This window comes from Nonomuraea sp. NPDC050404 (assembly GCF_040655495.1).
In the GTDB taxonomy this organism is placed as follows: domain Bacteria; phylum Actinomycetota; class Actinomycetes; order Streptosporangiales; family Streptosporangiaceae; genus Nonomuraea.
In genome coordinates this window covers 1-57,671 of record NZ_JBFAKB010000021.1, presented here as the reverse complement: position 1 = coordinate 57,671, position 57,671 = coordinate 1, and the positions used below count along the sequence as shown (strand labels likewise).

Here is a 57,671-nt window from a genome sequence, read left to right as displayed (position 1 = left end):
GGTCCGCCCCACGCTGATCATCGCAACCGTGGACAAGTTCGCCCAGATCGCCTGGCGTCCCGATGTCGCCGCGCTCTTCAACAGAGATCGGGACGGCACGGCTCCGCCGGAGCTGATCGTGCAGGACGAGCTACATCTGATCTCGGGTCCGCTGGGTAGCCTCACCGGCCTCTATGAGACGGCCGTTGACGTCGCCGCCGACCAGCCCAAGGTGATCGCCTCGACGGCGACCATCCGCCGGGCCAAGGAGCAGGGCAGACGCCTGTTCAACCGTGAAGTCGCCCAGTTCCCTCCCCCGGGGTTGGACGCCCGTGACTCCTGGTTCGCGGTGGAGACTCCCGCCGAGGACAAGGCGTCACGCCTTTACGTGGGGCTGCTCGCACCCAACACCAGTCAGGCGACCCTGTTGGTACGCGCGTACGCGGCCCTACTGCACCACGCGGCCCATATCGACGGCCCGGATTCGGTTCGGGATGCCTATTGGACGCTCGTGGGCTATTTCAACAGCCTCCGGCTCCTGGCCGCCGCCGAGCTTCAGGTGCTGGACGACGTCCAGGATCGGCTCAAAGTGCTGGCGGAGCGCCACGGCACCGAACTGCGGCGCCGTGAGCAACTCACCGAGTTGACCAGTCGCGTGAAGTCCAGTGATATCCCCGGGCGGCTCAAGGATCTGGAGCGCATGCTTCCGGACGAGACCGTCTTCGACGCGGTCCTGGCCACGAACATGATTTCCGTCGGTGTGGACGTGGACCGGTTGGGTTTGATGGCCATCATGGGGCAGCCCCAGACGACGGCCGAGTACATTCAGTCGAGCAGCCGCGTCGGCCGGCAACATCCCGGTCTGGTCGTCATGCTCTACAACGCGAACCGATCCCGGGACCGCTCGCACTACGAGAGCTTCGTGCCCTATCACTCGGCGCTCTACCGTCAGGTCGAGTCCACGAGCGTCACGCCATTCTCGCCACGCGCCCGTGACCGTGCACTCCACGCCGTCTTCGTGGGAATGGCGCGGCTCATCTACCCCGAACTCCGGCTCAATGGGGCGGCGGCAGTGGTGCGGAAGTACGAGAGCCGACTCGAGGAGCTGAAAGACCTGATCCTGGCCCGGGCGCGGGTGGTTGACGAGGATGAGGCGGACGGCGTCGAGAAAGACCTCAACGACCTCGTCAGCGAATGGACCGAACTCGCCGACGGTAACCCGGAACTCGTCTACGAGGCCAAGCCGCGATTCAAGCGGAGTGAGGTTCGCAACCCCGACGAGGCTCTCCTCTGCAACTTCACCGATACCGACCTCACCGAGGCCTGGCCCACTCTGTGGAGCCTCCGTGACGTCGACGCCGAGTCCGATCTTTACCTGGAGCGATGAGCATGGCACTTCGTAGCGGACGAACCCGGCAGGCGAGTCGGAAGGGCGAGGCGGAGGTCACCCGTAAGCCGCTGGGCGCGGTGCGTCGGGCGCAGGCCATCACGACGTACGGCGTGGGGTCGATGATCGCCATCGAGGATCAGTCGTACATCGTGAGCGGACTCGACAGTTGGAAGGTATGGCCGTCGGATGTGATCTACGAGCCGCGGCTCGAGCACTGGCTCCGGGTCGCCCGGTTCCAGCTCCCCCCGGCCGACGAACCGGCCTCGGGCGACGGGATGAGGGTTCGGCTCTTCCCCGAGGTGTACTCGTGCGGTACGTGCAAGCAGCTCCAGGAGTTCAGGAGATTCGGCTCACCCGCGGGCAAGAGTGTCTGTGGCGCATGTGACAAGCCGCTCACGCCATCACGATTCGTACTCGCCTGCGAGAACGGCCACCTGGACGACTTTCCCTACTTCGAGTGGGTCCACAAGAAGAGCGACCCCGATCGCGAAGTGAATCAGCAGGTCAAGCACGAGCTCACGCTCGAAAACACAGGGCAGACGGCCTCGCTACGTTCCGTCGTGATCAAGTGCTCCTGCGGAGTGAGGCCGGTGTCGCTGGAGGGCGCCTTCGGTGGCGGCGCGATGTCGGCGCTGGGGATCAGATGCAAGGGACGGCGGCCCTGGCTCGGGCGCGATGCCAAAGAGCCCGCCTGTACCGCGACACCCCGTGCGCTGCAGCGGGGCGCGTCCGCCGCCTGGTTCTCGATCACCCGCTCCGCGCTGTCGATTCCGCCCTGGTCCCAGGCCTTGCAGCAGCGGTTGAACCCCTTCTACTCCTGGCTCGCCGGCAAGCTGGAGCGCAGGCCGGAGTCGGAGATCCTCGAAGACATCAGAGAGCATCCCCATCTCACGGACGGTGGTCGGTTCGAGCCCGAAGAGATATTGGCGGCGGTGCACCGACGCCGGGAACTGCAGGCGAGTGCCCTGCCCGATTCCGACGAGACACCCATGTTCGAGTCGGCCAACAAACTTCGGCACGAGGAGTACGACCAGCTCTACGACGGCACCGGAAGTGTCGCCCGCACCGAGGAGTTCGAGTGTGTGCAGGCCCCCGGTGACGGGAGCGCCCTGCCGTACGGCATCAAGCGTTCGATGCTGGTCAAGCGGCTGCGAGAGGTGCGGGCGCTGGAGTCGTTCACCCGCGTGACCATGCCCGACCCCGCCGGCGGCGACACCCGTCGTGCCGCCGTGGCCAATGGCACGCTGGAGTGGCTGCCCGCGATCGAGGTCAGCGGCGAAGGCGTCTTTCTGGCCATCGACGAGGAGCTTGTGCGGAACTGGGAACAGCGGCCGGGGCCGGTGCGACGCGCCCGACAGATCCGGCGCAACCACACCACCATCCTGCGCGAGCGCGCGGAGCGGGCCGGCAGCTCGAAGCCTCCCGCCGACATCACCTCCCCGGTGACGCCGCGTTACGTGCTCCTCCACACGCTCGCGCACGTGTTGATCAACGAGTGGAGCCTGGACTGCGGCTACCCCGCGGCGGCACTGCGTGAGCGACTTTACGTGGACCAGGACATGGCGGGGGTGCTCATCTACACCGCGACCAGCGACTCGGCCGGTTCTCTCGGCGGAGTCGTCGCCCAGGGCGAGCACCGCAAGCTCTACGAGACCCTGGAATCGGCGCTCACCCGCACCGAGTGGTGCTCGCAGGATCCGCCGTGCATGGAGTCCGAGGCCAGCGGCATCGACAGCCTCAACCTGGCCGCCTGCTACGCCTGCGTTCTGCTCCCGGAAACAAGCTGTGAAACCAACAACGTCTTCCTCGACCGGGCCATGCTGATCGGCACTCCGGAGGATCCGGCCACCGGTTTCTTCCACACGGATGACTGAGTAACGTGCTCTTCCGGTCTGATCATGAAAATGGTCGGGCCGGAAGCCGAACGACAAGGAGGGGCACGGTGCCACGTCTGGGTATCCACCAGGACTTTCTGCAGGACCTCATCCGCCTGGAGCGCCCCGTTCAGCAGAAGGTCGTCGACACGATCACCAAGTTCGAGCAGACCGCACACGCCGGCGCGCATCTGGAAAAGCTCAACGACATCCGCGACGAACGCTTCAAGAGCATCAGGATCGACCGCAAATATCGGGGAATCGTGCTGGCCCCGGACACGGGCGACACCTTCACTCTGCTGCGCGTGGACACCCACGATGAGGCGTACGCCTGGGTACGACACCGTCGTGTCTCGGTCAACATGGCCACCGGGCACGTGGAGATCCGCGACGATGCGATCATCAATGACACGATCGAGGGCCTGACGCGGGATCCGGCCGAGTCGACACGTGCGATCTTCGAGCACATCTCCGACGCCGATCTGATCCGACTGGGTATCGACGACCAGATGCGCGGCTTCGCCCGGATGCTCACCGACGTGGCCCTACTGGAGGCTCTGGATGGCAAACTGCCGCAAACCCAGTACGACGTGCTCTTCGGGCTGGCGGCCGGGATGTCACCGGAGGACGTCTGGAACGACGTGGTCGGTGCCGTCGCGGCCGACGACATCGATCCGGAGGACCTCCTCGCCGCCACCCGGCGGATGCCGCACAAGGTGGCGCTGGTGGAGGGGCCGGACGAACTGATCGACCTGTTCTCCAAGCCCTTCGCGAGATGGCGGGTCTACCTGCATCCGCTACAGCGGGAGGTCGCCTTCCGCTCCTACTCGGGCCCGGCCCAGGTCACGGGCGGTCCCGGCACGGGCAAGACGGTGGTGGCGCTTCATCGCGCCCGGCATCTGGCCCGGCAGGGTGGTCGAGTTCTGCTGACGACCTTCACCGCGACACTGGCCCGCTCGCTGACCGAGTCGCTGCGCCTGCTGGAGACCGACGACGAGGTGCTGTCCCGCGTGGAGGTGTTGACCGTCGACCAGATCGCGCGGCGGCTGGTGAACGAGCACGTCGGCACGTTCGCGCTCCTCCGTGAGGAGGAGGAGAAGGAGATCTGGCGACGGATCATCCGCCGGAGGGATCTGGACTTCACCGAAAGGTTTCTCCACGAGGAATGGCGCCAGGTTGTGCTGGCCCAGGAGATCACGACTTCCGACGGCTACTTGTACGCACGCCGGACCGGGCGCGGACGACGGCTCGGTTCGCTGCAGCGCGCCCAGATCTGGCGGGCGATCGCGGAGTTCGGGCGGGAACTGGCCGAGCACAACTACCGCACCTTCGAAACGGTTTGCGTCGAGGCGACCCGGGTGCTGCACGGCCTGGACCGCCGGCCGTACGATCACGTGATCGTGGACGAGGCGCAGGACCTGCACCCGGTGAGGTGGCGGGTCCTGCGAGCCGTGGTCGGGGAGGGCCCGGACGACTTGTTCATCGCGAGCGATACCCATCAACGGATTTACGACAACCGGGTGTCTCTCAACTCGATCGGTATTCAGCTTGGCGGCCGATCCACCAGGCTGAAGATCAATTACCGGACCACCGAGGAAATTCTCGCCTGGAGCTGCGCCATGCTGGCCGGCGAGAAGTTTGACGATCTCGACGGGCAGCGATCGACCCTGACGGGTTGTCACTCCGAAATTCACGGAGCCAAACCCGAGCTGTACGGCGCGCCGACCAAGAATGCCGAGCTGACCCATCTGGTGGAGCTCGTGCGGAGCTGGCTCGCCGCCGGAGTGGAACCCGAGGAAATCGGTGTCGCGAGCCGCTCGGAAGCGCTGGGACAGTCGGCCGGGGAGGCATTGACCCGTGCCGGGCTGAAGGCGTGCTTCCTCTCCCGCGAACGTGACGGCGTGGACGGCCATATCCGGGTCATCACCATGCACAGAATGAAGGGCCTGGAGTTCCGATGCGTCGCGGCGATCGGCGTGGGCGCCAACCACCTGCCCTCGGCCGCCGCGGTCACCCCGCTCGAAGAAGATGCCACAACCCACTGGAACGATCTCCAGCGGGAACGCTGCCTGCTGTTCGTGGCCGGCACACGCGCCCGCGAACGCCTGCACGTCTCCTGGCACGGAGAGCCCAGTCCGTTCCTCAACCTCGCCAGTGCCTGACGATCGCGGCGATCTCCTCAGCCGAGATCGCCGCGAGTCTGATGGCGGACGGCACACCATTGGCGGGACCGAGAAACATTCCGTTGCCGGGCCTCAGTGACTCGGCCCCGACACGGTCGAGAATGCTCAGGCTCTCCTCCGCCGAAGCCATGGGCAGGGCCAGCCGGGCCGAAAAGTAGCCTTTGACGCGGCTGCTGAGTGCGCGTTCGGAGGGAGCGGCCGTGCGGGCGATCACATGAAAGCCGACCGCGCGGCCCTCCCTGGTCAGTTCGGTCACCGCCTCGTCGTCGCGGATGTCGGTCAGTTCATCGATGGCCACGACCACGTCGGGATGGGCCAACCCGGTGTCTCCGAGGGCGCCCATGGGGGCGGGCATCCCGGCTTCCCGTACCGCACGGTTGAACTGCTCGGTGTTACGGCACTGCTGTGCTGTCAGATCGGTGTAGCGACCCTCGATTTCGGCCAGTGCCCAGGTAAGCGGATCTCCCTCGGCCTGCTCGACCACGTGGGGAAGGCCGGTGTAGGTGTCGCCACGTCCGCTGATCACCAGGCGGAGACGTTTCGGATGGTGACGCATCACCAGTGAGGCAACGATGCTTCTGATCGGATCACACGATCGGTCCGTGCCACCGATCAGCAGATGTGGTGACGCGTCGAGGTTGAGGAAGACGGGCGTACCGTCCACGGTACGCCCGAGGCCCACCAGCAGCTCATCATCGTTGGGAGCTTCCCGAAGGAGGTCGCCCAGGCTCAGTAGGTCGGGGGCGCGGTGAGGCACTTCGACGCCAATCGCCACCACACCGGGCAAGGGCGAGGTCGACCTCTTCATCGGAACAAGTCGGGCCGTGTTGTCTCCCACGGCCGCCGCGATCGCCGCGCGCAGCGCGAAGACCGCGGTCGCCGGTGTCGTGGGGCCGAGCCTGACCTCGAACCTGGTCAACACGGGAGTGCGGGCGTACCCGGCGACCCTGGCATCGACACGGGCCTCTCGCAGCACCCGCTCTATCGCTCCGGCCATGGCGTCATCGGCGTCGCTGTGCCGACGCTCGGGCGTACTGGTTCTCAGAAGTTTGTCCGACGGAAGTTGATCAACTTTCCCGGTACCGAATTTCGGGCGCGGCTGACGCATGGCCCGCAGCCGGACCACCACTTCCGCGGCGGATCGCGGTCGCTCGTCCGGCTTCTTCGCGAGTAGTTGCAGGATCAACTCCTCCAACGAAGAGGGGATATCGGCCCGGATGTCGCCGGGCGGTTTGGGAGGCGCCGTGGCGTGTTGGGAAAGCACCCGAAAGACGCCACCGTGGAAGGGCGGATCCCCGGTGGTCATCTCGTAGAGCACACATCCCAGTGAGTAGAGATCGCTGCGCTCGTCCGGGGCACCGTCGGTCTGTTCGGGGGCGGCATAGGCCGGGGTACCGATTTGCGCCGTGGCCCTGTCGGTGTCAACGACGCGGGCGATGCCGAAATCGCAGATCTTCGGCTGGTCATCCGGCAGAAGCATGATGTTGGCGGGCTTGATATCGCGGTGAATGACCTTCTTGGCGTGCGCGGCGGTGAGAGCCTCGGCCAGGCGAATCGCGATGGCGATGGTCCGCTCGATCGGGAGACCGTTCAAGCTGCGAAGCATGACCTTCGCCAGGTCCTTGCCTTCGAGGAGTTCCATGACGAAGAAGAGTTGCCCGTTGTCCTCATCGGCATCGTGCACGACCACGATGCCGGGATGCTGGAGCTGACCACAGATCTTGGCTTCGTTGCGGAACCGGCTCACCCTACGCGGATCGGGATCCCCTTGGTTGGGAAAGACCTTCACTGCGACCTCACGGCCAAGGCGCAGGTCGAAGCCCTTCCACACCTCGCCCATCGCCCCGGCGCCCAGCTTCTCGTCCAGACGGTAGCGACCGCCCAACTTGAGACCGCCGAGCACGGCACCCCTCCCGATCCCGATCAAGAGCTTCACGTCCCCGTGCGGATCGTAGTCCTCCACGTGTTCGCGTCGCCATGTCAGTGAACAAGCCCGTCCGGGTCGACAACTCGGGACGGGTCGCCTCAATAGTTTCCCACCACCCACGCGGTGTCGGATATCCTCGCGGATCATGGCTCATGCCCAGCCCGTTCCTCGCGACGAAGGTGTCTCACGCCGGATGCGGTCCCAGCGCGAGTTCGACACCGGCATCGAGGTTGAGCTCCGAAAGATGCTCTGGCGGCGAGGGCTGCGATACCGGGTCCATGCCCAGATCATCCCGGGCACGCGGAGAAAGGTTGACCTGGTTTTTCCGGGGGCCAAGGTTGCCGTCTTCATCGACGGCTGTTTCTGGCACGGCTGTCCCCGGCACTACACCGCACCGGCCAACAACAACGACTTCTGGCTGAAGAAGGTCCGCGCCAATCGCACACGTGACATCGACAGCTTCAGACGCCTTCGGGCCGCCGAGTGGCGCGTCATCCGGGTCTGGGGTCACCAGGATCTCGCCAACGCCGCCGAGAAGATCGAAGCGATTGTTCGAACTCGTCGATCGTCACGGAGCGGGCAGTGATCTTCCACGGTTAAACAGACCTTCCACCTGCCCTGGCGATCAAGTAGCGTACGTCGCCATGGCCGCCCCTTTTGCCACACAACTGCTTGGCTGGCGCAAACCGCGCAGCGGTGACCGATCTGTGCCAAATTGTGCAGATTCCGATAGTGCACAATCCGTGGCGTTGGCGGAGAGGATGCTCGAAGCTCTCGGCATCGAGCGGGACTCCGACGCCAGACCACCGTCCGATCCGGGCCCGCTGATGGAACGGCTGGTGCGAGATGACCTGGCCTCGGCACTGCCATCGCTGGATTCGCGTCGCCACTGGCAGTTCGAGCGGGGAGGGCTCATCACCAAGTTCGCGCAGTACGCCCATCTCCGACGCGTTGACGAACTGGTCAGGGCGAACGCGGAGTTACGGATCACCATCGGTCTCGACTATCTGATCAAGCCGGACGTGACCGTGGGCATCGTCGATCTCGACATCCTGGGAAGCGACCCATTCCTCCACGCGGCGATCTCGTGCAAGTGGACCATCCGATCCGACCGCGTCCAAAACATTCGCCACGAGTGCAACCAGATGGTCAGGCACCGGCGGGGACGACAGCCGCATCTGGTCACCGTCACCGCCGAACCCCTTCCCAGCCGCCTGGCATCGATCGCCAGAGGAACGGGCGAGGTTGACGCCGTCTACCACATCGCATTCGAGGAGTTGAATGCCGCGGTGGGCGCGGTGGGCAATGCGGAGCAGCATCTGGCGTGGGAAGAATGTGTGGGACAGCGCAGGCTCCTGCCCTACGCGGATCTGGTCAAGACACTTGCCCGTTGGTAGTCAGCGCTCCCCGGGTGGCGTGTCCTTGAATGCCAGCTTGTACACATGTTCCGCCAAGGCTTCCGCCAGTTTCGGCGGGACCGCATTGCCAATCTGGCGCGCCACCTCGATCTTGCTTCCCTCGAACAGGAAATCATCGGGAAAGCTCTGTATACGTGCGGCCTCGCGATGAGTGATCGGCCGATCAGCAGTGGGGTGGAGATATCGCCCCTTCTCGGGCTTGAAAAATTCGGTACGGATTGTGAACCCGGGCTTGTCCCACCACAACCGCCCCATGACATCCGTCGTTCCGGTGGGCTTGTTCGCCCAGCATCTCGGAAGCAGGTCGGGTCGGTTCTTCGCCAGGTCGAAGCGGTTTCCGCCCTCGGGAATGGCCCGGTAGCGCTCCAGGGACATCGGACGGGGATTGCGGCGGAAATGCAGGTCCTGCCTATCGCCGGAAAGCCAAGAGATATCATCGATATCCGGATAGGCTTCCAGGTTCGAGATTACGTCGCGAAGTGAGACGTGCGGCTCACCCTCCGCCGATTCCGGCCCATGGGTCGGCCGCGGGGGCCACGGCACCTCCCGAAGCCCGCGGATCGCGACGAATATGCCGCGCCGTCGCCGTTGGGCAACACCGTAGTCAGCGGCGTTCAGGACCCCGTACGCATATCCGTACTCTTTGAGGTCCTTGTCGGTCTCCATCAACTCCAGCAGTTCCATGAACTGCGCGGACCGTTGGAACTCCGGTACGTTCTCAATGACAAATGCCTTCGGTCGCACCAACCGGACCGCCTTCAGATACTGCTGCCAGAGCTCATTGAGCTGGGCTCGACTCGCGTCATCGCGATCCCGTCCGAGCGGACTGAAGCCCTGGCAAGGTGGACCACCGATGATGACATCCGCCTCGGGATAATCGTCCACCTGCTCGATCGGGCCATCGTGAACCCGGCAATCGAAGTTACGTTTGAAGGTGCGCGCCGCCGCCGACTCGATCTCGACGGCGAAGATCGGCTTGTAACCACGGTTGGCGTTCCGGAAACCCAGGGCCAATCCGCCCGCTCCAGCGAACAGGTCGATCGTCCGGATCACCCTGGTCATCAAACGCCTCCTGATGGTACGTGTCGAGCCGGCCGGGACAACCGTGCCTCATCACGTCCGAGACCAGAGTCAACACAGGGACTGATGAGCATGGGGCGGTCCAGGAGACAAGTGAACACCCTCTTGACGACAAAATCGAGCGGATGTTCGCACATGAAACGGTGGTCACGCAATCTCACGTGCCTTCACGGCGGACGACGATGGAGCCCTTGCCGCGCCTGGTGATGATCAGTCCTTCCTCCCGAAGGATCTCCATCGCGAGGCGTACGGTGCGCCTGGCGACGCCGAACTCCTGCTCGAAGGCGACCTCTGACAGCACCGTCTGCGGCGGGTAGGTGCCTGACCTGATGCGCTGGCCGAGGATCTGCGCGATCTGCTCGTACTTGTAGAGCGTCGCGTCCCACTCGATGCCTTCGGACTTCGTCACCTCATAACGCTACGAGTCTATTGACGAGCAAGCATAGAGATGGTAGTAGCGCATCAGGGATTCTATGGGCGCCATATGCATGGACATGACTGCACAGGTTGACGTACGGTTGCCGTGTGAGCACAGCTTGCACAAGGAGCGCGTCCCGTACCAAGGCCGTACTTTCACACTCCCGGCGACATCGCGCTTCGAGACCGAGCGGCGAGTGAGTGCTCGGAAGAAGTTCCGTTCCTAGCTGGCCTTGGAGGTCGGTATGAGCATGGAGGATTTTCACAGCGCGCACCCCGAGCCCCCGCAGGACGGGTGTATCCGGATCGACTGGACCAAGTCGGTGGGTCGGTCCACAGTCTTCCGGGTTCGTAGCTACACCTGCCCATGCCTGCCGACCTCGTACGAGTTGGGCTCCTCCGGGGGTCATATGCACATCCGGCGTACGGAGAGGACCGCCAAAGGCGAGCGGGTAAGTGAGAGTCCGTGGATGGCTGCCGCTGTGGCGGGCAAGGTGTGGACGGCTCTTCTTGAGGGGCGGGCTCGTTAGTACGGGCGGCGTTGTAGGACCGGTCGGCGGCGGTGGTGGTCGTCGTGAGTGGCGCGTTTGGTGTGGTCGTCCTCATGGTCGGCATGCTTCTGTCTGCGGTGGCGGGCCAGGTACCAGCCGATGGCGAGGGCGGCCAGGCCGATCGGGGTTTTGGCCATTTTGCGGGCCAGCAGCAGCTTGAAGAGCTTCTTCATAGGGTCGCAACTGCCCCAGGACAGACGTGGCACGCATGAGGGGGCATCCGCCCCGAGGTTACGGCTGGGGGTCGGGGGTGCTTGGGGTGGTGGGGGGTTCGGTGGGTTCGTGGGGGTCGGGGGTGGTGGGGGGTGCTTGGCCGATGGTCAGGAGGATTTGGGTTCCGGGTTTGGTGCAGGAGCCCGAGCGGACGCTCTGGGAGAGGACCATGCCGATCTGGGATTCGTCGGCCACCACCTGATCTGTCGTGCCTACCGTGAAGCCGGCGGCTGTCAGGGTGGCGCGGGCGGAGTCGGTGGGCTGGCCGACTACGGGCGGGACGGTGGAGCCGTGGCGGGAGAGCATGAGTGCGACCGGGGTGCTGCCCGGGACGCGGCGGCCCGCCTGGGGTTGGCTGGAGAGGACCTGGTTGTTCGGCCGTTGGGAGCAGGAGCGGCTGATGGCGCCTGGTTTGAGGCCGGCGTTGGTCAGCGCGGATTCGGCGGCTTTGCGTTGCATGCCGGTCACCGCCGGTACGGCCAGGCCCGCCGAGACCCGTAGCGATACCTTGCTGCCCTTGTTCACGAATGTGCCGGGGGCGGGGTGGCTGCTCAGGACCTGACCGGGTTTCTGGGGGGCGTCCACCTGGGAGACGGGGCCGAGGGTGAGGCCGGCTTGTTTGAGCGCCTTGGTGGCTGCGCTCTTGGTCAGGCCCGTCAGGGGTGGAATGGCGGCTGTGGGCGGGTGGGCCACGGGTGGGTCGTTGATGGCGCCGGAGTCGCGGGGGCCGCGGGTCTGCTGTGTCGTTTCGGTCCTGGTCGGGGAGGGCTTGTGTGAGGAGGGGGGCTGTGAGGTTGGAGGGGCGAGGGGGCCGCCTGCCTGGACGTCTACGGTGCTCTGCTGGCGGGCGTTTCGGGTCAGGGATGGGATGAGGACGATGAGGAGGACTCCGGCGGTCACGAGCAGGGCCACGCAGACTGCGATGGCGGCTCTGGGCCAGCCTCGGTAACTGACTTTTCCTGACGCCGAAGGGCCGCTGTCGTCTCCTGTGCCGGATGCGCCGCCTCTTCCTGTGCCGGATGCCCCGCCTTCTCCTGTGCCGGATGCCCCGCCTTCTCCTGTGCCGGATGCCCCGCCTTCTCCTGTGCCGGATGCCCCGCCTTCTCCTGTGCCGGGTGCTCCGCCTAAGGACTCGGCCGGGATTGGAGAGTAGGCGGCGAGAGGAGGGTCGGATGAAGGGGTGGGTTGGGCTGAGGAGGCGGGACGGGACGAAGGGGTGGGGGTGTGAGAGGAGATGGGGCCGGGGTGTGAGGTGGGAGGTTGTGGCTGGGCCAGAGGAGGAGGATGAGCGGGGTGGCGGGTTAAGGAGTCGTCGGGTGGGCTGTCGGAGGGGGGTGGGTGGGCGCCGTTGGTGGGGTTCGCGGGGGGTGGTGGTTCGGCTGTGGGGTCGGGTAGGTGGTAGCCGCCCAAGGCTCCGGTCTCTTCGGGTTCGGCCATCGGGGCGGGGGAGGGCGCGGGGGCGTCGGAGGGGTCCGGGGCGGGTGAGCGGGGCTCTGGGATCAGGGGCGGGGCGCGGAGGATGTGGGGTGGTGGCGAGCGCAGTACGTCGGCCGGCACTCCGCCCGACGAATCCCCCAGCAGCTCGAACAGCAGATCCCGGCTGGTCGGCCGGTTGCGTGAGTCCTTGTCCAGGCACGCCTCCACCAGCGTGCGCAGTTGCCCGTCCAGCCGCCCCAGCTCGGGTGGCGCGGTCAGGATGCGGTGCAGCACCGGCGCCACCGAGTCCTGGCCGAACGGCGCCGAGGCGTTGGCGGCGAAGCACATCGTCGCGCCCCACGAGAACACGTCCGCCGCGCCCGTGACCGCCGAGGCGGTGATCTGCTCCGGCGCCATGTACGCGGGCGTCCCCACCCCCCGCCCGCTCACCGTGGCCGCCGCGTCCAGGGCCTTGGCCAGGCCGAAGTCGATCACGCGGGGGCCGTCCGAGCCGAGCAGCACGTTCTGCGGCTTGAAGTCCCGATGTACGATCCCCGCCCAATGAATGGCCGTCAACGCCGTGGCCGTGCTGACCGCCAGCCGTTCCAGCGCGCCGCCGTGCCGGGGCCCGGTGAGCATGACCTCCCGCTGAAGCGAGGGGCCGTCGATGTACTCGCTGACGATGTACGGTCGCCCCTCGTCGAACCCGGCGTCGATCACCTGGGCCGTACAGAACCTCGCCACATGCTTGGCCAGCTCAACTTCCCGCAGGAACGCCGCCCGCTCATCCCCCACGGGCCCATGCAGCAACTTGACCGCGTACGTCTCCCCGCTCCTCGAACCAAGGAACACCGCGCCCTGTCCGCCTTCGCCCAGCCGTCCGGAAAGTGCGTACTCTCCGAGTCGCTGGGGGTCCCCCGTTCTGAGCGGCTGCGCCGTTGGCACAGGGCAGCCTCCCCTCGCCGCAACCTTTCTGCTCTCTACTGAAAGCAACGGGGCGCGAACAGTCAACGGTGCTCAGGGCAATCGCATCCTGACCGTGACTTAGCTGGTCAGGATGGGCGGGAGACCTTGCCTGAATACGTCACTTCGTTCTTACCTTCACGCGTGACCTTGATATCCATCTGGTTCGCATCAGAGGAGGCCGGGATCATCTGTACCGTCCCCGGATAGCATTCTTCGCCTTTCACCCGATCAAGGGTGAAAACCATTCCACCGCCGTTCCGCGCGAGCCGTCCCGTGCAGTGCAGGTCCGCGCCCCAGCGCATCTTTCCGCCGCCGTCCGCGTCCAGGGTCAAGGTGATCGGGAAGACGCGGTCGGCGGTGAAGTGCTCGGCCGAGCCGGTCCAGGCGCCCTCCAGCACCGGGCCCTCCGCGCCGCGCTGCCAGTACAGGAATCCGGCGACGGCCGCCGCCAGCCCGACGGCCAACACGGCGAGCTGCCAGGGACGGAAGCGCCGCCGCGCGGGCGTCTCAGTCTCGATCTCGATTTCGGCGGGTGCTATGGGAGCGGTGGTGCCGGTACGAGGCTCAACCGTGGTTCCGGCGGCAGGCTGCGACCCGCCCTCCGACGACGACGATGCAGACGACGCAGCCGACGACGCAGCCTTCGATGCCTCGGCTCTGGCCGCTATCAGAGGCGCCGTGATCGCCGGGAAACTCGTGGTCGGGTCCGGGTCGGTGATCACCCCGGGCTCGGCCTCGCTGGCCCCGAGGCCCACGACCGACCTGAGCGAAGCGGCGTCCCGGCGGCTGGTGGTCCCGTACGACTTGCCAATGGCGACCATCGCCCCCGTGGACAACACGTCCACCCCACCGGCGTCCTGCCCCAGAAGCTGACGCAACACCTCTTCGGCGTTCGGCCGCTCCAAGGGCTCGGCGGCCAGGCAAGCCTGGACGATCCCCCGCAGCCGCCCCTCCAAAGACCCCAGGTCGGGCTTGCCGTACAGGACGCGAGCCAGCACCTCCTGATGAGTGTCGGCCGTGTACGCGTTCCGCCCCGTAGCGGTGTAGACCACGGTCAGCCCCCACGCCCACATGTCGGCCGGCGGCCCGGCGGGCTCCGCCTTCATCCGCTCGGGCGCCATGTAGGCGGGCGTCCCCATGGGCATGTGGCTGGTGGTCACGGCGGTGTCCACGAGCCGCGACACCCCGAAGTCGATCACGCGCGGCCCGTCGATGCCCAGGAGCACGTTGCCCGGCTTGAAGTCCCGGTGCACGACGCCGGCCCGGTGGATCGCGCCCAGCGCGGTGGCCGTGCCGATGGCCAGCCGTTCCAGGGAGCCGCCCTGCCGGGGGCCTTCCTCGACGATGAGTTCGCGTAGCGAGGGGCCCTCGACGTACTCGCTGACCAGATACAGCCGGTCGCCTTCGAGGTCGGCGTCCAGGAGTTGCGCGGTGCAGAACGCCGCCACCTTCCTGACGGCCTCGACCTCGCCGAGGAAGCGCCGCCGCGCGTCCGGGTCGCGGGACAGGCTCGCGTGCAGCAGTTTGACGGCGACCGGCGCACCCTGCGGCGATTCGCCTAGGTAGACGATCCCTTGGCCGCCCTGGCCGAGCCTGCGTGTCAGCCGGTACGACCCCAGCTGCCGTGGATCATCGGCACGTAGCTCGGACATATCCTTCTATTATGCCGTTCGGATGGATATGCGGCGGATGTACGCACTTCTCGATAAGACCTGCTCAGGAACCGCGGAAAACCTTGCCCGAGTAAGTGATCTCGTTCTGACCACTGCGCGTCACGTTGATCACGATCTGGTTGGGGTCGGCGGACGGGACGACGCGGAGCGTTCCCGGGTAGCACATGTCGCCTTTTACCTGGTCAAGCCGGAACTCCAGCCCGCCCTTGGCCGGTCTGAGCCGCCCCGAGCAGTGCAGGTCGGCTCCCCAGCGCATGCTCGACGAGCCTTCCGCGCGCAGGCGCAGCTCCACCGGGAAGACCCGGTTGGCGGTCGGGTGCTCGGCCGTTCCCGTCCACGTGCCGTTCAGATCCCTCTCCCGAGCGGGAGCGGGTGAAGGGGCGGTCGACGCGGGGACCGGCGGTGGCGAAGCCGACGGTTGGGCGATCGGCGGCGACACGTCCGAACCCGCCTGCCGGGCCTGAACCGACCAGAGAACCCCGGCCACGACCACCACGGCCAGCCCCACAGCCCCCGCCGCCATCCCGACCCGTTGCCGTCGCCTTCGCCGAGAAGCAGGCGGTGCGCCACCCTCCGGCTGACGTCCCGGCTCGGTGTCCGACGAGGTTTCTGACGGGGTTCGGGCGGATGCGACGGCAAGCCCCGTAGCGGCCCTGGCCCCGGTCGTCAGCACGTCGTCCGCCTCCGGCCCATGCCCCAGCAACCACCGCAACACCTCCTCCGCATCCGGCCGCCCACCAGGCTCACGAACGAGACAAGCCTCCACAACCTCCCGCAAAGCCCCGGACACCCCCGACAACTCCGGCCGCCCGTACAGGATCCTGGCCAGCACCTCCTGATAGCTGTCCGCCACGAACACATGCCGCCCCGCCGCCGCGTACGCCACCGTCAGCCCCCACGCCCACATGTCGGCGGCCGGCCCGGCGACCTCCCCCTGAATCCGCTCGGGCGACAGATAGGCCGGAGTCCCCAGGGTGACACCGGTGCTGGTGGTGGCAGCGGCGTCCATCAGCCGCGACACCCCGAAGTCGATCACCCGCGGCCCATCGATCCCGAGCAGCACGTTCGCCGGCTTGAAGTCCCGGTGCACGACCCCGGCCCGATGGATGGCCCCCAGCGCGGTGGCCGTCCCGATGGCCAGGCGATGCAGCGAGCCCCCGAGGCGCGGTCCCTTCTCCGCCACGTGCTCGCTCAGCGAGGGCCCTTCGACGTACTCGCTGACCAGGTAGGGCCGGTCACCGTCGAGGTCGGCGTCGAGCAGTTGCGCGGTGCAGAAGGCCGCCACCCGCCGCACGGCCTCCATCTCACCGAGGAAGCGCCGCCGCACCTCCGGATCGCCGGACAGCCTGGCGTGCATGAGTTTGATCGCCACCTCGGCCCCGCCGGGCGAGCGGGCGAGAAAGACGACGCCCTGGCCGCCCTGCCCGAGCCGGCGCAGGATCTGGTACTCCCCCAGCCGCTGCGGATCCTCGGAGGACATAGGGCGTCATTATTACAGCAAGCAAACCAGTCACAGCAGTGCCGCGTACGTGTCCAGAACCGGGAGCACCACGTCCGCGGGCCCGCTGGGCAGGCCGGCCACGACCTGGGTGATGCCGAGCGTGGCGTAATAGTCCAGCTTCTCCCTGCTGGGCAGCGTGGAGAACGGGATCACCTCGGCCATCGGCCGTTCCGCCTTCTCGCAGGCCTCCCGCAACGCCGGCAGGGCCTCCCTGATGCCGCGCCCGCCGATCGGCATCCACCCGTCGCCGTACTCGGCCACGTGCGCGAACAGCTTGGGCCCCGCCGCGCCGCCGAGGTAGACGGGCGGCATCCGCACCGGCTTGGGCCAGGACCAGGACGGCTCACGCCCCTCAAGGACGGCGACGTCATCCCGCCACAACGCCCGCATGGCCAGCACGTTGCTCCTGGCCACCTCGCGGCGCCGCCCGTACGGGACGGCGTGGTTCTCGATCTCCTCCACGTTCCAGCCGAATCCGACCCCGACCACCGTCCGCCCGCCCGACAGGAGGTCGAGGGAGGCGATGGCCTTGGCGGTGACGATGGGGTCGCGCTGGGCGGCGAGCAGGATGCCGGTGCCCAGGCGCAGGCGGGTGGTCGCGGCGGCGGCGAAGGAGAGGGCGACCAGGGGGTCGAGCGTGCGCCGGTACTCCTCGGGCAACTCTCCCCCGGCGGGGTACGGGGTGCGCCGCGAGGCGGGGATGTGCGTGTGCTCCGGCAGGTACAGCGAGTCGAAGCCGCGCTCCTCCGCGGCCCTGGCCAGGTCCTGGACCGGCATGGCCAGATCCGTGGCGAACATCGTGACCCCAAGCCTCATGCGACACTCCCGGTAGAGCGAACCAAGCGATTGCTCGGTTAAGATTTCCAGAGTAACTTGCCAGAAGACCATCCCGCGGAAAGAGGTCTCCAGTGAAGTTTTCTATCTTCCTGAATCCGCAAATACCAGGCTCTGGTTACGCGGCCGAGGAGAACGCCAGGGCCAAGCGCCCGATCGGGCGGGACACCGAGTCGTACCAGAGGCTGCTGCACGAGGTACGGGAGATAGCCGTCCACGCCGACCAGATCGGCTTCGACGCGCTGATGATGACCGAGCACCACTTCCATTCCGAGGGCATGGAGTTCTCGGTCAACCCGCTGATGTTCCTGACCGACCTGGCCGCCAGGACCGAACGCATCCTGCTCGCCCCGCTCGGCCTGGTGCTGCCCGCCTGGGACCCGATCAGGGCGGCCGAGGACGTGGCGCTGCTCGACCAGTTCTGCAAGGGCCGGCTGCGGCTGGGCGTGGCGCGCGGCTACCAGAACCGCTGGATGAACGTCCTGGGCCAGCGCTGGCACGCCGCCGCCGCCCGCTCCGACGGCTCGGCGGCCGACACGCGCAACTTCGACGTCTTCGGCGAGGTGCTGAAGATCATGAAGATGGCGTGGACGCAGGAGACGCTCCGCTACAAGTCGGACGTGCTCGACTATCAGGTGCCTTATCCGTACGAGGGGATCGAGGGCTGGCCAGCCCAGGAATGGACCCGTACGTTCGGGGCGCCGGACGAGATGGACGAGAACGGCACCATCAAGTCCGTGTCCGTCTGCCCCAGGCCGTACCAGAACCCCTACCCCGAGCTGTGGCAGCCGTTCACGATCTCCGACCGGTCGGTCATCAGGGCGGCGCAGGAGAACATCATGCCGTGGATGTTCACCCCGAACCCGGACGACCACGCCGCCAAGGCCAAGCTCTACCAGGAGGAGTCCGCCAAGCAGGGCCGCGAGTACAAGCTGGGCGAGCACACCGGCATCCTGAAGATCGTCGGCATCTCGGACACCACCGAGGACGCCATCAACACCTTCGGCCGCAGCATCCCCAAGGACTTCGCCGCCTTCTTCGGCCCGTTCGGCTACCTGGAGGTGCTGCGCAAGAAGGAGGATGAGAAGCACAAGCCCATCTCCCCCGAGAAGGGCGACGCCAAGCGCATGAACGACGTCGAGATGGCCCTGTTCGGCACCCCCGACGACGTCAAGCGCGGCATCCAGCGCATGCTCGACCGGATGCCGGACCTGGAGTGGTTCGGCCTGTACATGCAGGGCCAGCAGGGCGTGCTGCCGCTGGACACGGTCAAGCGCAACCTGGAACTGTTCGCGACCAAGGTCGCCCCGGAGTTCCGATGAGATTCTGGCTGGGCGCCTCGTTCGCCGACACCGACCAGTTCGTCGAGCTCGCGCGGGCCGCCGAACGTTGCGGCTTCGACACCCTCACCCTGTCCGACCACCTCTTCTACGCCGACTTCGCGACGCCGTACCCGTACTCGAAGACGGGCCGGCCGCGCTGGGACGCCCGTACGCACTGGCCGGACGTCTGGGTCACGATCGGCGCCATGTCGGCGGTCACCACGACCCTGCGCTTCTGCCCGAACGTCTACATCGCCCCCGCCCGCGACCTGTTCACCGTGGCCAAGCAGGTCTCCACGGCGGCGGTGTTGTCGCGCGACCGCGTGACGTTCGGCGTCGGGGTCGGCTGGTGCAAGGAGGAGTTCGTCGGCACCGGCCAGGACTTCCACACCCGGGGCCGCCGCCTGGACGCGATGCTGCCCGTCCTGCGCTCCCTGTGGTCGGGCGAGACGGTCACCCTGGACGGCCTGCCCGAGTTGTCGATCTGCCCCACCCCCGCGGAACCCGTCCCCGTGTACGTCGGCGGCGACAGCGAGGCGGCCCTGCGCCGCGCGGCCAGGGCGGGCGACGGCTGGATCGGCAACCGCATCTACACCGAGGAACAGTTCGACGAGGTCCTGGCCGCGCTGCGCCGTCAGCTGGACGCGAACGGCAGGTCCGGCGACCCCTTCGACATCATCGCCCCGCTGGCCGTGCTCCCCGACGCGGAGACGTACCGCCGCTTCGCCGCCAAGGGCGTGACCGGGACGATGGCCGCCCCATGGTGGCTGGCCACGCCCGAGGAGAAGTCCCGGTACGGCGAGGGCACCCTCGAACTCAAGATCGCCACCATGGAGCGCTACGCCGAGGAGGTCATCGCCAAGATGTAGTTCTACCTGGTGGTGTAGTGGTTACCCTGGGCCTTTCCGGGGATCGGCTTGGCGATGAGCGCCACGGGCACGAAGAAGAGGATCTGGCTGATCGCCACGGTGAGCGTCCACAGCGCCTTCTCGTCGTAGTGCTCCGACGCCCTGGCGAACAACGCGTCGCTGACCCGCTCCCCGTACGGGCTCGGCGTGAGCACGGCCTCCACCAGCTCCAGCGCCACCCGTTCCGCATCGGTGAAGTAGGGGGCGTCCCGCCACGACGCCACGGCGGTGATGCGCTCCTCCGACTCCCCCGCCGCGCGGAGGTCGGCGGTCTGCCGGACGGTGTGGTACGTGCTGCCGACGATCTGCCCGGCGCGCAGGTGCACCAGGCCGACGGTCGTGTCCGGGATGGAACCGTTCCTGACGGACTTGATCATCCCTCCGGCGATGGCGCCCATCTCGGGGAAGAACGAGGTGGGGTCGGGCAGCCGCGACTGAAGCTGTTCGGTCACTGACATGATGATGTTCCCTTCTGAACGGTGTCTCGGTCGTCCGACGAGACAACCGCCGGGAATGTGAGCCTCACACTTTGACGGGGCCTTTCGTCGGACCGGTGAGGGCAGCAGCGACAGAGGGAGCCGTCCACACCATGACCGAAGCGTCCGACCCGAGCCTGAGCGTGATCGTGAACGAGCGGCGCCAGCTCACCAACCTCGCCTACCGGCTGCTCGGCTCCCTGGCCGAGGCGGAGGATGTCGTCCAGGAGACCTACACCCGCTGGTACGCCATGTCCCCGGCGCAGCGCGAGGCCATCGAGTCCCCCGGCGCCTGGCTGACCAGGGTCGCCGGGCGGATCTGCCTCGACGTGCTCGGCTCGGCCCGCGCCCGCCGCGAACGCTACGTGGGCCAGTGGCTGCCGGAACCGCTGCCCGACCCCGCGGAATGGCCCGCCGACCCGGCCGACCGGATCACCCTCGACGAGTCGGTCAACATGGCGTTCCTCGTGGTGCTCGAATCGATGACCCCGGCCCAGCGCGTCGCGTTCATCCTGCACGACGTCTTCCGCTACTCCTTCACCGAGGTGGCCGAGATCGCCGGCCGTACCCCGGCGGCCTGCCGCCAGCTCGCCACGGCGGCCCGCCGCCGCCTGCGCACCGCGACGGTCCCCGCGGCCCGGCAGGCCGGCCTCGTCAAGGACTTCAAGCTGGCCTGGGAGGCCATGGACATCGACGCCCTCATCGGCCTGCTCGACCCGGACGCGACGGCGATCACGGACGGCGGCGGGCTGGCCGCGGCCATGCCGTACCCGGTCGAGGGCGGCGAGCGGATCGCCCGCTTCCTCGTCGAGATCACCGGCCACGCCCGCGACCTGACCATCCTGGAGCGCATGGTCAACGGCCGGCCCGGCCTGGTGACCGAGCAGGGCGGCGTCGTCATGGCGGTGATGGCGTTCGACGTCGAGGGCGAGCGCATCAAGCACATCTGGTCGGTCCGCAACCCCGACAAGCTCCGGCCGTGGACCGAGCATCCGGTGGGCGGCTCACAGTGACGCCCGGCTGTCCCGGGGCGGTAGCCAGGGGCGATAGCCTCATTCCGTGCTGGAAAAGATCGCAGCCACCCGTTATGTCACCCCCCTGCGGGAGGGCGGGTCGCTGCCCGGCGTCGTCGAGGCCGACGACCTGGGCACGTACGTCGTCAAGTTCCGAGAGGCGGGTCAGGGCAGGCGGGTCCTGGTCGCCGAGATCATCGCCGCCGAGCTGGGCCGCCGTCTGGGTTTCAGGACTCCTGAGCTCAAGCTGATCGACCTCGACCCGCAGATCGGCATCAGGGAGCCCGACGAGGAGGTGCAGGACCTGCTCAAGGCCAGCACCGGGCTCAACCTGGCGGTCGACTTCCTGCCGGGCGCGCTCGGCTTCGAGCCGCTGGCCTGGGTGGCGGATCCGCTGTTCGCGGCCAGGGTGGTGTGGTTCGACGGGCTCATCCACAACGTGGACAGGAGCTGGCGCAACCCCAACCTGCTGATCTGGCACCGCGACACCTGGCTGATCGACCACGGCGCCGCGCTCTGGTTCCACCACAACTGGCGCACCGCCGACCCGCAGCGCGCGTTCGACCCGGGTGACCATGTGCTCGGGCCGTACGCGGGCGACGTCGGGGCGGCGGGCGCGGAGCTGGCCCCGAAGATCACGCGGGAGCTGCTGGAGACCGTGACGGCCCTGGTGCCCGACGAGTGGCTGGCGGGCGAGCCGGGCTTCGAGACGCCGGGCGACGTGCGCGAGGCGTACGTCGATCATCTGCTGGAGCGGGCGCACGGGCCCCGCGAATGGCTGGTCAGGAGCGAGCGGCAGGATCGGAAGGGCTCCGGGTCGGTCGGCGCGTTCTGGCGGGAAGGCGGCGACCGGTGACCAGGGACGTCTACGAGTACGCGGTCATCCACGTGATGCCCAAGATCGAGCGGGGCGAGCTGATCAACGCGGGCGTGCTGCTCTACTGCCAGCCCCGCGGCTACCTGTGCGCCCGGGTCGAGCTGGATCCCGCCCGGCTGCGGGCCCTCGATCCGCACGCCGACGTCGATGGGGTACGCCGTGCGCTCAGCGCGTACGAGATGGCCTGCGGCGAGCGGCCGGGACCGCTGGCGGGCGAGTCGCTCGGCGGCAGGTTCCGCTGGCTGACCGCGCCGCGCAGCACCATCGTGCGGACCGGGCCGGTGCACGCCGGCCTGACCGCCGACCCCGGCACCGAGCTGGCCCGGCTCTTCGACAAGCTGGTACGCGTCTGATCCCTTCCTCTGCCTGCGGTGATGCCACTGATCCCACTGGGTAGGAGGTGCAGAAGAGGAAGGAGAGCCGGGCCATGAGCGTTGCGTCCAGGTCCTTCGACGGGGCCTGTCCGCTGCGGGACCTGACCCACGCGGGCGCGTACGTCGTGGACGACCGCGGGATGATCCTTGAGATCAACCCTCAGGCCGAGCGGCTGCTCCGCCGCGTCGGCAAGGACCTGCTGGGCCGGGACGCCCACGACGCGCTGCACCGCGGCAGCCGCGGCGAGCCGATGCCGCGCAGCCGGTGCGCGATGCGGCAGCCCCTGCTCACCAGCAGCACCGCCTACGGCGAGCAGGACTGGCTGGAGCGCGGCGACGGCAGCCTGATGGAGATCTCCTGGCTGGTCACGCCGTGCGGGTCCCGCGACGGCGGGCCGAACGCCCTGGTGCTCTTCTACGAGACCAGCCCCGCCGGGCCGTACAAGATCGAGCCGACCTTCCTCAGCTCGTCGATGTCGGAGCTCGAACGGCTGGCCCTGCTCGCGGAGACCACCGCGACGCTCACCTCCAGCCTCGACCTGGACGAGACGCTGCGCCACCTGGTGCGCCTGGTGGTTCCGCTGCTGGCGGACTGGGTGGTGGTCGACCTGCTCACCGAGGAGGGCGGGGTCAGCAGGACCGTCGTGGTCCACTACGAGGACGGCGTGCTGCGGCACCGGGACGAGCTGCAGCGGCCGATGCCGCCGGTGCCGCGCGAGTCCCCGATGCCGCTGTCGCGGGCGCTGCGCGGCGTGACCGCGACGCTGGTCGGCCCCGAGGACTACCAGGGGCCGCCCGATTCGGGCATCGCGGTCATCCAGCGGGAGTTGTTCGAGGTGACCGGCATCAGCTCGGCGTGCATCACGCCGATCCGTGGCGTGCGCGACGTGGTCGGCGCCATCACGCTGGGGCGCTCTGAGCGGCCCCAGCCGTACACCACCGACGACCTCCTGCTGGTCGAGGACATCGCCCGCCGCGCGGGGCTGGCGCTGGACAACGCCCGCCTGTACGAGCGGCAGCGGCGCGTCGCCGAGACCATGCAGCGCCACCTGCTGCCGCGCCTGCCCGTCCTGCCGGGGCTGGCGATGGCCGCCTGCTACCTGCCCTCGCCGCGCGCCTCCCAGGTCGGCGGCGACTGGTATGACGCCTTCGTCCTGTCCGGCGGGGCGGCGGGCCTGGTGATCGGCGACGTGGTCGGCCATGATCTCGACGCCGCCTCCGGCATGGCGCAGGTCTGCAACATGTTGCGCGCCTACGCCGGCGAGGTGGACCAGCCGCCCAGCGCGATCCTGCGCCGGCTCGACCAGGCGGTCTCGCGCATGACCGAGACCACGATGGCCACCGTCGTCTTCGCCCGCGTGGAGCACGCCAACGGCGGCTGGCAACTGCGCTGGGCCAACGCCGGGCACCCGCCGCCGCTGCTGGTCGAGCACGACGGCCGCACCCGCTATCTGGAGGACGGCAGCGGCCTGCTACTGGGCACCGGCCTCTGCGCGCCGCGCGAGGACGCCTTCATCGAGCTGCCGCCGCGCTCCACCGTGCTGCTGTACACCGACGGGCTGATCGAGTCGCCCAGCCATTCGATCGACGCGGGCATGGAACGGCTGAGCCGTCAGGCCGCCGCGCTGACCGACCATCCGGTGAGCGCCTACTGCGACCGGCTGCTGACCCGGGTCCGCCCGAGCGACAACGACGACGATGTCGCCCTGCTCACCGTGCGCGTGCCCAGTTGAAAAGGCCCAGCTAGAACAGGACCGACATGAAGGTGTCGACCTCGTGGAAGCCCACCTTCTTGTAGACCGCCCGCGCCGAATGGTTGTAGTCGTTGACGTACAGGGTCACCACGGGCGCGAAGCAGCCCATGGCGGCCTCGACCACGGCGGCCATGCCCGCCGCCGCGTGCCCCCTGCCGCGCAGCTCGGGCGCCACCCAGACCCCCTGGATCTGGCAGGCGTGCGGCGTCACGGCCCCCACCTCGGCCTTGAACACGACCCGCCCGTCGTCGATGCGCGCGTACGAGCGCCCGATCCTGATCAGCTCGGCCACCCGCGTCCGGTACAGCGCGCCGCCGTCCCCGAGGTTGGGCGAGACCCCCACTTCCTCGGTGAACATGGCCACGCAGGCCGGCAGCAGGGTCTCGAACTCCTCCGGCCGCACCCGACGTACCAGCGGATCGGCCGGCACGGACGGCTTCTGGGAGGTGGCCATGACCGGCTGCGCCCAGCGGATCGCCCGCGCCCGCCCCCAGTGCGGCTCCAGCCGCTCCCACAACAGGGAGACCGCGTCAACGGGGCCCACGACGGACGAGCAGCGCCGCCCCTGCTTGCGGGCGCGATCGGCGAAGGCGTGCACGGCCTCGGGACCGGCGTTGACCGGCACCATGTTGGCCCCGGCATAACAGAGCGACACGAGGCCACCGCGCGGCCCGAACCCCCACATCTGCCCGCCCAGCCGTGCCGGATTGAGTCCGACCGCCCGCACCCGGGAGGAGACGAAGACGTTGGCGACCGGATCGGAGTCGAGCAGGGCAAGAACTTCGTCCCGGTCGCTGTCGTCGAGCACGCGCGACGCCGATGTACGCAGCATCACATGGTCAGACTACGCGAAGGGTCACCGAACTCCGCAGAAAGGCTCGGCCGTTGACTACATCAGGTCGGAAATGAGTGCGACCTGTTATGTCCCGCGCCGCCGGTGACCCTCCGTTATCACCGCCTCACGCGCCGCGCAGGCCCTTGAGCAGGTCGAGAATGTCGAACAGCTCGTACTTCTTCTTCGGCGTCTCCGACTCCGCCGCCGCCCCCGACTCCGCCGCCGCACCCGAGGTCATGTGCGCGGCCGGCCTGGGCTCGGCAGCCGCGGCGCACGCGGCCTCCCGCCTGGGCAGGGTGCCGTCGCGCAGGTACGCGGCCAGGTGCCCGTCCATGCACGTGTTCCCCGACAGCGACACGCCGTGGTTGCCGCCCTTGTCCACGACCATGCGGGCGCGCGGGAAGGTCTTGGCCATCTGCAGCGCCCCCTTGTACGGCGTGGCGGCGTCGTACCTGGACTGCAGGATGAGGAACGGCGGCAACTTCGGCGACTGGCGCACCTGCACCGGCGTCCCGCCGCGCACCGGCCAGTACGCGCAGGGGGCGTTGAACCAGGCGTTCGGCCAGGTCAGGAACGGCGCCTTGTGATGCATCGCGGTCATGTCCGTGCGCCACTTGTCCCACTGGCGCGGCCAGCGGGCGTCGCGGCACTGGACGGCGAGGTAGATGGCGTACCCGTTCTCGTCCTGGGCGTCGTTCTTGCCGTGCTTGTCGTAGATCTCGACGAGGCCCTTGGTGTCGCCCTGCCGCACGTACGACGACCACGCCTGGGCGAACTGCGGCCAGATCTTGTCGCTGTAGCCCGCCACCGTGAAGGTGTCGTCCAGCTCGCTCGGCCCCACGACCCCGCCGGCCGGCCGGGCGCGCAGGCGGTCGCGCATCGCGTAGTAGGCGAACGACGTCTGCTTGGCGGTGGCGCCCAGCTTGTAGGTGCCGTGGTGCTTGGCCGTCCAGGCCAGGAACTGGCGGTGGCGGAGCTCGAAGGAGCGGTCCTGCTTGAGGTTGGACTCGTACCAGACGCCGGTCGGGTCCACGGCGCTGTCCATGACCATGCGCTTGACCCGGTGCGGGAACAGGGTGGCGTACACGGCGCCGAGGTAGGTGCCGTAGGAGTAGCCCAGGTAGCTGATCTTCTCCTCACCGAGCGCGGCCCGGACCCTGTCCATGTCCCTGGCGGAGTTCTCGGTGGTCAGGTGCGGCAGCAGCCACGCCCAGAGCTGGCCGCACTTGGAGGCGTACTCGGCGGCCCGCGCCCGCAGCACCCTCTCCTCCGCCGGCCCCTTCGGCACCGCGTCCGGCCGCGGCGCCTTGTAGTACGTGGCCGGATCCACGCAGTGCACGGCCGGCTCGCTGCCGCCGACGCCGCGCGGGTCGAACCCGACGATGTCGTAGCGCTCGGACACGTCGGCCGGCAGGGCCGTGGCCACGTACTCGGTCAGGCTCCGCCCCGGCGAACCCGGCCCGCCCGGGTTGACCAGCAGCGTGCCGAGATGGTTGGCGTCCCTGGCCACCTTCGCCTTGATCCGGTTCAGCGCGATCTTGATCGACTGCCCCATGGGCTGTCGGTAGTCGAGCGGCACCCGTACGCTGGCGCACTCCAGCGCCGCCGACACGGCCTTCCCCGCCACCTGCGGACAGGCCCCCCACACCACGCCCGCAGGCGCCCCTCGGGTGGCGACCGCCACCCCGTTCACTCCCCCGACCCCGGCTACCAGCACCACCAGTCCGGCGACAATCCCCATTACCCGTTTCACGCGGCCCCCTTCCTGTCATAGGCGTTGAGATGCTCCCGCGAGCAAGGACCCGGTGACGCTCAGTATGGGGAATGCTTGCCTATCTGTAATCTTCTCATGGCTCAGTGTGATGGCCAGCCGCCAAGGGGCCAGGGCACGCATCATGCGTTTCCGCGATTCACCTGCGCGAACGGGTCGGCCCGGTCCCTGCATGGCACCGCAACGACCTAGCACGCACTCGCGTTCGTTTCGTTCGTTTCATGCTACGGTCGATGTGAGGACAGGAGAGCCAACATGACAACCGAGCTTGCCGAACGAACGATCCTCCCGCCCGCAGTGCCGATGGACAGGTTGGCGGATGTGGTGCGGCACTCACGCGACGGACGGGCCGAATTGATCGATGCGGCCGGAGAGCGGATCATCCTGCCCGACGAGGTGTTCGAGGTCCTGCAGTTGGTGGTCCTGGCCATGGCGGCGGGGCAGGCGGTCACGATCGCGCCGCACCACCAGACCCTGACCACCCAGGAAGCCGCCGACCTGCTGGGGGTGAGCCGACCGACGGTCGTCCGACTGCTGGAACGCGGCGAGATCCCCTACGAGCAGCCGGGACGGCACCGCCGGATCCTGCTTCGCGACGTGCTGACCTATCAGGAGCAGCGTCGCCACCAACGCCGAGCGTCCTTGGACCGCATGGTGGAGATCTCCGAAGAAGCCGACCTGTACGAGGCCACCGCCGACCCCCGCTCCACCCGCTGAATGTAGGAGCGCAAGGATGACCTACAGCGTTGTGCTCGACACATGCGTGCTGTACCCAGCCTATCTACGGGACACCCTGCTGCGCCTGGCGGAAGCGGACCTGTATCGGCCGCTGTGGTCGGCCGATATCCTTGACGAACTGGACCGTAACCTGATCGAAGCCGGCATCTCGGCACAGGCGGTGAGCCGACTCGTGGCCGAAATGCGGATCGCATTCGACGGCGCAGAAGTGATCGGCTATGAGCCGCTCATCTCCACCATGACCTGCGACAAGAAGGACCGCCACGTCCTGGCCGCCGCAGCTTGCATGAACGCGAACGCACTGCTCACGTTCAACACGAAGGATTTTCCCGCAGTCTCTCGCAAACCTTACGACGTCGAACTACTGACTCCAGATGCTTTCCTCCTGGGGCTGCTCGACGCGGCGCCCCGGATTGTCCTTCGGACGTTGCGCGAACAGGCCGACAGCTATAAGCGCATCCCAAGAACCGTGCTGGGACTGATGACAGCCCTGGAGCGAACCGGCCTACCCGGCTTCGCGGACGAGGTCAGGCGGCGCTTCGCGTAAACCTGAGTGCCTCCCCGCGAACGTCTTCGTTGCCCACCCGTGAAGGCTCGCACGTTTCTCGGCCTCCTGGCGCGAGGGCCCGGGGTTCGGGCCCACACGCCCCGGAGCTAGCCGACCGTGACCGTGGGGGCGGAGTCGTCGTCGAGGTCGACCTCGACGCCCATCTCCTCGGCCAGGCGCAGGGCCTCCTCGATCAGTGTCTCGACGATCTGCGACTCGGGGACGGTCTTGATGACCTCGCCCTTGACGAAGATCTGGCCCTTGCCGTTGCCTGAGGCCACCCCCAGGTCCGCCTCCCTGGCCTCGCCCGGCCCGTTCACGACGCAGCCCATGACGGCCACCCGCAGCGGCACCTTCATGCCCTCAAGGCCCGCCTGGACCTGCTCGGCCAGCGTGTACACATCCACCTGGGCCCGGCCGCACGACGGGCAGGAGACGATCTCCAGGCCGCGCTCGCGCAGGCCGAGCGACTCCAGGATCTGGGCGCCGACCTTGACCTCCTCGACCGGCGGGGCCGAGAGGGAGACGCGGATGGTGTCGCCGATGCCCTCGGCGAGCAGGGCGCCGAAGGCTACGGCGGACTTGATGGTGCCCTGGAAGGCGGGGCCGGCCTCCGTGACGCCCAGGTGGAGGGGGTAGTCGCACTTGGCGGCCAGGAGGCGGTAGGCGTTGATCATCACAACCGGGTCGTTGTGCTTGACCGAGATCTTGATGTCGCGGTAGCCGTGCTCCTCGAACAGGGAGCACTCCCACAGCGCGGACTCCACCAGGGCCTCGGGGGTGGCCTTGCCGTACTTCTGCAGCAGGCGCGGGTCGAGGGAGCCGGCGTTGACGCCGATGCGGATGGGGACGCCGGCGTCGGACGCCGCGCGGGCGATTTCGCCCACTTTATCGTCAAATTTCTTGATATTTCCCGGGTTGACCCGGACAGCCGCGCAGCCCGCGTCGATGGCGGCGAACACGTACTTCGGCTGGAAGTGGATGTCGGCGATCACCGGGATCTGCGACTTCCTGGCGATGATCGGCAACGCGTCGGCGTCGTCCTGGGACGGCACGGCCACGCGGACGATCTGGCAGCCGGACGCCGTCAACTCGGCGATCTGCTGCAAGGTGGCGTTGACGTCGGCGGTCACCGTCGTCGTCATCGACTGGACCGACACGGGGGCGTCGCCGCCCACGGGCACACTGCCGACCATGATCTGGCGCGAGTGGCGGCGTTCGGCGAGAGGCTTGGTGCGTACCGCCGGAATGCCGAGAGCTACAGAAGACATTTCAACCCTTAGTGTGACGACACTTTCCAGTTTAGGTAGCTAGCGGGACTGCCCGGCTGTGAGTTCCGCCGCACGGGCCCGCGCCCAGGCGTCGGCCGCCAGCACCTCTTCGATGGACTCGGCCGGGGTCACCTGGTGCTCCTCGACGACCTTGGCCACGGTGTCGACGATGGACAGGAACGGCAGCCCGCCCGCGATGAACGCGTCGAGACAGACCTCGTTGGCGGCGTTGTAGACGGCGGGCGCGGTGCCGCCCTCGCCGCCGACGTGCCTGGCCAGCGCGACCGACGGGAAGGCCACGTCGTCGAGCGGCTCGAACGTCCACGTGTGCGCCTTGGACCAGTCGATGGCCGGCGCCGCGCCGGGTACGCGCCCGGGGTGGCCGAGCGCGAGGGCGATGGGCAGGCGCATGTCGGGCGGGCTGGCCTGCGCGATGGTGGAGCCGTCGACGTACTCGACCATGGAATGAATGATCGACTGCGGGTGGACCACGACCTCGATGCGGTCGAAGCCGAGGTCGAACAGCAGGTGCGCCTCGATCACCTCCAGCCCCTTGTTGACCAGGGTCGCGGAGTTGATCGTGATGTACGGGCCCATCGACCAGGTGGGATGGGCCAGCGCCATCTCCGGCGTGACCTCGGCCATCTCCTCGCGCCGCCGGCCCCTGAACGGCCCGCCGCTGGCGGTGATCACGAGCTGCTTGACCGAGGAGGGGTCGTAACCGTCGGGCCCCGCCGCCCACAGGCACTGCTGCACCGCCGAGTGCTCGGAGTCGACGGGAAGGATCTGCCCCGGCCTGGCCAGCCGCTTCACCAGCGGCCCGCCGATGATCAGGGACTCCTTGTTGGCCAGCGCGAGCGTCCTGCCCGCCTTGAGCGCGACGAGCGTGGAGGTCAGGCCGAGCGCGCCGGTGATGCCGTTGAGCACCATGTCGCACTGCCACCCGGCCACCTCGGCGACCCCGTCGGGGCCGCCCAGCACGACGGGCCGCGCGCCGTGCGCCGCCAGCGCCTCCTTCAGCGCCGGTACGGCCGAGGCGTCGGCCACGGCCACCACCTCGACGCCGAACTCGGCCGCCTGTCTGGCCAGCAACTCGACCCGGCCACCCCCCGCCGCCAGCCCCGCGACCGTGAACCCGCCGGGATTGGCGGCGATGACATCGAGGGCCTGGGTGCCGATCGAACCGGTGGATCCGAGCACCACGACAGAGCGGAGGGTCTGTTCACTCACCTGTCCATTGTCCCCGCTGTTCGGTGCACTCGGGCACTCGGAGCCTGTCGGCCCCATATTCACTCACTTATGGGACGCGGGATAACACAGTCCGTTAATGCCGATATAACAACGCCCAGATCCTCGCGAAACACCAGCGCACGCTGAGCAATTTACCGAAAGTAGTCACAAGAACACATCTCGTGGTGCACACTCGGGGCCCATGACCTTGAGCACCCCCCTGCTTGCGGCCGCCCCGCTGCTGGCAGGGCTGATCGGCCCCGCCCTGCTCGGCGCGGCCCCCGTCCGTCAGCAGGCCGACCGGCCGGCCATCGCGCCGGCCCAGCGGGCCACGCGCGGCGACGTGATCGAGCACGTCGCCGCCCGCACCCTCGCCGACCAGCGGCGGGTGCTGGACTACTGGACGCCCGAGCGCATGGCCAAGGCCGTTCCGATCGACCTGCTCGACCTCGTGGACGACAGCCTGACCAAGGGCGGGCTCGGCAAGGGCGGCATCGTGAAGGGCGGCGACAACCTGCTGGACGGTGTGACCGGTCGCGCGGGCGTACAGGCCACCCCGGACCTGTCGGCGAGGAAGGCCGACCTGTCGATCCCGCCCAAGCTCCACGGGCAGGCCCGCCATCTGGCCGCGTCCAGACCGGACACCAGCACGGTCGGCTCCCGCTGGATCACCGGCGGCCTGGTGGCCAGGACCACGGGCCGGGTGTTCATGACCGTGGCGGGGAGTGACTTCGTCTGCTCGGCCAGCACCGTGCGCAGCGCCAACAAGGACCTCGTGGTCACCGCCGGTCACTGCGTCAAGGACGGGGCCGGCGAGTGGGCCGCGAACTGGACGTTCGTCCCCGGTTACAACCTTGACGGCCCGCACCCGTACGGCCAGTACGCCGCCCGCCGCATGTTCGTCGCCGGCCCATGGTCGCGCAGCGCCGACGACAACTACGACGTCGGCATGGTCGCCCTGGCCACCTCGCGCGGCAGGCACGTGGCCGACGTGGTGGGCACGCAGGAGATCGCCTTCAACCCGGCGCGCGGCGGCCAGGCGTTCGGCTTCGGCTACCCCGCCGACCCGCCGTACAGCGGCGACCATCTGGTCTACTGCGCGGGCCGGCTGAAGGACGACCCGTACGGCCAGACCCGCGACCAGGGCCTGGGCTGCGACATGACGGCCGGATCGAGCGGCGGCCCCTGGATGACCAGGTTCGACTCCTCCAGCGGCAAGGGCACGATCACGTCGCTGAGCAGCTTCAAGTACAGCGACGACCGCCGCACGATGTACGGCCCGTACTTCGGCGACTCGGTCAAGGCCCTCTTCGGCAAGGCCCAGCACGCCTGACCGGAACTCCGGTGAACCGGCGGCCCGCCGCCGGTTCTAAAGGGTCAGCCCCGTCAGCACCAGGACCTTTTCATACGTCAGGTCCTCCATCGCCGAGTGCAGCCCCTCACGCCCGATCCCCGAGTCCTTGACCCCGCCGTACGGCATCTGGTCGGCCCGGTAGGAGGGCACGTCGCCGACGATGACGCCGCCCACCTCCAACTCCCGGTTGGCCCGGAAGGCGGCGTCCAGCGAACGCGTGAACACCCCGGCCTGCAGCCCGTACTTGGAGTCGTTGACCATCGCGTACGCCTCGTCGATCGAGGCGGCCCGCCGCAGGATCAGCACGGGCCCGAAGACCTCCTCGCACGCCACCTTGGCGTCGTACGGCACGTCGGACAGGACCGTCGGGGCGAACGTCGCGCCCTCCCGGGTGCCGCCCGCCAGGACCTTGGCCCCGTCCGCGACGGCTTCCCGCACCCAGCCCTCGACCCGCTCGGCGGCGGCCTCGGAGACGAGCGGGCCCACCTGGGTCTTCTCGTCGGCGGGGTCGCCGGTGACGAGCGCGGACACGGCGGGCAGCAGGCGCTCGACGAACGCGTCGTAGACCGGCTGCTCGACGATCACCCGCTGCACGGCGATGCAGCTCTGCCCGGCCTGGTAGTTGGAGTAGAGGGCGATGCGCTGGGCGGCCCAGTCGAGGTCGGCGTCGGCCAGCACGACGGCGGCGGCGTTGCCGCCCAGCTCCAGCGTCACGTGCTTGCGCGGCACCTGGTCGGCGATGGCGTACCCGACGGGCGCCGAGCCCGTGAACGACACCACCGGCAGGCGCGGGTCCCTGACGAGGCCGGAGGCGCGGTCGTTCTCGATCGGCAACACCGAGAACATGCCGGCCGGCAGGTCGGTCTCCGCCAGGATCTCGCCGAGCACCAGCGAGGACAGCGGCGTGGCGGGAGCGGGCTTGACGATGACGGGGGCACCGACGGCGATGGCGGGGGCGACCTTGTGGGCGACGAGGTTCAGCGGGAAGTTGAACGGGGTGATCGCCAGCACGGGGCCGTGCGGCACGCGGGAGACGTAGGCCAGCCGCCCGGCCGCCGCGGGCTCGGTGTCGAGCCGCTGCACGCCGCCCGACCAGCGGCGGGTCTCCTCGGCGGCGAAGCGGAACGTGGCCACCGCCCGCCCGACCTCCCCGCGGGCCCAGAAGATGGGCTTGCCGTTCTCGGCCGTGATCAGCCGGGCGATCTCCTCGGCCCGTTCCGCGAGGCGCCGCGAGACGTGGGCCAGGGCCTCGGCCCGTACGTGCACGGGCAGCGCGGCGGCCTGCGCGGACACCGCGTGCGCGGCAGCGACGGCCTCCTCGACCTGGGCGTCGGTGGGCACGGAATGCCGCCCGACCTCGCGGCCGTCGTGGGGGTTGGTGACAGTGAGCTCGGTGTCCCCGGTCGCGGCGCGGCCGGCCAGCCAGAAGGTACGCACGTCCATACCCCGACGTTATGCCAAGTCGCGGATGGGGGATTTACACCACGATGCACAACCCCTTCGCGAGGGTCCACCGTTAAGTACAAGCCCTGTTGTATACCCATGATGTAACAGAAGTAGACCCAATTCGGGATGTTTACCATGCGGAGTGGTTTGAGCGATCTCCGCTATGGCTAAGTCACCGGATGCGGGTCTCCAGCGCGGTGGGCCCCCGATCAGAAAGGCGTGGGCCCCGTGACCGAACAGCGTGAGGTCACAAGGACGCATAGTTCCTTGGCCACCAGGGGGGTCTCATGACCTCGGCGCCTCTGGGTCTGCAGGGCGCCTACCTCATGGGTGAGCGCGCCGGGCACGACGAGCTCCGATCCCGCCTCCTCGACGTCGCGGTCAACCTGCTGCAGTCGGACGGGGCCGACAGCCTGACCATGCGCAGGATCGCCGCCGAGGCCGGCTGCACGACGACCGTCATGTACACGATGTTCGGCAACAGGGAGGGCCTGGCGGAGGCTCTCTACCTGGAGGGGTTCGAGCGGTTCCGCCGCATCCTGGAGGGTGTGCCGCAGCGGCGCAACCCGCTGGAGCAGCTCAACGCGCTCGGCCCCGCCTACCGGCACGCGTGCCAGTCCGAGCCCGGCTACTACAGCCTGATGTTCGAGAGCGCGATCCCCGGCTTCGAGCCGAGCGAACGCGCCAGGACGCTGGCCCGCGCGGCGCTCAACATCCTCGACCGCGTCATCGCCGACTGCATCTCGGCCGGCTACCTGATCCCGACCCAGCCGCGCAAGATCGCCGACGCGCTGTGGGCCGCGGCGCAGGGCGCGATCAGCCTGGAGCGCGCCGGGCACCTGCGCGACGGGCGCACCTACGAGGCGGTGACGCTGGCGATCATCTGCTGTTATCTGGTGGAGAAGCAGGAGTAGCGGGGGTGGCGGCCGCACGCCGGGCCGCCTCCAGGGCGAGCCACAACTCGGCGCGCACGCCCGGGTCGTCGAGGTCGCGCCCGAGCAGGTCGGCGACGCGTCTCATGCGATAGCGCAGGGTGTGCCGGTGCACGCCGAGCCGCTGCGCCGCCGCGTCCCAGTGGCCGTTGCTCTCCAGGTACGCGCGCAGCGACTCCACCAGGTCGGCCCGGGAGCCGTACGTGGCCAGCGGAGCCAGGATCGCGGCCGAGAACGCCTGGGCGGCGGCCGGGTCGAGCAGCCCGAGCAGCCCCTGCCCGGCCAGTTCGCCGAACCTGACGACGAGCCCGCCGCGACCGGTGGCCGCCTCCAGCGCCCGGCCCGCCTGGTCGATCGCGCTGCGCAGGGCCTGGGCGGCATAGCCGAAGGGCAGGCTGACGCCCACGGGAGTTTCCGCGCCCTCCGCCACCGCCTGCTCGGTCACCAGCGCGATGGCCATCGGCCGGGTCTCCTCCTCGCCCATGGTCAGGGCGGTGAAGGCGCGCGTCTCCAGGACGTCCAGGGCCTCGGGAGGCGCGGCGAGGACCACCAGGGGCTCCTCGGGCAACCGGCCGCCGAGCGCCGCCAGCACGGCGCGGGCGCGATCCGGCTCCCCCGCCAGCAGCAGCTCCAGCACGGCGGTCCTGACGCGGCGCTCGGCGACGAGCTGGGTCCTGCCCTGCTCCATGGCCAGCGTGAGCAGCGAGCCCGCCGCGTTGATCACCGTGTGGGTGATGGGCGAGAAGGGCCGCATGGACCCGACGGCGAAGAACCCGCGCGGCCGTGCCCCGCCACCGCCGCCCAGCGGTTGCACCACGATGTGCTCACCGGGCGCGGACAACGCCAGACTCGCCGGAACCCGCCCCCCGGTTCCCGCGTCGGCGGGTTCGTGGGAACGGCCCCGGCGGCGCGACAGTTCGGACGCGACGGCCTCCGTCCTGGCCCCCGGGGTGGCGTGGCGGACCTCGCCCGAGTCCTCCAGGAGCGCCGCCCAGCCGCCGACCTCCCTGGCCAGCCGGTCGATGACCGCCCGCACGCCCTCGGGCCGCAGCGCCGCCCGCGTCAGCCGGCCCTGGGCGGCGAAGGCCCGGCTGATCTCCTCGTACTGCTCGGCCGCCAGCAGCTCGCTGACCGCCTTGCCGACCGCGATGAACGGCGTCTCGCGCGGCACCTCCAGCAGCGGCAGCCCGGCCGACTCGGCGGCCTCCACGAGGGCGGGCGGCACCTGCTCGTGCGAGACCCCGACGCCGAAGCCGAGCCCGGCCACGCCGCGGCGCACCAGGCGGGCCACATAGTCGCTCTGGTCGCCCTCCATCCGCATGCCGGTGGTGAGCAGCAGTTCCCCGCCCTCCAGGTACGGGGTCGGGTCCGCCAGCTCGGAGACCGCCACCCAGCGCACCGCGGCCTCCAGCACCCCGGGGCCCGACGTCCCGGCCACCGGCCGGAGGTTCATGCGGCGCACGACGGTCTGTAGCGAAGGCGGCATGCGAGATTTATCCATTCCGGCAAAGATGAGTGCTCCCAGTGTGACATATCGACGTATCGGCGCTGGTGGGAGCCCGCCGTACCGTCGGAGCCATGAGCATTCCCCAGGAGCGGCGCGTCGTCACCGCGATCCCCGGCCCCAAGTCCCAGGAACTGCTGGCCCGCAAGCAGGCCGCGGTCCCGCCCGGCATCGGCACGACCCTGCCCGTCTTCGTCACCCGCGCGGGCGGCGGCGTGCTGCAGGACGCCGACGGGAACTCGCTGATCGACTTCGGCTCCGGCATCGCGGTGACGAGCGTGGGCAACGCCGCGCCCAAGGTCGTCGAACGGGTCCAGAAGCAGGTCGCCGACTTCACCCACACCTGTTTCATGGTCACCCCGTACGAGTCGTACGTCCGGGTGTGCGAGAAGCTCAACGAGCTGACCCCCGGCGACCACGAGAAGCGCACCTTCCTGGTCAGCTCGGGCGCCGAGGCCGTGGAGAACGCGGTCAAGATCGCCCGGCACGCGACGGGGCGGCAGGGCGTCGTGGTGTTCGAGCACGGCTACCACGGCCGCACGCTGCTCACGATGACGCTGACGGCCAAGAACATGCCGTACAAGGAGGGGTTCGGGCCGTTCGCGCCGGAGGTGTACCGGGCGCCGCTGGCCTACCCGTACCGCTGGCCGAGCGGGCCGGAGAACTGCGCGGAGGAGGCCGCCGAGCAGGCCATCGACATGATCACCGCGCAGATCGGCGCGCACAACGTGGCCGCCGTGGTGATCGAGCCGATCGCGGGCGAGGGCGGGTTCATCGTGCCGGCCAGGGGCTTCCTGCCGCGCATCGCCGAGTTCTGCAAGGCCAACGGGATCGTGTTCGTGGCCGACGAGGTGCAGACCGGATTCGCGCGTACCGGGACGTTGTTCGCCTGCGAGGACGAGGGCGTCGTACCCGACCTCATCACCACCGCCAAGGGCATCGCCGGCGGCCTGCCGCTGGCGGCGGTGACCGGGCGGGCGGAGATCATGGACAAGGTGCACGCCGGCGGGCTCGGCGGCACCTACGGCGGCAACCCGCTCGCCTGTGAGGCCGCGCTGGGCGTGCTGGAGACCATCGAGGAGGAGGACCTGGTCGCCAGGGCCCGCAGGATCGGCGAGATCATGCTGCCCCGGCTGGAGGCGCTCAAGGAGCGCCACGGCGTGATCGGCGACGTGCGCGGGCGCGGCGCGATGATCGCGATCGAGCTGGTGGAGCCGGGCACCAAGAAGCCGAACCCGGCGGCCGTCCAGGAGATCGTCAGGCGCTGCCACGCGGAGGGCCTGCTGGTGCTGACGGCCGGCACGTACGGCAACGTCCTGCGCTTCCTGCCGCCGCTCGTCATCCCCGAGCACCTGCTTGAGGAGGGCCTCGGAATCCTGGAGAAGGCGATCGCCGAGGTCTAGACAAACCCTACGGAACGGGCATCCATTTTGCGCTGGATGCCCGTTTTGTGGTGTAACCGTCGGAAGTCGGGTAGAGAAATCACCCTGACTTGACGCTCAGCAGGACACTCACGGCCTCGGTCAGGGTTATAACGGTTCCGACGTACGGAGGGGCGATGGCCACTGGGAGCGTGATGAACTGGGGTCCGACCAGAACGGCACGAGGCATGTTGACGTTCGACCCTGAGGGCCTGACAACCGCACAACGCGACGGCGACGCCTGCGTCGTCTGCCACAAGAGGTGGCCGCGTCCGCGCGTGCGGGTGGGCCGCCTGCCCGACGACTGCGCCGTCCTCGCCTGCGCCGACTGCGCCGAGGCGCTCATCCCCGCTCCCATGGCCACCGTCGTGGCCTTCCCCGCCCGCTAGCCGCCCGTCTCACCCGCGCCCGTCTCACTCGCGACAGGCGAGACGCCCCGGAACGGGGGAAGACCCGGGGCGCCTCTGGCGGGCCTGGCCCAGCGGGGGCCTGGGCGGACCCGCGGCACGGTCACGTGGGGATCGGCGGCCCCCACTCACTCCGCGACGAGCTTCTGCCACCGCTCTGTCCAGGCGGCATAGTCAGTGCATTCCCCGTCCTCACCCTGACAACCCCCGGGCGGCCGCACCGCGAACTCCACCCGTGCCATCCGCTTGTCCTCGCCCACCCCGTACGTCCTGCACATCTCCCTGGCCCGGCCCTTGCACGCCTTGTCGTTGGCCGGCGCCAGCCCCGCCCACGCGGCCGCGTCACGCTGCGCGTCGGCGGCGGTGACCCAGTTGAGCCACCGGTAGGCGCAGGTGGTGTCGGGCACGTTCGCGCCCAGCATCCAGGAGTCCGCCCAGCCGGTCGTCTTCCGCGTCGAGATCGTCTTGATCGGCTTGCCGGCCTTCTGCAGCAGCAACCGGTGGTACGGGGTGACCTGCGCGTAGTCCAGCGCCCCCGTGGCGAACCCCTTGACCAGGTCGATCGGGTTCTGCCAGTAGCCGCGTCCCTTGTGGCGCTCCAGCATCGTCATGACCTTGCCGAGTTCGGCCTCGCTCAGCTCGTACGGCTCCTTGACCGAGCCCTCGGCCAGCGCCGCGTCGGCGATCGTCAGCGGGCTGTCGCGCAACGACGTGCGGTCGGAGGCGAAGACCTGCCCCACGCCGGTGCCTCTGACCTTGCCGGAGTCGTAGACGTACTCGTGGTATCCCCACAGGTAGGGCACCCCGTAGACCTTGCCCGACACGGTGGTCATGTCGCGGAAACGTTCGTCGAGGTCCTTGTAGTCGCTGACCTTGGCCGGGTCGATGGGCTGCACCTGCTTGCCCTCGATCAGCCGGCCCGCCAGCACGGGCCCGGCGGTGATCACGTCGTAGTTGCGCTGGGTGACCCGGGTGGCCATCTCCTCGGCGGTCTGCACGGTGTCGAGCCGGGCGATGCGGCAGCCGGTCTCCTTCTCGAACGTGCCGACCCAGTTGACCTTGGGGCTGACGCCGCCGTACTCGGCGTAGCCGCGGTAGGTGAGGATGTGCAGCGTGCCGTCGCTCTGCGAGGCGCTGGGTGAGGGGGTGGGCGAGGGTGTGGGCGACGGCGCGGGGGTGGGTCGTGCCGCGCCCACACCAGAGACCAGCACACTCACGGCGAGCGCCATGGCATACCCGCGGCGACGATTCACGATGTCCCCCCTTGTCCGTCTGCTGGAGCTTACCGGTGACAGGACCTGGGGGGACGCCGCGCGTTACCCGTTCGTGGGGAAGCCCAGGTTCACGCCCCCGTGCGAGGGGTCCAGCCAGCGGGAGGTGACGACCTTGCCGCGGGTGTAGAAGTGCACGCCCTCGGCGCCGTGCACGTGCGTGTCGCCGAACAGGGATGACTTCCAGCCGCCGAAGCTGTAGAAGGCCATGGGCACCGGGATCGGCACGTTGATGCCGATCATGCCGACCTCGACCTCGTTCTGGAAACGCCTGGCGGCGCCGCCGTCGTTGGTGAAGATCGCGGTGCCGTTGCCGTACAGGCCGGTGTTGATGACCTCCAGGCCCTCCTCGTAGGAGGAGACGCGCACGATCGACAACACGGGGCCGAAGATCTCCTCGGTGTGCGTGCGGGAGCCGGCGGGCACGTGGTCGAGCACGGTCGGGCCGAGCCAGAAGCCGGGCGTGTCCGACGCCTTGCCGCCGCCGAGCACGGCCGTCTCGCGGCCGTCCACGACCAGCTTGGCGCCCTCTTCGACGCCGAGGTCGAGGTAGGAGGCCACCTTGTCCCTGTGGACCTCGGTGACCAGCGGGCCCATCTCCGACTTCGGATCGTCGCCGGGGCCGACCACGAGCCGGTCCACCCGCTGGACGATCTTCTGCACGAGCTCGTCGCCGATCGGGTCCACGGCCAGCACGACGGAGATCGCCATGCACCGCTCCCCCGCCGAGCCGAAGCCCGCCGACACCGCCGAGTCGGCCACCAGGTCGAGGTCGGCGTCGGGGAGCACGAGCATGTGGTTCTTCGCGCCGCCGAGCGCCTGGACCCGCTTGCCGTGCGCGGTGCCGCTCTCGTAGACGTACCGGGCGATGGGGGTGGAGCCGACGAACGACACCGCCTGCACGTCCGGGTGCTCCAGCAGCCGGTCCACGGCGGCCTTGTCGCCCTGCACGACGTTGAACACGCCGTCGGGCAGCCCGGCCTCCTGCCAGAGCCTGGCCATGAGCAGCGAAGCGGACGGGTCCCGCTCCGACGGCTTGAGCACGAACGCGTTGCCGCACGCGATGGCGATCGGGTACATCCACATCGGCACCATGGCCGGGAAGTTGAACGGCGTGACGCCGGCCACCACGCCCAGCGGCTGGCGGATGGAGTAGGAGTCCACCCGGGTCGAGACGCCCTCGGAGTAGCCGCCCTTGAGCAGGTGCGGGATGCCGCAGGCGAACTCCACGACCTCCAGGCCGCGGGCCACCTCGCCGAGCGCGTCGGAGTGCACCTTGCCGTGCTCGGCGGAGATGAGCGCGGCCAGCTCGTCGCGGTGGGCGTACATGAGTTCGCGGAAGCGGAAGAGCACCTGCGTGCGCTTGGTCAGCGAGGCGTCCCGCCAGGCGGGGTAGGCCGCCGCGGCGGCGGCCACGGCCGCGTCCACGTCGGCGGGCGCGGCCAGCGCGACGTGGCCGCTCACCTCGCCGGTGGCCGGGTTGAAGAGCTCCGCGGCGCGGGCGGGGTCGCCGTCCGCGAGGGCTCCGTTGATCCAGTGCTTGACGAACTTCACTGCGTGGCTGCCTCTGCGTTGATCGTTTCGAGCGCGGTGACGATGATGCCGAGCCCCTCGGTGGCCTCGTCCACGGTGAGCGTGAGGGGCGGGGCCATGCGGATGGCGTTCCCGTACAGGCCGCCCTTACCCGCCAGCAGGCCCGCCTTCTTGGTCTCCTCCATGAAACGGGCGGCCTGCGCGGGGTTCTCCAGCTCGACGGCGAACATCAGGCCCTTGCCGCGCACGCCCCGCACGATCGGCAGCCGCTTGGCGGCCTCCTGGAGGCCGCCGATGATGATCTCCCCGGTACGGGCGGCGTTGGCCTGCAGATCGTGGCTGAGCACGTAGTCGAGGGTGGCGTTGGCGGCGGCCATGGAGATCGGGTTGCCGCCGAAGGTGGACAGGCCCACGGCGTGCGGGGCGTCCATGAGGTCGCCGCGCGCGACGACGCCGCCGACCGCGAAGCCGTTGCCGAGCCCCTTGGCGAACGTGATCATGTCGGGGGTCACTCCGTGGTTCCCGATCCCGAAGAACGAGCTGCCGGTACGTCCCCATCCGGTCTGCACCTCGTCGGAGACGAACAGGATGCCCTGCTCGTCCAGCACCTCCTTGTAGGCGGCGAACAGCCCGTCGGGGGCCATCGTGAACCCGCCCACGCCCTGGATCGGCTCGGCGATCAGCGCCGCCACGTCGTTGGAGACGGAGGTGGCCAGGACGTGGCGCAGGTCGTCCACGCACGCCTTGATGTAGTCGGCGTCCGACAGGCCCTTGAACTGGGTCAGGTGCCGGTCGGCGCCGTGCAGGAAGTGCACGTTGAGCGGGGAGAGCGAGTTGTTCTTCCAGGACCGGTTGGAGGTGACGCTGATCGCGCCGAAGCTGCGCCCGTGGTAGCTCTGGCGCATGGCCAGCACCTGGTCGCTCTTGCGCGCGTACGTGGCCAGCAGCAGCGCCGTCTCGTTGGCCTCGGTGCCGGAGTTGGTGAAGAAGACCTTGGCGTCGGGGATCCCGGACAGCCGCGCGATCTTCTCCGCCAGCTCGACCTGGCCGCGCAGCAGGTAGACGGTGCTGGTGTGCACCACCCCCGTGGCGAGCTGGCGTTCGACGGCGTCGCGCACTTCCGGCACGTCGTAGCCGATCATGTTGGTCAGGATCCCGGCGAAGAAGTCGAGGTAACTCTTGCCGTCCGCGTCGATGACACGGTTGCCCTTGCCACTGACGATCTCGATGGGCTCGTTGTAGTTGAGTGCCAACCAGTTCGGCATCACTGCCCGGTGGCGCGCGAGAAGCTCCGACATGTTACCGAGTATCCCTTTTCTCCTCTAGTGCCTCCTACACGCACCATGTCGGAGTAACAGCGATTTGCTTTACACGTTGACAGGCTCGGGAGTCTCGGGGGCGGGGGCCTGCGGGCGCAACATCGTGACGGCGAGCAGCGCGGCGGCCACGCAGAAGGCCCCGCCCACCCACGAGCCGAGATGCATGGCCGAGGTGAACGCCTGGTTGGCGGCCTCAGTGAGACCCAGCGCGTGCGCGCCGCCGATCGACTCCCTGGCCGCGGCGGGCAGGTCGGCGGGCATCTCGGCGGTGTACCGCCCGGCCAGCACGCTGCCCAGCACGGCGATGCTGAGCGCCATGCCGACCTGCTGGACGGTGTCGTTGAGCGCCGAGCCGACGCCGGCGTGGTCCACCGGGATGGCTCCCATGAGCGAGGCGTACGCGGACGGGCCGGCCAGGCCGCCGCCCATGCCCATGATCACCAGCCCGGTCAGCAGCGGCAGGTAACCGGTGGTCAGCGCCATCACGACGAAGCCGCCGGCCATCAGCAGCAGCCCGGAGCCGACCAGCACGCGGTTGCTGAGCCTCTTGCCCAGCCCCGCGCCCACGCCGTTGAAGACCGCGGCGGCCACGGCATAGGGCAACATGGCCAGCCCGGCCTGCATCGCCCCGTAGCCCAGCACGAACTGCAGGTACTGGGTGAGCATCAGCATGACGGCACCGGCGCCGAACGACATGAGCAGGATCGAGAACGACGCCCCGCTGAAGTCGCGGCTGGCGAACAGGAAGAGCGGCAACATCGGCTCGTCCTGCCTGCGCTCCCAGATCACGAACGCGACCAGCGCGACCACGGCCAGCGCGATGACCGGGATGTTCCACTCGCGCTCGATGATCACGTAGACGGCGGCGGTCAGGCCGACGATCGACAGCACCACGCCCACCGGGTCGATCCTCCGGCCCGCGCTGCGGGTCTCGGGCATCAGGACGAGGGCCGCCACGACGGCGATCGCCGCGACCGGGATGTTCAGCAGGAAGACCGAGCCCCACCAGTAGTGCTCCAGCAGGAAGCCGCCCAGGGTCGGGCCGGACACCATGCCCACCAGGGCCACGGCGCTCCAGGCCGCCATGGCCTTGCGCCGCTCGGTCTCGTCGAACACGGTCATCAGGATCGACAGCGTGGAGGGCATGACGAGCGCGCCGCCGACGCCCATCAGGAACCTGGCGGCGATGAGTTGCCAGGGCTCGGTGACGACGACGGCGAGCAGCGACGCGCCGCCGAAGAAGATCAGGCCGATGATCAGGAAGCGGCGGCGGCCGTACTTGTCGGAGAGGCTGCCGGAGGTGAGCAGCAGACCGGCGAAGGCCAGGATGTAGGCGTCGATGATCCACTGGATGTCCGACGGCGTCGCGCCCATGTCCTGGTTCAGCGTGGGGATGGCCAGATTGAGCACGGTGTTGTCGATGACCAGCACCAGCAGCGCCAGGCAGAGGGCGCCGAGTATCCACCAGCGCCGGGGGTCTCGTACGGTGTTCGAGTTCACTCGCACAGCGTACGACAACTCTCGTACAGCGTGCGAGTGGATTTATCCTGGAGGCATGACAGGCAAGGATTTCTCCTCGGTGTGGCTACGCGAGCCCCGTAAGGCCACAAGTCCGGGCCGCAGCCGTGAGGAGATCGTCAGGGCCGCCCTCGAACTGCTCGACGAGGAGGGGCTGGGCGGCCTGAGCATGCGCAAGCTCGGCGCGAAGCTGAGCGCCGGTGCCACCAGCCTCTACTGGTACGTCGCCAACAAGGACGAGCTGCTCGAACTGGTCTATGACGAGGTGTGGGGCGAGATGTCCGTGCCCGACCCCGACGTGGTGGGCTGGCGCGACGCCATCTCCGTCCTGGCCCACAGCATGCGCCAGGTGATCCTGCGCCACCCGTGGGCGGGCGATCTCATCGGGCGCCTGCCGGCGCTGGGCCCCAACGCGATGTGGGTCGCCAACGAGACCCGCCGGACGTTCAAGCTGGCCGGGTTCGAGGGGCTCGACGTTGACTTCGCGGGCTCCACGCTCACCGGCTACGTGTTCGGCATGACGATCCCGGAGACCGCCTGGAACGGCGCGGGCGGCAACGGGGAGTACGACGCCGACCAGATGCGCGAGATGGTGCGCAAGACGGCGGCCCAGTACCCCGACATGGTCGAGCGCATCAACCTGGACGTCTACGACAATCCGACCGCCATTCGCGAGCTGTGTTTCGACTTCGGGCTCGTGTCGGTGCTCGACGGTCTTGAGCGGCGGCTGGCGACGTAGCAGGATCCCGGCATGAGCGATTTTCGTGCCGCCCGCGACTTCCTGCTCGACGCCGACCCCGACACCGCCCGCAGAGACTTCCGATGGCCCGCGCTCGACGAGTTCAACTGGGCGCTCGACTGGTTCGACGGGGTGCTGGCCACCGAGAATCCGGACGGCGTCGCTCTGAAGATCGTGGGCGACAGCAACGCCTCCTACACCTTCGCCGGGTTGTCGGCCCGTTCCAACCAGGTCGCCAACTGGCTGCACGAGCAGGGGGTGCGCCGGGGCGACCGGATCCTGCTCATGCTGGGCAACCAGGCCGAGTTGTGGGAGTCGCTGCTGGCCGCGATGAAACTGGGCGCGGTCATCATCCCGGCCACCACGCTGCTGACCGGCAAGGACGTCGCGGAGCGGATCGAGCGGGGCCGGGTCGCGCACGTCATCGCCAACGCCGATGACGCGGGCAAGTTCCAGGCCGGCGAGTACACGAAGATCGCCGTCGGGGACGCCTACAACTGGCTGCCCTACCACGACGCCTACCACGCCCCGCAGACCTTCACGCCCGACGGGCCGACGCGGGCCGGCGACACGATGTTGCTCTACTTCACCTCCGGCACCACCTCGCAGCCCAAGCTGGTCGAGCACACGCACGCCTCCTACCCGGCGGGGCACCTGTCCACGATGTTCTGGATCGGGGTCAGGCCGGGTGAGGTGCATCTCAACGTGTCCTCGCCGGGGTGGGCCAAGCACGCGTGGAGCAACGTGTTCGCCCCCTGGAACGCCGGGGCCACCGTGCTGGTGCACGACTACCGGCGCTTCTCCGCGCCCGCGCTGCTGCGGGTGCTGAGCGAGGAGCGGGTCAGCACGTTCTGCGCGCCGCCGACGGTGTGGCGGATGCTCATCCAGGAGGACCTGGCCGCCTGGAAACTGCCGCTGCGTACGGCCGTGGCCGCCGGCGAGCCGCTCAACCCCGAGATCATCGACCAGGTGAACAGGGCGTGGGGCCTGACGATCAGGGACGGCTACGGCCAGACCGAGACCACCGCGCAGATCGGGAACGCTCCCGGCGAGCCGGTCAGGCCCGGGTCCATGGGACGCCCGCTGCCCGGCTACGACATCGTGCTGATCGATCCGGTGTCCGGCGAGCAGGGCGACGACGGCGAGATCTGCCTGCCGCTGGACGACCGCCGCCCCCTCGGCCTCATGTCCGGATATGTCGGTGGATCGGCGGAGGCGACGCGCGGCGGCTTCTACCACACGGGCGACGTCGCCACCCGCGACCAGGACGGCTACATCACCTACGTGGGCAGGACCGACGACGTCTTCAAGGCCTCCGACTACCGCATCTCGCCGTTCGAGCTGGAGAGCGTGCTGCTGGAGCACCCGGCCGTGACCGAGGCGGCCGTGGTGCCCGCGCCCGACCCGGTACGCCTGGCCGTGCCGAAGGCGTACGTGACGCTCGCCCCGGGGTTCGAGTCCGGCGAGGAGACCGCCCGGTCGATCTTCGAGCACTGCCGCAGGGAGCTGGCCGCGTACAAGCGGGTGCGGCGGCTGGAGTTCGCCGAGCTGCCCAAGACGATCTCCGGCAAGATTCGCCGCGTTGAGCTGCGCGTACGCGAGCCCCGGCAGGAATACCGCGAGGAGGACCTAAACTCATGACCAAGGACACAAAGTGTAAATCGACCCCTGGCCCTTGTTACAGAATGATCGGCTAGGCTCTGCCCCGTGCTGCCCACCATCGCCGACGTCCTCGCCCTGGAGACCGTACGCCGGGGCAACCCGCGCGTGGTCGCGGGCGCCGACCGGCTCGACACCAGAGTGCGGTGGGTGCACGTCGGCGAGATCGCCGAGATCGCCCAGCTGCTGCGCGGCGGTGAGCTCGTGCTCACCACGGGAGTGGCCCTGCCCGAGGACCCGGAGAAGCTGGCCGACTACATCGGGGAGCTGTCCTCCGTGGGGGCCTCCGGGCTCATCGTGGAGCTGGGCCGCAGGTTCGTCCGCGAACTGCCGCGCGCCGTGGTCAAGTCGGCCGAGGAGCACGGGCTGCCGGTCATCGTGCTGACCCGCGAGACGCCGTTCGTGCAGATCACCGAGTCGGTGCACGCGCGCATCATCGACATCCAGCTTGAGGAGCTGCGCGCCTCGGAGCAGTTGCACGAGGTCTTCACCGAGTTGTCGGTCGAAGGTGCCTCGCCGGCCGAGGTGCTGGCCCAGGTGGCCCGGCTGTCGGGCCGTCCCGTGCTGCTGGAGAACCTCGCGCACCAGGTGCTGGCCTGCGAGTCCGCCGGGCGCGACGCGGGCACCCTGCTGGCGGGGTGGGAGACCAGGTCGCGGACGGTGGCGCCGACCGGGCGCACCGCCTACGACCCGGCCTCCGGCTGGCTGGTCACCACGGTCGGCGCGCGCGGGCAGGACTGGGGGCGGCTCATCCTGATCTGCGACGCCGCCCCGTCGCCGCGCGACCTGGTGCTGGCCGAGCGCGCCGCCACCACGCTCGCGCTGGGCCGCCTGCTGGAGCGCCACCAGGAGTCGCTGGAGCGCCAGGCGCACGGCACGATCATCACCGGCATCCTGACCCACGCCTACGCCGATCCCGAGGAGGCCGCGGCGCGCGCCCGCGCGGTGGGCGTGCCGCTCACCGGGCGCAAGCTGATCAGCGTGGTCATCAGGCCGACCGAGCACGTCGACCAGGCGCTCGACGGGCAGGCGCAGCTCGGCGAGCTGGCCGAGGCCACCGCCGCCGCCTGCCGCGACGCCCGCCTGCCCGCCCTGGTGGGCGCGCTCGACCAGGAGCGGGTCGGGGTGCTGCTGCCGCTCCCGCCGCGCACGCAGGCCGAGCCGGCGCTGACCGCGCTGGCCGAGCGGCTGCGCGTGTTGTGCGGGCCGGGGTCGGCGTTCGTGCTGGCCGCCGGGTCGGTGGTGGAGTCCATCAGGGACGTACGCCGCAGCTTCCTCGAAGCCGAGCAGGTGGCCGACGTGGCGGTCCGCCAGCCCGACGGCCGGCCCTTCTACCGGCTGCCCGACCTGCGCCTGCGCGGCCTGCTCCACCTGCTGCGCGACGACGCGCGGCTGCAGACGTTCGCCGAGCGGGAGCTGGGCCCGCTGCTGGCCCACGACGCCCAGCGGGGCGGCGACCTGACCCGCATCCTGCGCGTCTACCTCGACTCCGGCCGCAACAAGGCCGTCGCCGCGCAGAAGGCGCACCTGTCCAGGCCCGCCTTCTACGACCGGCTGCGCCGCCTCGAACGCATCCTCGACACCGACCTCGACGACGTCGAGTCGTGCCTGTCGCTCCACGTCGCCCTCCTGGCACTTGAGTCTTTTCGCAGAGAGAGCCGCTAATGTGCTGGAATGGGCGATATGTCTGATGTACTGATGCCCGATCTGGTGGACCTCGGCCGCATGCTCGCCACCGCGGGCGCCTTCGCCGTGCCCGTCCACGACGTACGACTGGCCCCCGAAGAGCTCGACCCCGAGCAGATCGTCGCCGGCGACCCCGCCGTCTCCTCCCTGGAACTGGGCGAGGGCAGGGGCATCAGGCAGATCACGCCGGGCGTCGTGACGGACGTGGAGACCGACGAGATCTTCGTCGTGTTGTCGGGCCACGCCACGATCGCCGTCGAGGGCGGTACCACGATCGAGGTGAACCCGGGAGACGTGTGCCTGCTGGCCGAGGGCGCCAAGACGACCTGGATCGTGCACGAGACCCTGCGCAAGGTGTATCAGACGCGCACGTAGACGGCTTACCGTCGCACTTGTGCCCCTGTTCTTCAATCCCTTGGAAACCACGGCCCACCGGCTGTCGATCGTTCCGCCCATGTTCGACTACTTCGGCGCCCTGGGGCTGCACGCGCTCATCGCGGCGGCCAGGGTGGGCGTCTTCGACGCGCTGCGGGAGCGGCCGTCCACCGGCGGCGAACTGGCCGGCACGCTCGGCCTCGACCCCCGCGCGACCGACACGCTGTTACGCGCGCTGACCGGGCTCGGCTACCTGCGGGTCAGGGGCGGCCGGCACCGCCTGACCCGTACCGCGCGGCGGTGGCTCACCTCCGACTCCCCGACGTCGCTGCTGGCGGGCCTGGAGTTCTGGGAGCGGACCGCCTGCGTGATCTGGCCCAGACTGGAGAAGGCCGTACGGGACGGGTCAGCGGACACGCCGTTCTACACGCTGCTGGAGAACGACCGGGAGCTGGCGCGCTCGTTCCAGGCGTGGACGGCCGCCATGGCACGGCGGCAGGCGCCCGCCACGGCGCGGGCCATCCCGGTGCCACGCGGCGCCGGGCAGCTGCTGGACGTGGGCGGCGGCCACGGGGTGTTCAGCCTGGAGCTGTTGCGACGCCATCCCGGGCTCCGCGCCACCGTGATCGACCTGCCGTACGCGCTCGAAAGCGCCGCGGAACACCCCCGCCTGACCATGCGCGCGGGCTCCTTCCTGCAGGACGACCTGGGCACCGGCTACGACGTCGCCCTGCTGTTCAACATCCTGCACGGGCTGACCGACGACGAGACGGCACTGCTGTTCCAACGCCTGGCCGTCTCACTCAACCCGGGCGGCACGATCGTCATCGGCGACCAGTTCGCCGACAGCCGCATGCCGGGACGGGCCAGCCGCACCCTGCTCAGCCTGCTGGAGCTCAACTACCTGGTGACGGTCGGCGGCAGGGTGCGCGACCTGCGCGAGGTGGCCGTCCTGCTGCGGGCGGCCGGCTTCCGCAAGGTACGGCACCGCCGCCCGCTGGGCTCCCCGGCCACCGAACTGGCCGTGGCCAGACGCTAGAACCCCATCGCCGCCCGCGCCTCGTCGAACGTTCAGCCAGAACCCCATCGCGGCCCGTACGTTCAGCCAGAACCCCATCGCGGCCCGTACGTTCAGTCAAAACCCCATCGCGGCCCGTACCTCGTCGAGTGTGCGCACCGCGCGCTCGCGGGCCCTGTCGTTGCCCTGCGCCAGAATCTGCCGCACCTCGGCCTCGTCCGCTTCGGCCCTGCGCTTCCTGATCGGCCGCAGGAACTCGTTGACCGCCTCCGTGACCACCCGTTTGAGCGTGGCCGCGCCGCCGTCGCCGATCTCCTCCGCCAGCTCGCGCGGCGACCGGCCCAGACACAGCCCGGCCAGTGTGAGCAGGTTGGCCACCTCGGGCCGGCGCTCCTCCTCGAAGGTGATCATCCGTTCCGAGTCGGTGCGGGCCCTGCGGATGAGGGCGGCGGTCTCGTCCTCGGTGGCCGACAGGGCAATCGCGTTGCCACGGCTCTTGCTCATCTTGCCGCCGTCGAGCCCCTTGAGCAGCGGCTGCGCGCCCATCATGGCCTCGGGCAGCGGGAACACCGCGCCGTAGCGCTCGTTGAAGCGGCGCGCGACCAGCCGCGCCACCTCCAGGTGCGGCACCTGGTCCTTCCCGACGGGCACCAGCGTGCCCTTGCAGAACAGGATGTCGGCCGCCTGATGCACGGGGTAGGTGAACATCAGCCCGCTCACGGCCGCCTGCGAGCTGTGCGCGATCTCGTCCTTGACCGTCGGGTTGCGCCCCAGCTCGGCCACCGACACCAGGCTCAGGAACGGCAGCAGGAGCTGGTTCAGCTCGGGGATCGCGCTGTGCTGGAAGATCGTGACCTTGGCCGGGTCGATGCCGACCGCCAGGTAGTCGAGCAGCAGCTCGGTGGTGTGCCGCCGGATCTCGCCCGGCACGTCGCGGTCGGTGATCACCTGGTAGTCGGCGATCAGCACGTACATGGGATGGCGGTCCTGCAGTTCGACCCGGTTGGCCAGCGAGCCGAAATAGTGGCCCAGGTGCAGCGGCCCGGTCGGCCGGTCGCCCGTCAGCACGACGTCGTTCATGGTTTCTCTCCTTGGGATCATGCCGTCCCCGGAGAGGAGCCACCGCTGGTGCGGGCCGTCTCTGGGACGGCCCACACATGTGGATTCAGCGGCCGTCTACCGGCCGCCACCACATGCGGAAGCGAGTCATGTACGCATGGTATCCGATCGTTGTGTCAATCTCGTAACCTCTTTACTCAGATGGCGTATTCGCCTGCCTCGGAGACCTTGATCTCGCCACTATGGTGCGGTCCCTCTTTCCGCCCTCTGGAGAGTTCATGTCTCGACGCACCCTCGCCGGCGGCCTGGCCATAGCCGCGGCGATCACCCTCACCGCACTGCCCGCGACAGCGGAGCAGCAGTCGGTGAGATTCCCGTCGGCGAAGTTCCCGCTGGGCACAAGACCCGTGCCGACCAAGACGATGAAGACCGTGGCGCAGGGCATCGACCTGTACGACGTGAAAGCGGGCACGTCCACCGACGGCTACACGGTGACGATCCTGATGCCCAACGGACGCGACTCCGGCACGCAGACCGCGGCCGAGAGCGTGGTCGCGGAGGTGGAGGCGGCCGGGGAGACCGCCAGCCTGCAGAAGGTGGTCCGGCCCGGCGTGGCCGACTCCCCCTCCAAGACCGAGTACATGGTCCGCGTGGGCCTGTGGTCGTTGAAGGACAAGAAGAAGGCCGAGGAGAGCGCCAAGAAGCTCAAGGAGGCCGGGCTGAAGGTCAAGGTCGACTACCTCGGCGACGACGGGCTCAAGACCACGGGCCCGTGGGACGTCAAGGTCGCCATGATCGACGCCAGGACGTTCCGCGGCTCGTACGTCGCCTCGCTCGGCACCAGCGTCGCCAAGCGCGAGACCGTCTCCTCCATGGCCAAGGCCGGTAAGGCCCTGCTCGGCATCAACGGCGGCTTCTTCAACATCCACACCTCGCCCGCGCTGCGCGGCGAGCCGCTCGGCGCGTCCGTGGTCGGCGGCAAGCTGCTCAGCGAGGCCGTCGAGGGCCGCTCGGCGGTCGTGCTCAAGGGCCGCACCGCCAAGATCACCGAGCTGAAGACCGACGTCACCGCGATCTCCCAGGACGGCGAGCGCGTCGAGGTCAACGGCATCAACCGGGCCGCCACGACGGACGAAGTGGTGCTGTACACGGAGGAGTACGGCTCCAAGACGCCCACCGGCGGCACCGACGCGGTCATCGACGCCAACGGCAAGATCGTGAGCCTGCGTGAATCGGGCGGCGTCGTGGCCAAGGGCACGCAGGTGCTGCACGGCAACGGCGTGGCCGCCGACTGGCTCAACGAGCACGCCTGGCAGGAATGGACGCTCAAGTTCGTGACCAAGGTCGTGGACCTGCGTACGAAGAAGGCCATCAAGCTGACCCCCGACGTGAACGTGGTCGCGGGCGGCGTCGGCCTGGTGCGCAACGGCAAGGTGAAGATCACCGCCAAGCGCGACGGGCACGACTCGATGAACATGATCCTGCGCCGCCACCCGCGTACCCTCCTCGGCACCACGAAGAACGGCAGCCTGATCCTGGCCACCATCGACGGACGGCAGCCCGGGATCACGATCGGGGCCAACTTCGTGGAGGCGGCCCAGTTCATGCGCTGGCTGGGCGCCACGCAGGCGATCAACCTGGACGGCGGCGGGTCGACGGCGATGGTGGTCGACGGCAAGCTGGTCAACCGGCCGTCGGACGGCGGCGAGCGCGCCGTCGGCGACGCCCTCCTGGTCCTGCCCCAGTAACCCTCACTTGGAAGGGGCCCGCGGCCGCGGGTCCCTTCCCACCGGCAGGCCGGCGTATGCCTTCACGGCCTTCATCGCCAGGTGCGAGGTCACCTGCGCCACCCCCGGCAGCCCGGACAACGCCTCGGAGTAGAACCGCTCGTACGCGGCCAGGTCCGCCACCGCCACCCGCAGCAGGAAATCGGGATCACCGAACAGCCGGTGCGCCTCCACGACCTCCGGCATCTCCGCCACCCGCCGCTCAAACTCCGCCACGGTGTCCTGGTCCTCGTACCGCATCACCACGGTCACGAACGCCTGGAACCCGCGCCCCACGGCGTCCCCGTCGAGCAGCGCCCGGTAGCCACGGATGACGCCGCTCTCCTCCAGTTGCCGCACCCGTCGCAGGCACGGCGACGGCGTCAGCCCCACCCGGTCGGCCAGCTCGCTGTTGCTGAGCCGCCCGTCCCGCTGCAGCTCTTGGAGGATCCTGCGGTCAATGGCGTCCATGGCGCAACATCCTGCCATTTTCTGCTTGCCCTCGGCATAAATCCACCATCGTGTGCCGGGCCGTCTTGGCTACCTTCGCAGCTGTGGACATCCCGCTTCTGCTGCTGTTCCTGGGCATGGATCTGCTGCTGGTCTGCACGCCCGGCCCGGACATGTTGTACATCGTGGCGCGCTCGCTCGGCCAGGGCCGCAGGACGGGCCTGACGGCGGTGGCCGGCATCTGCTGCGGTTACGCGGTGCACACCGTCCTCGCCGCCGCGGGGCTCGCCGCCGCACTGCGCGCCGTGCCCGCCGCCCTGCCGGTCATGCGCTACGCCGGGGCCGCGTACCTCGTCTTCCTCGCCGTCAGGACGCTGATGGCGCTGCGCCGCCGCGATGCCCCCGCGCTCGGCTCGCAGAGCGCCGAGCCAGCGGGCAGGGTGCTGCGGCAGAGCATGCTCACGGCGCTGCTCAACCCGAAGGGCCTGCTGCTGTACCTGTCGCTGATGCCGCAGTTCATCTCGACGGGGACCGGCGTCCCGCTGGGCGTGCAGCTCACCGCACTCGGCCTGCTGCACGTCGTCAACTGCGCCCTGCTGTACGGCCTGGTCGCGGCCGGCACCGCGCGGGCCGGTCGCGCCCTGACCGGCACCCCCAAGGCGGCGCGCCGGATCTCGGCGGTCTCGGGCACCCTGCTCCTCGTCGTCGCGGCCGCCACCCTCGGCGCGCATTGACGTCTCACGCCCGATCCCTCCAGTAGGCGAGCTGTGCCCTGGTGATCCGGGTGGCGGGGTGGTCGCGGCCGAGCACGTGCTCCCTGATGGGCAGCAGCGCCGCGTACTGGTCGCGGGCCCCCGCCGGATCCCCCGCCCGGCCGGTCCAGTAGGCCAGATTGGCGCGGGCGGTCAGCGTGTCGGGGTGCTCGGGGCCGGAGACGCGCTCACGCAGGGGCAGCAGTTCGAGGTAGGCATCCCTGGCCGCCGCCGCGTCACCCAGCTCACCGGTCCACCGCGCCAGCTCGTGCCTGATCGTCAGCGTGTCCGGGTGGTCGGGGCCGAGCACGCGCTCGCGTACGACGAGGAGCCGCGCGTACTGGTCGCGCGCCGTCCCGGCGTCGCCCGCCTGGCCGGCCCAGTAGGCCAGGTTGTGCCAGGTGGTCAGCGTGTCGGGATGGTGGAGCCCGAGGACGCGCTCGCGCGGGGGCAACAGGGCCGCGCACTGGTCCCTGGCCGCCGCCGGATCCCCCGCCCGGCCCGTCCAGTAGGCCAGGTTGTGCCGGGTGGTCAGCGTGTCGGGATGGTCGGGGCCCGAGGTCTGTACGCGGCGGAAGAGCAGCTCGGCGTACTGGTCGCGGGCCGAGTCGGCGTCACCCAGCTCGCCCGTCCACCGGGCCAGCTCGTGGCGGGTGGTCAGGGTCGAGGGGTGATCGGGGCCGAGGACGCGTTCGCGGATGGGCAGCAGTTCGGCGCAGTGGTCGCGGGCCGCCGCCGCGTCACCCGCCTCGCCGGTCCACTGCGCCAGGTTCGCGCGGGCGGTCAGGGTGTCGGGGTGGTCGCGGCCCTGGACCCGTTCCCTGATCGGGAGCAGTTCGGCGTAACGGTCGCGGGCTGTCGCCGCGTCGCCCAGCTCGCCCGTCCACCGGGCCAGCTCGTGCAGGATCGTCAGCGTGTCGGGATGGTCGGGGCCTGAGACTCGCTCACGTACGACGAGGAGGATCGCGTACTGGTCCTTGGCCGCCGCCGCGTCACCCAGCTCACCCGTCCACCGGGCCAGCTCATGCCGGTTGATCAGCGTGGAGGGGTGCTCGGGGCCCTGGACACGTTCGCGAATCGGCAACAACGCCGCGTACTGGTCGCGGGCCGCCACCGGGTCGCCCGCCTGGCCGGTCCACTGCGCCAGGTTCGCCTGCGTGATGAGCGTGTCAGGGTGCTCGGAACCGGACACGCGCCTGCGCACCGGGAGAAGCTCCGCGTACTGGTCGCGCGCGGCCACCGGGTCACCCGCCTTCCCGGTCCACTGGGCGAGGCTGTGCCTGGTGGTCAGCGTGTCGGGATGCTCGTGGCCGAGCACCCGCTCGTGGATCGGCAACAACGCCGCGTACTGGTCGCGGGCCGCCACCGCGTCGCCCGCCTCGCCGGTCCACTGCGCCAGGTTCGCCCGCATGGTGAGGGTGATGGGGTGCTCGGGGCCGAGCACGCCCTCGCGCTCGGGCAGCAGGGCCGCGTACTGCTCGCGCGCGGACACGGCGTTGCCCGCCTCCCCCGTCCATTGGGCCAGGTTCGCCCTGGCGGTGAGGGTGTCGGGATGGGTGGCGCCCTGCACGCGTACCCTGATCGGCACCAGTTCGGCGTACATCTCCCTGGCGGCGGAGGCGTTCCCCAGCTCACCCGTCCACCGCGCCAGCTCATGCCGGATCGTCAGCGTGTTGGGGTGCTCGGGCCCCTGCACCCGCTCACGGATCGGCAACAACGCCGCGTACTGGTCGCGGGCCGCCACCGCGTCACCCAGCTCGCCCGTCCACCGCGCCAGCTCGTGCATGACGGTCAAGGTGATCGGGTGCTCGTGACCCGCCTGCCGCATCCGGAGGGGCAGCAGCTCCGCGTACTGCCGCCGCGCCTCCGCCGCGTCCCCCAGCTCACCCGTCCAGCGGGCCAGCTCGTGCCTGGCCGTCAGCGTGGCCGGGTGCTCGGCCCCCAGCTTCCCCGTCAGAGCGTCGCAAATGTCCTGGAACAACGACCTGGCGGTACGGTAGTCGCCGCTCGCCCCCAGATACTGGGCCGTCTTGTCCATACCCGGAGAAAGCGGGCTGAGCGCGGCGAGGACATGCGGCAACAACTGGGCGTACCGGGGCCAGGCACCGGAATGGGCCGGATCGTCGGGCAGCACCGACTCCAGGAGCACGGCGGCGGCATCGCGCCAGCGCTGCTGCTCGTGCGGCGAGAGCCGATCGAGGGTGACCGCCTGGACCAGACGGTGCACCGACACCAGGCCACGCGCCGGATGCCCGATCAGGCTGTGCCCGCGCAACGCACCCACGGCGGCATTGATCGTGATCGTGTCGCTCGGCAACTCCTGCAGCACCGCCAGCGCGCTGAGCAGCGGACGGAAGTCACGCAGCAACCGCATCCGCGAGCTCGGGAACCGCCCATACGCCCGCTGCCGCCGCACGTCCGCCCCGAACAACTCGCGCGGACTACGCCGTTCGAGCTGCGACAGCAGCAGGTGATAGGGGATGGCCTCGTGGGAGTAGCAGGCCAGCACACGCAGCAGCGCGATCGCTCGCGGGCTCGTACGGGCCAGATTCTTGAACGCGAGCTGCCAGGTACTGGTGACCCGCTCGTCGTTCCCCCAAGCCTGCCCCTGGGCCAGCAGCTCGGCCCGCTGACCGTGCAGCAGCCCGAGGTAGTCCGCCAGATCCATGCCGGTCTCGGCCATGAAGGCCCCGGCCTGCTCCAACGCCAGCGGCAACGCCCCCAACTCGGCCGCCACGGCGGCGGCCGCCGCCTCGTCCGTCTGCCCCGACCGCGCCAGCACCAGCGCCACCGCCGGCTCCGGATCCAGCACCGGCAGCTCCAGCCCCTGCTCACGCGGCCAGTTCCCGGAACGGCTGGTGATCAGCACATGCCCCGGCCCCGCCGGAGGAAGAAAAGGGCGCAGCTTGTCAGCGTCCGGCGCGTTGTCAAAGATCAGCAACCAGGGTTCGGTACGGGCCGCCAGCGCGGCATGCACCTGATGAACAGGGTCGGCCGCGTCGCCCATCTCCCGTAACCCCAGCATCGCGGCCAGCCGGGCACAGGCGGCCGACAACACGGCCGGGGTCGCGGCGGGCAGTTGCCAGAGGAGTTCGTAGTCCCGCTGATGGCGGTGGGCGTACTCCAGGGCCAGGCTGGTCTTGCCTACGCCGCCCAGCCCGTACACGACGATCACGGCCGGCTCGGTACGGTCCGCGAGCAGCCGCCCCCGCAACTCCGCCACCGCCTCGTCCCTGCCTATCAGGCGGGGCGGGCGGGGCGGTAGCTGCACCGGCCGGGTGGGAACCGCAGGCCGGGCCGGCAACCGCACATCACCGACAACATCCACATGCCCCACGGTCACGGTGGAACTGTCCCCCGTCATCGCGACCCCAGGATTATCCCCCCCAACCGCAATGGAACGCTCCATCCCCGCACTCACACCTCCGCCTGCACTGGCACCTCCGCCTGCATTGGCACCCCCGCTCGCACTGGTGGCCCCGCCGCTCGCACTGTCAGCCCCACTTGCGCTGGTGGCCCCACTACTCTCACCGGCATCCCCACTTGCGCTGGTAGCGCCGCTACTCTCACCGGCATCCCCACTTGCGCTGGTGGCCCTGCTGCGCGCACCGGCATGCCTGCCCGCACCTTTGTCCGCGCCGACACCCCCGTTCGCATCTCGGCCCCCAAGGGGATCCCCGCTTCCACCTTCACCCCCACCGACATCCTCGCCCGCACTAACGCCCGCGCTCCCACCGGCATCGGCACCCGCGTCTGCGTCTGCGTCTGCGTCTGCGTCTGCGTCTGCGTCTGCGTCTGCGTCTGCGTCTGCGTCTGCGTCTGCGTCGGAACCACCTTCCCGCCCATCCTCTTCCGCCGCACCGACCGAGAGCTCTCCATCGACTCCACTCGCCGCGCTTTGGCCAGTTCCTTCAGCCACGGCAGGCTCGCCCGTCTGGCTGACACCCCCTCCAGGGGGCGCCGGATCGGCAGGCGACGCCCTCACTCCTGCGCGACGCCACAACATTGTCAGCACGCCTGCCATCAGCAGGCCGCCGACTCCCAGGCAGATGCTGACCAGACTGTCCTGCTCATCCAGCAGCATTAGCAATGTGCCGGGCATGCCCAACAAATCGAAGACATAGTCCGCCACTCCCATCGCAACCAATGTGAGCGAAACAGGCGTAAGCGTCCAAGCAAGAAAGCGGGCGCGCCGACGACGACGGCGCGCCGATTCGGATGTCTGGCCTGAGGAGGAGGAAGCCATCACGCTCTCCAGAGTGACTGCGTCAACTAAAAGGCGCCACCGGAACTCCGTCATGCCCGGTAAGCACCCCATACAACCCAGAACGCGATAGCCTCCCAGCCTGCCCGACACCGATGCCCCGAAAAAGCAACAAGGCCCCCAACGCACCCAGCGTCGAAGCCCTACCAATACGAAAACAAGGGGCCGGCCGATTGTGGGTGGGTGAGGGTTCCGTCCGGTTGGCGGAGCCCGGAGGTGGGCGCCGACGCCTGGAGCTGGGTGCCAGCGCCTGGGTGCCGACGCCTGGAGCTGGGTGTCGGCGCCTGGAAGCGTGCCGTGATTGCCAGGGCGCCGTGCCGCGTGCCGAGAGTCCAGGCTGGTTGCGGTGGTGGCGGCAGCCGCCTCGGCCCGAGGTTCCTGGGTTCCTGCTGATTGGCATGGCCTGGGTACGTGCTCAGATTCGGGTCCATGTGCGGAAACAGGGACTCCGCTTTTCCACTGACAGAATCTCCACGTGTTGAGCCCCACAGCCGGTAGGCGCCGGAAAGCCCGCACAACGAGAAAGGGCCCCGACGCGTCAGCGTCGAGGCCCTTCCCCTCATACAAAGATTGTCCGGCGGTGACCTACTCTCCCACACCCTCCCGAGTGCAGTACCATCGGCGCAGAGAAGCTTAACTTCCGGGTTCGGAATGTAACCG

At 69.2% G+C, this 57,671-nt stretch carries 46 protein-coding genes and 1 rRNA gene (1 of these 47 running past the window's edge); 24 read left to right on the top strand and 23 right to left on the bottom strand.

Translation table 11 applies throughout. The features are described from left to right. The 3 genes from AB0I81_RS43580 to AB0I81_RS43570 form a co-directional block, all read left to right on the top strand. Nucleotides 1–1,366 carry the 3' portion of a helicase-related protein gene (locus AB0I81_RS43580; RefSeq protein ID WP_360670468.1) on the top strand. It extends 1,835 nt beyond the left edge of the window, so the window shows 1,366 of its 3,201 coding nt (coding positions 1,836–3,201); its start codon lies beyond the left edge, outside the window; its stop codon occupies nucleotides 1,364–1,366. Nucleotides 1,367–1,368: 2 nt separating this feature from the next. Beyond that, on the top strand, nucleotides 1,369–3,243 hold the full coding sequence (locus AB0I81_RS43575) for a DUF1998 domain-containing protein (RefSeq protein WP_360670465.1): 1,875 nt from the start codon (nucleotides 1,369–1,371) through the stop codon (nucleotides 3,241–3,243). A 68-nt stretch (nucleotides 3,244–3,311) separates the two neighbouring features. Continuing rightward, complete coding sequence (locus AB0I81_RS43570; RefSeq protein WP_360670884.1) at nucleotides 3,312–5,405, top strand: UvrD-helicase domain-containing protein; 2,094 nt, start codon at nucleotides 3,312–3,314, stop codon at nucleotides 5,403–5,405. Here AB0I81_RS43570 and AB0I81_RS43565 read toward each other — a convergent pair. Continuing rightward, nucleotides 5,386–7,389, bottom strand: coding sequence for a DNA translocase FtsK (locus tag AB0I81_RS43565; protein WP_360670462.1), 2,004 nt, complete (start codon nucleotides 7,387–7,389; stop codon nucleotides 5,386–5,388). The two genes, AB0I81_RS43570 and AB0I81_RS43565, sit on opposite strands and share 20 nt — an antisense overlap. 109 nt (nucleotides 7,390–7,498) lie before the next feature. On the opposite strand from AB0I81_RS43565, the gene AB0I81_RS43560 reads away from it, so the two are divergent. Both AB0I81_RS43560 and AB0I81_RS43555 read left to right on the top strand, forming a co-directional pair. Beyond that, complete coding sequence (locus tag AB0I81_RS43560; protein WP_360670459.1) at nucleotides 7,499–7,939, top strand: very short patch repair endonuclease; 441 nt, start codon at nucleotides 7,499–7,501, stop codon at nucleotides 7,937–7,939. A 58-nt stretch (nucleotides 7,940–7,997) separates the two neighbouring features. Beyond that, nucleotides 7,998–8,750: an NgoMIV family type II restriction endonuclease gene (locus tag AB0I81_RS43555; RefSeq protein ID WP_360670456.1), complete on the top strand. Its 753-nt coding sequence runs from the start codon at nucleotides 7,998–8,000 to the stop codon at nucleotides 8,748–8,750. Here the strand turns inward: AB0I81_RS43555 and AB0I81_RS43550 are convergent, their stop codons facing one another. From AB0I81_RS43550 to AB0I81_RS43520, 7 genes are all read right to left on the bottom strand, one after another. Continuing rightward, entirely contained in the window at nucleotides 8,751–9,833 is a 1,083-nt protein-coding gene (locus AB0I81_RS43550; RefSeq protein ID WP_360670453.1) for a DNA cytosine methyltransferase, read from the bottom strand. It lies immediately after the preceding gene. 175 nt (nucleotides 9,834–10,008) lie between these two features. After that, entirely contained in the window at nucleotides 10,009–10,260 is a 252-nt protein-coding gene (locus tag AB0I81_RS43545) for a GntR family transcriptional regulator (RefSeq protein ID WP_360670450.1), read from the bottom strand. A 534-nt stretch (nucleotides 10,261–10,794) separates the two neighbouring features. Continuing rightward, nucleotides 10,795–10,992: a DUF6203 family protein gene (locus AB0I81_RS43540; RefSeq protein WP_360670447.1), complete on the bottom strand. Its 198-nt coding sequence runs from the start codon at nucleotides 10,990–10,992 to the stop codon at nucleotides 10,795–10,797. A gap of 58 nt (nucleotides 10,993–11,050) precedes the next feature. Further along, entirely contained in the window at nucleotides 11,051–13,393 is a 2,343-nt protein-coding gene (locus AB0I81_RS43535) for a PASTA domain-containing protein (RefSeq protein ID WP_360670445.1), read from the bottom strand. Between the two features lie 107 nt (nucleotides 13,394–13,500). After that, nucleotides 13,501–15,066 carry a serine/threonine-protein kinase gene (locus AB0I81_RS43530; protein ID WP_360670442.1) on the bottom strand — a complete coding sequence of 522 codons (1,566 nt, stop codon included), beginning with the start codon at nucleotides 15,064–15,066 and terminating at the stop codon, nucleotides 13,501–13,503. 64 nt (nucleotides 15,067–15,130) lie between these two features. Further along, nucleotides 15,131–16,567: a serine/threonine-protein kinase gene (locus AB0I81_RS43525; protein WP_360670438.1), complete on the bottom strand. Its 1,437-nt coding sequence runs from the start codon at nucleotides 16,565–16,567 to the stop codon at nucleotides 15,131–15,133. A gap of 30 nt (nucleotides 16,568–16,597) precedes the next feature. Further along, on the bottom strand, nucleotides 16,598–17,404 hold the full coding sequence (locus AB0I81_RS43520) for an LLM class F420-dependent oxidoreductase (RefSeq protein ID WP_360670437.1): 807 nt from the start codon (nucleotides 17,402–17,404) through the stop codon (nucleotides 16,598–16,600). A 92-nt stretch (nucleotides 17,405–17,496) separates the two neighbouring features. Between AB0I81_RS43520 and AB0I81_RS43515 the strand changes: the two genes are divergently transcribed. Both AB0I81_RS43515 and AB0I81_RS43510 read left to right on the top strand, forming a co-directional pair. Then, nucleotides 17,497–18,744 carry an LLM class flavin-dependent oxidoreductase gene (locus AB0I81_RS43515; RefSeq protein ID WP_360670434.1) on the top strand — a complete coding sequence of 416 codons (1,248 nt, stop codon included), beginning with the start codon at nucleotides 17,497–17,499 and terminating at the stop codon, nucleotides 18,742–18,744. Then, entirely contained in the window at nucleotides 18,741–19,613 is an 873-nt protein-coding gene (locus AB0I81_RS43510; RefSeq protein WP_360670431.1) for a TIGR03619 family F420-dependent LLM class oxidoreductase, read from the top strand. Before AB0I81_RS43515 ends, AB0I81_RS43510 begins: the two co-directional genes overlap by 4 nt. A gap of 2 nt (nucleotides 19,614–19,615) precedes the next feature. Here the strand turns inward: AB0I81_RS43510 and AB0I81_RS43505 are convergent, their stop codons facing one another. Continuing rightward, nucleotides 19,616–20,110: a carboxymuconolactone decarboxylase family protein gene (locus AB0I81_RS43505; protein ID WP_360670428.1), complete on the bottom strand. Its 495-nt coding sequence runs from the start codon at nucleotides 20,108–20,110 to the stop codon at nucleotides 19,616–19,618. A gap of 131 nt (nucleotides 20,111–20,241) precedes the next feature. Here AB0I81_RS43505 and sigJ point away from each other — a divergent pair, with 131 nt between their 5' ends. From sigJ to AB0I81_RS43485, 4 genes are all read left to right on the top strand, one after another. Continuing rightward, nucleotides 20,242–21,141: an RNA polymerase sigma factor SigJ gene (gene sigJ, locus AB0I81_RS43500; RefSeq protein WP_360670425.1), complete on the top strand. Its 900-nt coding sequence runs from the start codon at nucleotides 20,242–20,244 to the stop codon at nucleotides 21,139–21,141. 46 nt (nucleotides 21,142–21,187) lie between these two features. Next, complete coding sequence (locus AB0I81_RS43495; RefSeq protein ID WP_360670422.1) at nucleotides 21,188–21,997, top strand: HipA family kinase; 810 nt, start codon at nucleotides 21,188–21,190, stop codon at nucleotides 21,995–21,997. Continuing rightward, complete coding sequence (locus AB0I81_RS43490) at nucleotides 21,994–22,371, top strand: DUF3037 domain-containing protein (RefSeq protein ID WP_360670419.1); 378 nt, start codon at nucleotides 21,994–21,996, stop codon at nucleotides 22,369–22,371. The genes AB0I81_RS43495 and AB0I81_RS43490 overlap by 4 nt, the downstream gene beginning before the upstream one ends. 74 nt (nucleotides 22,372–22,445) lie before the next feature. Next, complete coding sequence (locus AB0I81_RS43485) at nucleotides 22,446–24,125, top strand: SpoIIE family protein phosphatase (protein ID WP_360670417.1); 1,680 nt, start codon at nucleotides 22,446–22,448, stop codon at nucleotides 24,123–24,125. 10 nt (nucleotides 24,126–24,135) lie between these two features. Here AB0I81_RS43485 and AB0I81_RS43480 read toward each other — a convergent pair whose 3' ends face one another. Then, complete coding sequence (locus tag AB0I81_RS43480) at nucleotides 24,136–24,978, bottom strand: GNAT family N-acetyltransferase (protein WP_360670882.1); 843 nt, start codon at nucleotides 24,976–24,978, stop codon at nucleotides 24,136–24,138. A gap of 127 nt (nucleotides 24,979–25,105) precedes the next feature. Next, the gene (locus AB0I81_RS43475; protein ID WP_360670414.1) at nucleotides 25,106–26,734 is read right to left on the bottom strand and encodes an alpha/beta hydrolase; all 1,629 of its coding nucleotides are present in this window, start codon (nucleotides 26,732–26,734) and stop codon (nucleotides 25,106–25,108) included. Between the two features lie 273 nt (nucleotides 26,735–27,007). On the opposite strand from AB0I81_RS43475, the gene AB0I81_RS43470 reads away from it, so the two are divergent. After that, nucleotides 27,008–27,469, top strand: a complete 462-nt coding sequence (locus tag AB0I81_RS43470; protein ID WP_360670411.1) for a helix-turn-helix domain-containing protein — start codon at nucleotides 27,008–27,010, stop codon at nucleotides 27,467–27,469. Nucleotides 27,470–27,485: 16 nt separating this feature from the next. Continuing rightward, entirely contained in the window at nucleotides 27,486–28,037 is a 552-nt protein-coding gene (locus AB0I81_RS43465) for a PIN domain-containing protein (RefSeq protein WP_360670408.1), read from the top strand. 107 nt (nucleotides 28,038–28,144) lie between these two features. On the opposite strand, the gene ispG is transcribed toward AB0I81_RS43465, so the two are convergent. Beyond that, complete coding sequence (gene ispG / locus AB0I81_RS43460) at nucleotides 28,145–29,308, bottom strand: flavodoxin-dependent (E)-4-hydroxy-3-methylbut-2-enyl-diphosphate synthase (protein WP_360670405.1); 1,164 nt, start codon at nucleotides 29,306–29,308, stop codon at nucleotides 28,145–28,147. 39 nt (nucleotides 29,309–29,347) lie between these two features. Continuing rightward, nucleotides 29,348–30,538 carry a 1-deoxy-D-xylulose-5-phosphate reductoisomerase gene (dxr, locus tag AB0I81_RS43455; RefSeq protein WP_360670402.1) on the bottom strand — a complete coding sequence of 397 codons (1,191 nt, stop codon included), beginning with the start codon at nucleotides 30,536–30,538 and terminating at the stop codon, nucleotides 29,348–29,350. 202 nt (nucleotides 30,539–30,740) lie between these two features. Between dxr and AB0I81_RS43450 the strand changes: the two genes are divergently transcribed. Continuing rightward, nucleotides 30,741–31,871 (top strand): trypsin-like serine protease, encoded by a 1,131-nt coding sequence (locus AB0I81_RS43450; RefSeq protein ID WP_360670400.1) that lies wholly within the window; start codon nucleotides 30,741–30,743, stop codon nucleotides 31,869–31,871. Between the two features lie 36 nt (nucleotides 31,872–31,907). Here AB0I81_RS43450 and AB0I81_RS43445 read toward each other — a convergent pair whose 3' ends face one another. Next, a complete protein-coding gene (locus AB0I81_RS43445) occupies nucleotides 31,908–33,335 on the bottom strand; it encodes an aldehyde dehydrogenase family protein (protein WP_360670397.1) in 1,428 nt (475 codons plus the stop codon). Nucleotides 33,336–33,625: 290 nt separating this feature from the next. Here AB0I81_RS43445 and AB0I81_RS43440 point away from each other — a divergent pair, with 290 nt between their 5' ends. Further along, complete coding sequence (locus AB0I81_RS43440) at nucleotides 33,626–34,252, top strand: TetR/AcrR family transcriptional regulator (RefSeq protein WP_360670394.1); 627 nt, start codon at nucleotides 33,626–33,628, stop codon at nucleotides 34,250–34,252. Here AB0I81_RS43440 and AB0I81_RS43435 read toward each other — a convergent pair. Further along, a complete protein-coding gene (locus AB0I81_RS43435) occupies nucleotides 34,218–35,756 on the bottom strand; it encodes a PucR family transcriptional regulator (RefSeq protein WP_360670391.1) in 1,539 nt (512 codons plus the stop codon). The two genes, AB0I81_RS43440 and AB0I81_RS43435, sit on opposite strands and share 35 nt — an antisense overlap. 92 nt (nucleotides 35,757–35,848) lie before the next feature. On the opposite strand from AB0I81_RS43435, the gene gabT reads away from it, so the two are divergent. Both gabT and AB0I81_RS43425 read left to right on the top strand, forming a co-directional pair. Further along, nucleotides 35,849–37,177, top strand: a complete 1,329-nt coding sequence (gene gabT / locus AB0I81_RS43430; RefSeq protein WP_360670388.1) for a 4-aminobutyrate--2-oxoglutarate transaminase — start codon at nucleotides 35,849–35,851, stop codon at nucleotides 37,175–37,177. A 155-nt stretch (nucleotides 37,178–37,332) separates the two neighbouring features. Further along, on the top strand, nucleotides 37,333–37,584 hold the full coding sequence (locus AB0I81_RS43425) for a hypothetical protein (protein ID WP_360670385.1): 252 nt from the start codon (nucleotides 37,333–37,335) through the stop codon (nucleotides 37,582–37,584). Between the two features lie 146 nt (nucleotides 37,585–37,730). On the opposite strand, the gene AB0I81_RS43420 is transcribed toward AB0I81_RS43425, so the two are convergent. From AB0I81_RS43420 to AB0I81_RS43405, 4 genes are all read right to left on the bottom strand, one after another. After that, nucleotides 37,731–38,855 (bottom strand): extracellular solute-binding protein, encoded by a 1,125-nt coding sequence (locus AB0I81_RS43420; protein ID WP_360670383.1) that lies wholly within the window; start codon nucleotides 38,853–38,855, stop codon nucleotides 37,731–37,733. Between the two features lie 63 nt (nucleotides 38,856–38,918). Continuing rightward, complete coding sequence (locus AB0I81_RS43415) at nucleotides 38,919–40,427, bottom strand: CoA-acylating methylmalonate-semialdehyde dehydrogenase (protein WP_360670380.1); 1,509 nt, start codon at nucleotides 40,425–40,427, stop codon at nucleotides 38,919–38,921. Next, a complete protein-coding gene (locus AB0I81_RS43410) occupies nucleotides 40,424–41,704 on the bottom strand; it encodes an aspartate aminotransferase family protein (RefSeq protein ID WP_360670377.1) in 1,281 nt (426 codons plus the stop codon). The genes AB0I81_RS43415 and AB0I81_RS43410 overlap by 4 nt, the downstream gene beginning before the upstream one ends. A 69-nt stretch (nucleotides 41,705–41,773) precedes the next feature. Further along, nucleotides 41,774–43,225, bottom strand: coding sequence for an MFS transporter (locus AB0I81_RS43405; RefSeq protein ID WP_360670374.1), 1,452 nt, complete (start codon nucleotides 43,223–43,225; stop codon nucleotides 41,774–41,776). Nucleotides 43,226–43,280: 55 nt separating this feature from the next. On the opposite strand from AB0I81_RS43405, the gene AB0I81_RS43400 reads away from it, so the two are divergent. The 5 genes from AB0I81_RS43400 (at nucleotide 43,281) to AB0I81_RS43380 (ending at nucleotide 48,741) form a co-directional block, all read left to right on the top strand. Beyond that, entirely contained in the window at nucleotides 43,281–43,982 is a 702-nt protein-coding gene (locus tag AB0I81_RS43400; RefSeq protein WP_360670371.1) for a TetR/AcrR family transcriptional regulator, read from the top strand. Nucleotides 43,983–43,994: 12 nt separating this feature from the next. Continuing rightward, nucleotides 43,995–45,623 (top strand): AMP-binding protein, encoded by a 1,629-nt coding sequence (locus AB0I81_RS43395; RefSeq protein ID WP_360670368.1) that lies wholly within the window; start codon nucleotides 43,995–43,997, stop codon nucleotides 45,621–45,623. A gap of 66 nt (nucleotides 45,624–45,689) precedes the next feature. Continuing rightward, nucleotides 45,690–47,306 carry a PucR family transcriptional regulator ligand-binding domain-containing protein gene (locus tag AB0I81_RS43390; RefSeq protein WP_360670366.1) on the top strand — a complete coding sequence of 539 codons (1,617 nt, stop codon included), beginning with the start codon at nucleotides 45,690–45,692 and terminating at the stop codon, nucleotides 47,304–47,306. Nucleotides 47,307–47,324: 18 nt separating this feature from the next. After that, nucleotides 47,325–47,702, top strand: a complete 378-nt coding sequence (locus AB0I81_RS43385) for a cupin domain-containing protein (RefSeq protein WP_360670363.1) — start codon at nucleotides 47,325–47,327, stop codon at nucleotides 47,700–47,702. 19 nt (nucleotides 47,703–47,721) lie between these two features. Beyond that, nucleotides 47,722–48,741, top strand: a complete 1,020-nt coding sequence (locus tag AB0I81_RS43380) for a methyltransferase (protein ID WP_360670361.1) — start codon at nucleotides 47,722–47,724, stop codon at nucleotides 48,739–48,741. A gap of 96 nt (nucleotides 48,742–48,837) precedes the next feature. Here the strand turns inward: AB0I81_RS43380 and trpS are convergent, their stop codons facing one another. Beyond that, nucleotides 48,838–49,800, bottom strand: a complete 963-nt coding sequence (trpS, locus tag AB0I81_RS43375) for a tryptophan--tRNA ligase (protein ID WP_360670358.1) — start codon at nucleotides 49,798–49,800, stop codon at nucleotides 48,838–48,840. A gap of 257 nt (nucleotides 49,801–50,057) precedes the next feature. Here trpS and AB0I81_RS43370 point away from each other — a divergent pair, with 257 nt between their 5' ends. After that, nucleotides 50,058–51,527, top strand: coding sequence for a phosphodiester glycosidase family protein (locus AB0I81_RS43370; RefSeq protein WP_360670355.1), 1,470 nt, complete (start codon nucleotides 50,058–50,060; stop codon nucleotides 51,525–51,527). A gap of 3 nt (nucleotides 51,528–51,530) precedes the next feature. On the opposite strand, the gene AB0I81_RS43365 is transcribed toward AB0I81_RS43370, so the two are convergent. Next, complete coding sequence (locus tag AB0I81_RS43365; RefSeq protein ID WP_360670351.1) at nucleotides 51,531–52,016, bottom strand: Lrp/AsnC family transcriptional regulator; 486 nt, start codon at nucleotides 52,014–52,016, stop codon at nucleotides 51,531–51,533. An 83-nt stretch (nucleotides 52,017–52,099) separates the two neighbouring features. Between AB0I81_RS43365 and AB0I81_RS43360 the strand changes: the two genes are divergently transcribed. Next, the gene (locus tag AB0I81_RS43360; protein WP_360670349.1) at nucleotides 52,100–52,729 is read left to right on the top strand and encodes a LysE family translocator; all 630 of its coding nucleotides are present in this window, start codon (nucleotides 52,100–52,102) and stop codon (nucleotides 52,727–52,729) included. Nucleotides 52,730–52,733: 4 nt separating this feature from the next. On the opposite strand, the gene AB0I81_RS43355 is transcribed toward AB0I81_RS43360, so the two are convergent. Continuing rightward, nucleotides 52,734–56,018, bottom strand: coding sequence for a tetratricopeptide repeat protein (locus AB0I81_RS43355; RefSeq protein ID WP_360670346.1), 3,285 nt, complete (start codon nucleotides 56,016–56,018; stop codon nucleotides 52,734–52,736). 1,565 nt (nucleotides 56,019–57,583) lie between these two features. After that, a 5S ribosomal RNA gene (gene rrf, locus AB0I81_RS43350) occupies nucleotides 57,584–57,671 on the bottom strand; the annotation flags it as partial.

Excerpts from the sequence above, each read along its gene's own strand:
- gabT (WP_360670388.1), top strand. The coding sequence starts at position 35,849 with ATGAGCATTCCCCAGGAGCGGCGCGTCGTCACCGCGATCCCCGGCCCC.
- AB0I81_RS43520 (WP_360670437.1), bottom strand. The coding sequence starts at position 17,404 with ATGAGGCTTGGGGTCACGATGTTCGCCACGGATCTGGCCATGCCGGTC.
- AB0I81_RS43510 (WP_360670431.1), top strand. The coding sequence starts at position 18,741 with ATGAGATTCTGGCTGGGCGCCTCGTTCGCCGACACCGACCAGTTCGTC.
- AB0I81_RS43385 (WP_360670363.1), top strand. The coding sequence starts at position 47,325 with ATGTCTGATGTACTGATGCCCGATCTGGTGGACCTCGGCCGCATGCTC.
- AB0I81_RS43480 (WP_360670882.1), bottom strand. The coding sequence starts at position 24,978 with ATGCTGCGTACATCGGCGTCGCGCGTGCTCGACGACAGCGACCGGGAC.
- AB0I81_RS43530 (WP_360670442.1), bottom strand. The coding sequence starts at position 15,066 with ATGTCCGAGCTACGTGCCGATGATCCACGGCAGCTGGGGTCGTACCGG.
- AB0I81_RS43560 (WP_360670459.1), top strand. The coding sequence starts at position 7,499 with ATGGCTCATGCCCAGCCCGTTCCTCGCGACGAAGGTGTCTCACGCCGG.
- AB0I81_RS43540 (WP_360670447.1), bottom strand. The coding sequence starts at position 10,992 with ATGAAGAAGCTCTTCAAGCTGCTGCTGGCCCGCAAAATGGCCAAAACC.
- AB0I81_RS43550 (WP_360670453.1), bottom strand. The coding sequence starts at position 9,833 with ATGACCAGGGTGATCCGGACGATCGACCTGTTCGCTGGAGCGGGCGGA.
- AB0I81_RS43575 (WP_360670465.1), top strand. The coding sequence starts at position 1,369 with ATGGCACTTCGTAGCGGACGAACCCGGCAGGCGAGTCGGAAGGGCGAG.
- AB0I81_RS43370 (WP_360670355.1), top strand. The coding sequence starts at position 50,058 with ATGTCTCGACGCACCCTCGCCGGCGGCCTGGCCATAGCCGCGGCGATC.
- ispG (WP_360670405.1), bottom strand. The coding sequence starts at position 29,308 with ATGTCTTCTGTAGCTCTCGGCATTCCGGCGGTACGCACCAAGCCTCTC.
- AB0I81_RS43365 (WP_360670351.1), bottom strand. The coding sequence starts at position 52,016 with ATGGACGCCATTGACCGCAGGATCCTCCAAGAGCTGCAGCGGGACGGG.
- sigJ (WP_360670425.1), top strand. The coding sequence starts at position 20,242 with ATGACCGAAGCGTCCGACCCGAGCCTGAGCGTGATCGTGAACGAGCGG.
- AB0I81_RS43445 (WP_360670397.1), bottom strand. The coding sequence starts at position 33,335 with ATGGACGTGCGTACCTTCTGGCTGGCCGGCCGCGCCGCGACCGGGGAC.
- AB0I81_RS43485 (WP_360670417.1), top strand. The coding sequence starts at position 22,446 with ATGAGCGTTGCGTCCAGGTCCTTCGACGGGGCCTGTCCGCTGCGGGAC.
- trpS (WP_360670358.1), bottom strand. The coding sequence starts at position 49,800 with ATGAACGACGTCGTGCTGACGGGCGACCGGCCGACCGGGCCGCTGCAC.
- AB0I81_RS43450 (WP_360670400.1), top strand. The coding sequence starts at position 30,741 with ATGACCTTGAGCACCCCCCTGCTTGCGGCCGCCCCGCTGCTGGCAGGG.
- AB0I81_RS43425 (WP_360670385.1), top strand. The coding sequence starts at position 37,333 with ATGGCCACTGGGAGCGTGATGAACTGGGGTCCGACCAGAACGGCACGA.
- AB0I81_RS43470 (WP_360670411.1), top strand. The coding sequence starts at position 27,008 with ATGACAACCGAGCTTGCCGAACGAACGATCCTCCCGCCCGCAGTGCCG.
- AB0I81_RS43435 (WP_360670391.1), bottom strand. The coding sequence starts at position 35,756 with ATGCCGCCTTCGCTACAGACCGTCGTGCGCCGCATGAACCTCCGGCCG.
- AB0I81_RS43465 (WP_360670408.1), top strand. The coding sequence starts at position 27,486 with ATGACCTACAGCGTTGTGCTCGACACATGCGTGCTGTACCCAGCCTAT.
- AB0I81_RS43400 (WP_360670371.1), top strand. The coding sequence starts at position 43,281 with ATGACAGGCAAGGATTTCTCCTCGGTGTGGCTACGCGAGCCCCGTAAG.
- AB0I81_RS43505 (WP_360670428.1), bottom strand. The coding sequence starts at position 20,110 with ATGTCAGTGACCGAACAGCTTCAGTCGCGGCTGCCCGACCCCACCTCG.
- AB0I81_RS43395 (WP_360670368.1), top strand. The coding sequence starts at position 43,995 with ATGAGCGATTTTCGTGCCGCCCGCGACTTCCTGCTCGACGCCGACCCC.
- AB0I81_RS43440 (WP_360670394.1), top strand. The coding sequence starts at position 33,626 with ATGACCTCGGCGCCTCTGGGTCTGCAGGGCGCCTACCTCATGGGTGAG.
- AB0I81_RS43525 (WP_360670438.1), bottom strand. The coding sequence starts at position 16,567 with ATGTCCTCCGAGGATCCGCAGCGGCTGGGGGAGTACCAGATCCTGCGC.
- AB0I81_RS43555 (WP_360670456.1), top strand. The coding sequence starts at position 7,998 with ATGGCCGCCCCTTTTGCCACACAACTGCTTGGCTGGCGCAAACCGCGC.
- AB0I81_RS43410 (WP_360670377.1), bottom strand. The coding sequence starts at position 41,704 with ATGTCGGAGCTTCTCGCGCGCCACCGGGCAGTGATGCCGAACTGGTTG.